The organism is Burkholderia sp. D-99 (genome assembly GCF_011605345.1).
Classification (GTDB): Bacteria; Pseudomonadota; Gammaproteobacteria; order Burkholderiales; family Burkholderiaceae; genus Burkholderia.
In genome coordinates, this window is sequence record NZ_JAAOXM010000001.1 from 1,089,265 (window position 1) to 1,146,149 (window position 56,885).

Genomic DNA, 56,885 nt, shown 5'->3' on the forward strand with positions numbered 1-56,885 from the left:
GTCGCGCACATCTGGGGCCGTTCCGCGAACGTGGAGGTCGTGTACCGCCAGAGCGACCGCCGCGAAGTCAAGCTGAGCTACGGCGTGAGCCGCTACAGCGATTCGAACCTGCACCAGGAGATTTCCGCGACGGGCACGCAGCGCGTGTACACGTCCGCGAACCAGCTCGTCAACGTGTCGCTGGACCTCGGCACCGACAGCAACACGCGGCAGGACGCCCCCTACTTCAACCCGGGCCGCGACTATGCGGCCGCGGCGACCGTCATGCACCAGCTGACGTTGTGGAAGAAGGGCGACATGTCGCTGCAGCAGCGCCTGTCGGCGTCCGGCGGCGTATACAACGAGCGCGGCTTCGGCACGAGCCCGCTGTGGACCGCGCGCCTCGAGCACGCGTGGACGTTCAAGCACGACATCACGCTGACCTACGGCGTCGAAGTCAGCAGTCATGCGTACGATGGCCAGCGCGAACGTTCCGAAACCGGCTTCCTGTCGGTCAACCTGCCGTTCTAGCAAGGAGATCGGACAATGCAATCCAGACGGACCTTCATGTGCGGATGCCTCGGTACGTTTGCAGCCTGCTCGTTGTTCCCCGGCGTGGCAAACGCCAAGATGATCGACCTGCTGCCGCCGTCCGATCCGATCGACGGCAAGACGTTCCGCGTGATCTGCATGCACGACGTGCGCGACAACCTGCTCGCGACGTTCTCGTCGTCGACGATGGTCGATCCGTACGCGGTCGATACCGGCACGCTGACGGCCATCTTCTCGTGGCTGCAGACCAACAACTATCACACCGTGACGGTCAAGCAGATCGAAGCGTCGCGACACGGGGGCAAGCCGCTGCCGCCGCGCGCGGTACTGCTCACATTCGACGACGGCTACAGCAGCCACTACACGAAAGTCCTGCCGCTGCTCGAGCGCTTCAAGTATCCGGCCGTGATGGGCATCGTCACCGCCTGGATCGACGCGCCGCAGGATGCGCCGATCAAGATCAGCGACAAGATCCAGATGCCGCGCGACTACTTCATGACGTGGGACCAGGTGAAGAAGGTCGGGCAGTCGGAATTCGTCGAGCTCGGGTGCCACACGCACAACCTTCATCACGGCGCGGTCGCGAATCCGCAGGGCAACGAACTGCCGGCCACCACGTCGCACCTGTACCTCGAAAACGAGAAACGCTATGAAACCGATGCGGAATTCGAAGCCCGCGTTCATGACGACCTGCAGACATGCGTACGGCAGATTCGCGAACGCACCGGCATCGTCGCACGCTCGATGGTCTGGCCGTACGGCGCGGAAAACCAGCCGGTGCGCAAGATCTCGACGTCGCTCGGCATGGACATCCAGTTCAGCCTCGATGCCGGCCCGAATACGCCGGACGTGCCGCTCGACCGGTTGCGGCGGATCCTGATGATGTACGACGTCGACATCGGCGGGTTCGAGCGGTCGATGCGCGAGCCGGCCACCAACCGCGGCGACGTCGACATTCCCGAGCGCGTCGTGCAGGTCGATCTCGACCAGGTCTACGATCCCGATCCGGCGCGGCAGGAAGCCAATCTCGGCAAGCTCATCGAGCGCATCTACCGGATGCAGCCGAAATCGGTGTACCTGCAGGCGTTCGCCGATCCGAAGGGCACCGGTGTCGCGGAGTCGCTGTATTTCCCGAACCGGCACCTGCCGATGCGCGGCGACCTGTTCTCGCGCGCCGCCTGGCAGCTCAACACACGCTCGAACGTGCAGGTGTACGCATGGATGCCGGTGCTCGCGTTCCGTCCGCAGGCGGACAAGCATCGCGGCCTCGAAGCCGTCAGCGCATACAGCGGTGCGCCGGCGCGCGAGAACGGCTCGCGCGTGTACCGCCTGAGCCCGTTCGACCCCGAAGCGCGGCTGTTCATCGAGCAGATCTACGAGGATCTCGGCAAGTACGCGTCGTTCAGCGGCATCCTGTTCAGCGACGACGCCGTACTCGACGATTACGAAGACGCCGGCCGGCACGCGCTGAGCATGTATGCCCAATGGGGACTACCGGCCGACATCGGCAAGATCCGCGCGACACCCGACCTGATGCAGCGCTGGACGCGGCAGAAGACCCGTTACCTGATCGACCTGACGCGCCAGCTCGAACAGATCGTGCTCGCGAACCAGAACGCGGGTGACGTGCTGACCGCGCGCAACATCTTCGCGCTGCCGGTGCTGAAGCCGGAATCCGAAGCGTGGTTCGCGCAGAACTACGACGACTTCCTCGCCACCTACGACTACGTCGCGCTGATGGCGATGCCGTACATGGAACAGGCGCCGGATCCCGAGCGCTGGATGGACCAGCTCGTCGACGCCGTGCGCGCGAAACAGCGCGGCTTCGCGCGCACGGTGTTCGAACTGCAGTCGTACGACTGGCACGCGCACAAGGACATCGGCGGCACCGCGCTGCTCGCGCAGATGCGGCGGCTGCGCAGCAAGGGGGCAGTGAATTTCGGCTACTACCCGGACAACTTCCTGAACAACCAGCCGGATCTCGACACGATGCGCGACGTGATGTCGCTGAAGTCGCGCCTCGATCCGACGTCGATCAACGCACTGATGCAGCAGCATGCGCAGGGGACGAAGACGCCATGACAACCCACAGCATCATCCAGCGCCTGCAGGATTTCGTCTTCTACTACCCGTTCTTCATGTCGTACCTGTGGATGATCGGCGGCGTCGTGCACTACTTCCTGCTCGAGGAAGGCCGCGAGCTGTCCACCCGGACGATCGCGTCGAGCGGCATCCCGAAGATCTCGATCGTCGTGCCCTGCTTCAACGAAGCCGCGAACGCGCGCAGCGTGATCGGCCACCTGAACGGGATGCAGTATCCGAACTACGACATCATCGCGGTCAACGACGGCAGCCAGGATCGCACCGGCGAGATCCTCAACGCGCTGGCCGTCGAGATCCCGCGGCTGCTCGTGATCCATCACGCGCGCAACGAAGGCAAGGCGGTCGGGCTCACGACGGCGGCAGCGGTGTCGAACGCGGAATACCTGCTGTGCATCGACGGCGATTCGCTGCTCGCGCACGACGCGATCGGCTGGATGCTCGAGCACTTCCTGACCGACCCGGGCGTCGGCGCCGTGACCGGCAACCCGCGTATCCGCACGCGCACGTCGCTGCTCGGCCGCATGCAGGTGGGCGAATTCTCGTCGATCGTCGGGCTGATCAAGCGCACGCAGCAGGTGTACGGCCGCATCTTCACGGTGTCGGGTGTCGTCACGATGTTCCGCAAGACCGCGCTCGCCGACGTCGGCTACTGGAGCGCGGACATGCTGACCGAGGACATCGACATCAGCTGGAAGCTGCAATGCCGCGACTGGCGCGTCGTGTACGAGCCGCACGCGCTGAGCTGGATCCTGATGCCCGAGACGCTGAAGGGCCTCTACCGCCAGCGGCTGCGCTGGTCGAAAGGCGGCATCCAGGTGCTGATGAAATACGCGGGCACGCTCGCGCGGCCGACGCAGATGATGATGTGGCCGCTGTTCGTCGAATACCTGATCGGCATCGCGTGGGCCTATTCGATGTCGTTCATTCTGCTGCTCGCGCTGGTGGACGTCGTCTATCCGCTGCCACTGAGCTGGCACGTATCGGTCGTGCCGCACTGGCACGGGATGCTGCTGGTTGCGACCTGCATCCTGCAACTGATCGTCGGCAGCATGATCGATCGTCAGTATGACGAAAAACTCCTGATGTATTTCCTGGACACCATCTGGTACCCCGTTGCTTTCTGGCTGATCAGCATGATCACCACCGTCGTCGCCCTGCCGGCCGTCGTGCTGCGGGGCCGCGGCAAGCGGGCCGTATGGGTCAGCCCCGACCGAGGCATTCAACATGAAGAACGCGCCGATTATTGACCTCTCCCTGCGCACGCCGCGCGAAATGATCGCCGAACGCGGCCGCGTCGCCGGGCTCGCGCTGGTGATCTGGTTCCGCCTCGTTCGGCCCGCGCTGGTGGGCGCCGTATGGGCATCGATCTGCATCTATACGTATCGCTACCTGCTGCCGTTCAACCCGGCCGAGATGCCGATCGAACAGATGGTGTTCTACGCGACCAGCATCGCGATCATCGCGGGCACCATCGTCACGTGGCTGATCGCCGGGCGCGTCGTGCATCCGCTGGCCTTCCGGCTGCGCGTGTCGAAGATGCTGCGGCGTTCGGCCAGCGCGAAGGTGCGCGCGGTGCCGCCAACCGTGCTGGCCAGCGCCCGCCGGCGCGGCGCACGGCGCACGACGCGCATTCTCGTCGCGTCGCACGATGCGAACGGCTCGATTTCAGGCATCGAATGGGTCTCCCACGCGGGGCCGCCGCCCCGCGAGTAGGTCAGCGGAACCACGCCGCCGCGCACGGAACCGCATCGGTGCCGCGCGGGGCCGCTCCTGAAGCCGCGCTGCCGCGCTTTGCCGGCAGGCCGGCAACCTTTTGCAGTTTTTGCGGACGAGGTGAATCATGTGCGGAATCGTCGGAGCAAGCGGCCTGAACAATCAGGTGCCGCAACTGGTCAATGCGCTGAGCCGGCTCGAGTATCGCGGCTACGATTCGTGCGGCATCGCCGTGCAGGATGACGGCCGCCTGCGCAGCGAACGCACGCTGCGGCGCGTGACCGACCTGCAGGCCCGCGTGCTGGCGCTGGGCCTCGAAGCGCAGACCTGCATCGCGCATACGCGTTGGGCGACACACGGCGCACCGTCGGAAATGAACGCGCATCCGATCATGTCCGGCGACACGATCGCGGTCGTGCACAACGGCATCATCGAGAACCACGACACGCTGCGCCTGGAGCTGCGGGAGCGCGGCTACACGTTTCGCGGCCAGACCGACACCGAGGTGATCGCGCACCTGATCCACAGCCTCTATCGTGACGACCTGTTCGACGCGGTCGTACGCGCCGTCAAGCGGCTGCACGGTGCGTACGCGATCGCAGTGCTGAGCGCACGCGAGCCGCAGCGCCTCGTCGCCGCGCGCGCGGGCTCGCCGCTCGTGATCGGCATCGGCGCCGAACAGAACTACCTGGCATCGGACTGCGCGGCGCTCGGCGACCTGACCGATCGCTTCGTCTACCTGGAAGACGGCGACGTCGCGCTGATCACGCCGGAGCGCATCGCCGTCGTCGACTCGGGCGGGCACGAGGCGCAGCGCCCGCTGTGCCAGGTGAAGGCGCGCGACGATGACGCCGCGCTCGGCCCGTACCAGCACTTCATGCAGAAGGAGATCTTCGAGCAGCCGAAGGCGATCGACAACACGCTCGACGGCATCGACACGGTCTCGCCGGCGCTGTTCGACGCGACCGACGGTGCGCGGGCGCGGCTGTCGAGAGTCAGGAGCGTGCTGCTGCTCGGCTGCGGCACCAGCTACTACGCGGGCCTGACCGCGAAATACTGGCTCGAGTCGATCGCGGGCGTGCCCGCCCAGGTCGAGATCGCCAGCGAATTCCGCTACCGCGATACGGTGGCCGATCCGCGTACGCTCGTCGTCGGCATTTCGCAATCGGGCGAAACCGCCGACACGATCGGCGCGATCGAGCGAGCGCGCGACATGGGGCAGGAACTGTCGATGGCGATCTGCAACGTGGCGACCAGCACGATCGCACGCAACGCACCGCTGCGATTCCTGACGCGCGCCGGCATCGAGCTCGGCGTCGCATCGACCAAGGCGTTCACGACGCAGCTCGTCGCGCTGTTCGTACTGACGCTGACACTCGCGCAGCTGCGTGGCCGGCTCGACGCTGCGCAGGTCGCGCAGCGCCTGAAGCAGTTGCGTGCGCTGCCCGAGCGCATCGGCCACGCGCTCGCGCTCGAAACGCAGATCATGGGCTGGGCCGCGAAGTTCGCGCACACCGAGAACGCGCTGTTCCTCGGGCGCGGCATTCATTTTCCGATCGCGCTGGAAGGCGCACTGAAGCTCAAGGAGGTGTCGTACATCCACGCGGAAGGTTATGCGGCCGGCGAACTGAAGCACGGCCCGCTCGCGCTCGTCACGAGCGCGATGCCGGTCGTCACGATCGCGCCGGACGACCGCCTGTTCCAGAAGCTGAAATCCAACATGGCCGAGGTACGCGCGCGCGGCGGGCGGCTCTACGTGCTGGCGGGCGATCAGCTCGGGATCGACGCCGATCGCGACACGCACCTGATCCGCGTGCGCGAATCGGGCGACCTGCTGTCGCCGATCGTCAACGTGATCCCGCTGCAACTGCTCGCGTATCACGTCGGCTGCGCGCGCGGCGCCGACGTCGACAAGCCGCGCAACCTCGCGAAATCGGTGACCGTCGAATGATGCGGCGAGCGCGCCCGGCGCAGACGGTCGCGCAATGCATCGCGGCCGCGCTGTGCGGCGCATGCGGCATCGTCACGGTGCCGCCGGCCTTCGCCGCCACGCCGGCCGTGCATACCGTCACCGTGCAGGCCGCCCCGTCACCCCACCCGGCCGCCGATCCGCGCAGCTTCATGCACGGCATCGGCGTGGCCGACGCCGGCAACGGCAAACGCTGGGTGTTCTTCAGCAGCTCGGGCATCGTGCCGCATGGCGCGATGCGCAACGGCAACTGGCCGCATGACGTGTACGTCGGCGAATGGCTGCCCGGCGCGCCGCACCTGCTGCACGTCCATACGTTCATCAGCCGCCCCGAGGCGCAGGAACCCGTGTCGATCGCGCAGAACGCGCGCGGCGACATCTTCGTCACGTTCGAGGACGGCTGGAACGCGCCGCAGGAGGTCAGCCAGCGCTACGGCGTCTACCGCCGCGACCTGAAGCCGATCAAGCCCTACCCGAACGACGTCGAATCAGGCGGCCACTCGGGGCATGTCGCCACGGCGGCCGACCGCTTCGTCGTGTTCTATTCCGCCGACTGGATCGACGGCGGCGGCGTCGACAACCTCGGCACCGGCAACGGCGTCTACGTGAAGACCTACGACGCGGCCGGGCGCGTGCTGAACCATGTCGCGGTCGCACCGCACCGCCGCGAGTGGTGGCCCGTGGTCGCGGGCTCGCCGCATGCCGCGCTGCTCGTGTGGCAGAAATTCATCGAAGGCAGCACAGACGCGACGCTCGAATACGCGATGTTCGACCCGGTCACTGCGAAGCTGGACAAGCTCGGGACGCTGAGCGACGCGATCCAGTATTACGTGTACGCGTCGGCGTATGTGCCGGAGATAGACCGCTTCATCGTCGTCACGACGGCGGCGGAAGATCGCGGCGTCGCGATGCTGATCGCGCCGGACGGCCGCCGCACGGCGACGCTCGCCTGCCTGCCGGCGTCGGTGCGCGAATCCGGCATCGGGGTGTCGGGCACCCATGCGTACGTGCCGACCCGCGACGGACGGCTGCTGACGCTGGCGCTCGGGCCGGCGGACATCGCGGTCAGCGGCGTACAGCATTCGACGATTCCGTGGGGCACGACGGGCATCGCCGGTTTCCCGGCACGCGGCAGCGCGATGCATTTCGTGTCGCTGACGCCGTCGGGCACGCGCGAAGCCGATTTCGAACCGGCGCGGGACACGCCGATGCCGAAAAGCGACGTGCCTTGTTCGAGTCATTGACGCCGCACCCCGCTGGTGTCGTACAGCCCGTGCCGGATGGGCGCATTCAGTCCACGCTCCCACTCTCCTGTCCAAACCGCGCCACGCAATGCCACACCCATTTGGCCGTCTGATAGTCGAGTGTGCCGTCGCGCGCGCGGCCGAGCACGGCCGGCGTCACGATGCGGTCGACGGCGATGCGTGCGATCGCGTCGGCAGCCGCCTGCCCACGGAATTGCGCGCAGTCGGCCAGCCGATCCAGCGACAGCCGGAAGCCGTCATGCCACTCGATTCGACAGCCCGAGCGCGCGGCCGCTGCCTCGACCGACGTATCGCGATAGCTCGGATCGAGCACGATCGCGTCGACGTCGTCGTCCAGGTTGACCACGCCATGCACCTGCGCCTCGATGTAGTTGTCGAGCAGCGCATCGAGGTCGTCGCGATTTTCAGCCGCGAGCGCGATCAGCGCCGTGCAGTCGTGAATCGCGAAATGCTCCGGCCGGTAATGGCTGTCGGGGTAGCAGAAGGTCGTGCGCCGATGCGCGTCGCTGCGCAGGCGCAAATGGCAAGATCCGAAGCGGCGCGACCCGCCGACAGGATCGAGCAGATGGTTCAGCGCACCGTATTTCGGCCGCAGCGCGGGGTCGGCGGCGTCGTACGCCTGCCCGAACATCCGGCTTTCCCACAGCCAGCGATCGCCACCGGGATACGCCGTGAGGCCGCCGTTGCTCGTCGCCGTCTCGAACTGGGACCGGTAGATGCCGTCGCGGACGATCCGCTCGAGCGTGCCGACGCCGTCGGACGGCATGTCCGGATGAAAGTTGAGCGTGACCGGAAATGCCGGGCCCTGCCGCACCGGCGGCCACGATTGTCGGATATGGGCGAGTGCCCGGTCTGCTGGAGAGTCCATGCGTGTTGTCCGGTCTCGTTGAATGCCGCCGGGCCTAGTGGTACCGACGGTATCGTCGTGCCCACGGCCCGGCATCGGATGCGGCTGGCCGCTCCCGGTGCGTGACGAAGCACGATACACCGTCGCGCGTGCCCGGTCACCCGACCCGCGCCGCAGTCGCCAGCGACGCGCGTACCGGATAGACTGTCGCCCGATTCCTTCTATCGGCCGCGGCGTCCCGCCTCCTGCCGCCGCCGGAACGCCCCTTCCCGGAGAACGAATGCTGAAGCGCCAGTGGTTTTCGCTCGTGCTGCTGACGGTTTGCCTGCTCGGACAACGCGCGTCGGCCCAGTCCACGCTCGAACTCGAGACCGACGGCACGGCTCGCGCCCTCACCCGGCAGACGCTGCTCGCGCGCCCCGATGCGACGGACATCCGCGTGCCGCGCGACATCGCGTACGGCCGGCCGATGACGTTCCGCGCGGTGCCGTTCGCCGCGCTGCTCGGCGACACGCCGCTGCCGGCCGACGGTGTGCTCGAAACGCGTGCGGCCGACGGTTTCGCCGCGCAACTGCCGCTGGATCTCGTGCGCCGCCGTGCGCCGGTCCGCGCCGTTCCGTGGCTCGCGATCGAGGATCCGGCCCATCCGTGGCCGAAACTGCCGGGCAAGCAGGTCAGCGCGGGGCCGTTCTATCTGGTTTGGCTCGGGCCGGACGCCGCGTCGGTTCGCGGCGAGCAGTGGCCGTATCAGATCGTGCGCGTCACGATGGAATCGTCGCCCGTCGCGCGTTGGCCGTCGCTTGCTGTCGATGCCGCGTTGCCTGCCGACGCTCCGGCCCGTGCGGGCCAGCATTTGTTCGTCACGCAATGCCTCGCATGCCACCGGCTCGACGGCGCGGGCAGCAGTCATGCCGGCCCCGACCTGAACACGCCGATGAATCCGGTCGACTACTTCCAGCCGGCCGCGCTGCGCCGCTATATCCGCAACCCGGCATCGGTGCGCGACTGGCCGGGCCGCAGCATGCCGGCGTTTCCGCCCGATCAGTTGAGCGACCGGGAGCTTGAGCAGATCGTTGCGTATCTCGCGTATATGGCGAAGCGGAAGGCGGGCGAATAGTGTTCAGATGCATCACCTAGGTGATGCATCTGAACACAACCCGGCAATCAGGTGTCGTGCATTCTCCGAAAGTCGGCTTGCCAAGCACGTAGATTGGATGGAGTTCGGGCCGCATTGTTACCGCGTCGAACCCATCACTGCCTCTCAGCAAGCCGGATCGGTGGGTGCCGTCCGCGATTCGATGTCCATCTCAGCCGGCCATTTCACCTTCGGAGCAAGTAGGTACGCAATATTAAGCGTGCGCGCGTTGTCGTCGTCGCGCGACGGATAATCCGATGGTGGCAGCGCGGCGGGGCCTTCCTGCATGTACGTGCAGATGTATGCCCACGCTGCTTCGCCATCCCCTTTCGCCCGTAACTGGAACCGATCAATTACCTCGTTCGTGCCTGTCTTCACGACAGACAGCACGACACCCCACGTCATCGTATGACCACCGTTGATCACGCCTTGTTGCTGCCACGCTTCGGCTCGGACATCGTCCCAACCGTAAGCAACAGCACGGATCGGCCAGCGAGTAAATGGGTTCCACCACACCACGTCGATTTCGTACACATACATCTTGCGGCGCAAGCGATTAAAGCGCAGCGGGAGATCACGTGGAGGATATATATCCGCATGCAGTGTCACCAACACGATCCAAAAGCAAATTATTGCGACAAAAATCCCAACAAATATTTCACCAAATTCATTCAATCCTTCGAAATATTCAAAAAACATCCAAATTAAAAATGGAATGAAAAATAAATTCAACCAGACCATCACCCCTCTCGCGTTCGAAAAATAACGCGGCAGCTCAAGACAGACGTCGTCCAGATAGTTCGGCGCGTAGCCGTCCAGACTTGACTCCTCATTCGGGACATCATCCGGCTCAGGCAAGTCGGCCTGCCAGCCGCGCATAGGCGGGTTCAGCTTGGGTTGAATCGTCACTGCAACTTATCCTGAGTCGTGGTTTCAGCAAAACCGTACGGATCCATACGGTCCTTATAGAATCGAGCAACGTTCGATACGTCACGGATTTTGCTATTAGAAGTCGTATGAATTTTCCCGCTTACGATTCTCGGGCCGCCTGACTTAGCAGGCGTGGAAGTGTTGGACCTTAACGTGCTAATAATGCTTGATCGCGCTGTCGTACTCGGCCTGAAACTTCTTTCGATCGTTTTCATCGTAGAAGTCTTCCAGACGCTGGTGATAATCCTTCGCGTTCCGTTTCGCAACTTGCACGACGAATCGATCCACGTCGACGGGTCAACACTTGCGTCCCGCCACCGAACAAGAGCCACTTGACGGATCGCGACAAGACGACTCAGTTGGCGCCGTCCGCGATTCGTTGTCCATTTCAGTGGGCCATTTCACCTTCGGAGCAAGGAGGTACGCGATATTGAGTGTGCGATCGTTGTCGTCGTCGCGCGACGGATAATCCGACGGTGGCAGCGTGCCCGGGCCTTCCTGCATGTACGTGCAGATGTATGCCCACGCTGCTTCGCCGTCTCCCTTCGCCCCCAGTTGGAACCGATCAATTATCTCGTTCGTACCCGGATTCACGACCGACAACACCACGCCCCACTTCATCGTATGACCACCGTTGATCACACCTTGTTGCTGCCAGGCTTCCGCTCGAACGTCGTCCCAGTCATAGGAAACCGCACGGATCGGCCAGCGGATGAATGGGTTCCACCACACGACATCGATCTCGTACACGTACATCTTGCGGCGCTGGCGGTTAAAACGCAGCGGGAGATCACGCGGAGGCGATATATCCATGCGAATTATTAAGAAAACGCACAAAACATATAAATCAAATAAAACAAAAAACAACAAAAACGACTCCACGCCTTCAAATATATAATTTGAATACATGAACAAAAAAGACAACACCATCCCGACAGCCAACCATGTTAAAAGCCCTCTCAACTTCAAATATGATCGAGGCAACTCCAGATAGACATCATCCAGATGATTAGGTGCATAGCCATCCAGACTTGCCTCCACATTCGGAATATCATTTGGCTCAGGCAAATCAGCCTGCCAGCCGCGCACGGGGGGATTGAGTTTGGGTCGAATTGCCATCACAACTGATCCTGAGACGTGGTTTCAGCAAAACCGTATTCATCCGTATGGCCCTTATAGAACCGGGCCTTGATCGACACCACATCAATCCTGCTGCCCTCGCCAAGATAGACTTTCCCGCTCGCGATTTTCGGATCCCCGACTTAACAGGCACAGGAACGTCGGGCGCCAACGTGTCGAGTTCGTAGCCAACCTGTCCATTAGGAAGTGGTTGGATGCGCACCAACGGCTCTATATTTTTCTGATGCCCGGTCAACACTTGCGTATCGTCACCCGTTTAACGGATCGTAACAAGACGACTCAGTTGGCGCTGTCCGCGATTCGATGTCCATCTCAGCCGGCCATTTCACCTTCGGAGCGAGGAGGTACGCGATATTGAGTGTGCGATCGTTGTCGTCGTCGCGCGACGGATAATCCGATGGTGGCAGCGCGCCGGAGCCTTCCTGCATATACGTGCAGATGTATGCCCACGCTGCTTCGCCATCCCCCTTCGCCCCTAACTGGAACCGATCAATTACCTCGTTCGTCCCCGCCTTCACGACCGACAACACCACGCCCCACTTCATCGTATGACCGCCGTTGATCGCACCTTGTTTTTGCCAGGCTTCAGCCCGAACGACATCCCAATCGTAGGCAACCGCCCGGATTGGCCAACGGATGAACGGGTTCCACCACACTGCGTTGATTTCGTACACATACATCTTCCGGCGCAAACGGTTGAAACGAATAGGAAGGTCCCGAGGAGGGGAGACATCCGCGCGAAGCATTACCAATACACACCAGATAAAAATTGACGAAATCGCCCCGCCCACCACCACATTACTCACATCTCCAATATTCTCAAAAAATCCCGCCGCACTCCAACTCAGCAATGGAATATCAATTAGGCCAATCACAACCAATACACCTCTCAAACGGAGATATGAGCGCGGCAACTCCAGATAGACATCATCCAGATGGTTGGGAGCATAGCCATCCAGACTTGGCGCCTCAATCGGAACGTCTTTCGGCTCGGGCAAGTCAGCCTGCCAGCCGCTTATAAACGGATTCAGCTTGGGTGGAATCGTCATTGCAACTGTTCCTGAATCGTTATTTCCGCAAAACCGTACGCATCCATACGGTCCTTATAGAATCGCACAACAATCGATACATCGTTGATTCTGCTCGCTGGGGCCAGATGAATTTCCCGCTCGCGATTTTCGCCCCCCTCGACTTAGGAGGCACGGGAACGTCGGGCGCCAACGTGTCGAGTTCGTAGCCAACATGTTCATTATGAAGTGATTGGATGCGCACCAACGGCTCCATATTTTTCTGGTGCCCGGTCAACACTTGCGTATCGTCACCGAGCAGGCGCCGTTTAACGGATCGTAACAAGACTACTCAGTTGGCGCTGTGCGCGATTCGATGTCCATCTCAGCGGGCCATTTCACCTTCGGAGCAAGGAGGTACGCGATATTGAGTGTGCGCGCGTTGTCGTCATCGCGCGACGGATAATCTGATGGTGGCAGGGCGCCGGGGCCTTCCTGCATGTACGTGCAGATGTATGCCCACGCTGCCTCGCCATCCCCTTTCGCTCCTAACTGGAACCGATCAATTACCTTGTTCGTCCCTGGCTTCACTATCGACAGCACCACGCCCCACTTCATCGTATGACCTCCGTTGATCGCCCCTTGTTTTTGCCAGGCTTCGGCCCGAACGTCATCCCAATCGTAGGCAACCGCCCGGATCGGCCAACGAATGAATGGGTTCCACCACACTACGTCGATTTCATACGCATACATCTTGCGACGCAAGCGATTGAAACGCAGCGGGAGATCACGGGGAGGGGATATATCAGATCGGAGCGTCGCACACACCCCCCACACCCCGATCAAAAAAGTCATTATTTCGATAAATATTAGCGCCACATTTCCAGGAACATCAACCAAACCAAAAAAATACCAAATCATCATTGGAATCAAAAAAATATTTATAAAAAGCAAAACACCCCTCATGCTCAAAAATGAACGATGCAATTCTAAATAGACATCATCTAGATGGTTCGGTGCGTAGCCATCCAAACTTGGCTCCTCATTCGGAACGTCATTCGGCTCGGGCAGATCAACCTGCCAGCCCCGAGCAGGCGGGTTCAGCTTTGGTCGAATCGTCACTGCAACTGATCCTGAGTCGTGATTTCAGCAAATCCGTATTCGTCCATACGGTCCTTGTAGAATCGTGCCGTAATCGATACATTACGGATCTTGCTATTCGTGGTCAGATGAATTTTCCCACTCACGATTTTCGGATCGCCTGACTTCGAAAGCTTGGGAATGTTGGCCGCCAATGCGCCGATTTCGTAGTCAGATTTTCCATTCGGCGGTGGTTGAATGCACGCCAGCGGCTCCATATTTTTCTGGCCGGCAGTCAATACTTGCTCCCCCCCACCACGACGGATCACGGTTATGGCGTAGGCATAAGCTGAACTAACAGGATCAAAATTCGGCATCACTATTCGATAGTTCAGCGTCTGGTGGCTCGCTGTTACGGTGTCAACATCTCCCATACTGCTCACCGCATCCCATTCTGACTCAAATCCCACATCGACACTAAACCCCAACAACGCCGCATTCAATGTGGCCACTGCATCACCTGCCTGCTCCGTTTTTTTCCACGAAACCAAGTTTCCTTTATTAATTCCAAAAACGCACCGGCGCGCCCACAGTTCAATCGGTGTTGCCTCTTTGGCCTGCCCCCATTTAGTCACTGCATAGGCCGTAATAGCAAGAAATACGGCAATCCCCAATGGTCCCAGAACGAATGTCGCCCCAAGGAACGCACTACTCATGTAAGCAGCATAAACGCCAAAAGCACCACTAAGTGCATTGAGTACCAAAGATGCCTTGAATGCGCCGCTCGCAATAGCGTCACCCTGCTTCCCTGCCCGCATCATCATCGTGGCACTCTGCGCCGCATCCACAAACGACAGCGCCGCGAACACAACCCCCGTTCCCGTCACCAGCTTCCCACCCACATCCGCCACATTCTTCAATGTCGCTACCGTCGCACGCGATCCTCCGCCCGCTCTCGCCGCCGTCCTCGCGCCACTCGCAAACGCCTTCAGCGATACCCCCACCGTCTCAGTCACCGCCGCCAGCGCCCCGACCGATGCCGACCACGCTCCGATCGCCGCCTCCGGATACTTCGCTCCCACCTTCGTATTCACATCGTCCAGAGACTTTTTCAAACTGTCATAAGACAGATAAAGCGCCACCGCCGAAATCAGCAGGCTCTGCGGCCCCGATCTCCGGTGCATCGTCACCGCCGTGTTCCTCGTAAACTTCACCGCATCGGCGCTTTTCATCTTCACTGTCCCAAAGAATTTCCTGGCCGCAGGATCAAACGCCTCTACGATCGACACGGAGCGCATCGACAGGCTACCAACCGCTAGCGCTTCGCCAACCGGCTTGCTCGCCAGGCCTTGCAAGGTCTTCTGTACCGATTCGGCACTGTCCATCGCCCAACCCGTCACCTTGATTACCGTATTTCTGAGCTTCGGATCCGGGATCGAAATCAAGCCGCCCAGCAGCAACGAGCGCACTTTCTTGCCGCTGGTCGCCATTCCTTGATGCAGTGTCTCCGAAAGCTTCGACATGTATTCCGTCAGCGTCAGTTCCACCAGGAACCGCGTCGGCAACGTGCGCTCATACAGAAACTTGCAGCCGATATTCAAGTTCCGAACCCGCAGCGACACGTTATCGGACAGATTCCTCGACAGGCCGATTGCAGCGCTGTTCACCGCCATCAGCAACACGCCGGCCGTGTGCTGGATCTTCGCCTGCAGGAATGCTTTGCCGACATCCTTGCTCTCGAACGCGTAGCGAATGGCCGTATACAACTTCCCGGAATCGTTCAGCTCGCCTGAGCTGGGCAACAGGTCGGCCAGGAAGTTTTTGTTCTTCGCCGACAACGCCTTGTAGACCGGACTGTTCCGATCGTTCAGCCACGTTTCCCAACGCTTTTGTGTCTCGTCAATCAGTTGCGGTGGCGTCTTTGGATCCTTCGGATCGCGCTTCGCCGGCGCACCCGACGGGCCACCTGCTACACAGATGGCCATCATGTTCGCGTACGCATGCCACGATCCCGACTTCAGGTTCCCACCGTCGTAATCGTGCTCGCACTGGCGTATCCAGCTCTCCGAACCGCACCAGCTAGCCCGGTGTTTGCCGAACGCATCGATTTGCGCCTCGTAGTGCTTGATCGCGTTGTCGTACTCGGCCTGAAACTTCTTGCGCGCCTTCTCGTCGTATTCGCCCTCGAGCCGCTCGTGATAATCCTTCGTATTCTGTTTGGTGGTTTGCGCGGCAAACCGATCCATATCGACGGGCGGCAATGCGGCCTTGTTCCCCAGCACCGGATTTGCGTTCCAGTCCTTGACCCGTTTGACCTCTGCCTGCGCCGCGGCCTTCCCCTCCTGCTGCGCCCACCCCGCTTCTACCTTCTTCAGTTCCAGCAATGCCTGGGACGTAAAGAGCCGGTACTGCCTCATGGGATCGGCCGCATACTCCTGAAGCGCCCGCATCCAGCACATGCGCAAGCTGTTGTACTCCTGCACCATCCCGACCGGATCCGGCAGGATCAATACCGGCACACCTTTCCGGAATTGATATTTCGCAATGCCCGACGTCACGAACGCCTGCATCGCCGCCGCCCGGTGCGCGCGCGCATAAAACCCATGCGCACTCTGGAAATCCACCGAATCCGGCACGAACTCCCAGACCTTCGAACCGAGCTCCGTCATCTGCGTCAGCCCCATCGCCTTGCTGTCGGCATCGCTCCCGGCGTTCGACGGATCCGCTTTCAGCTTCGCGATGTCGTAGGTCGAAAAGCGTGACATCGGCGACTTGCCGGTGCGGTATGCGTCCAGCACTTCCTTCGGCCACGGATCGTTCGCGAATGCAACTTGCGCTTTTTTGAAACCGGCTCCGATGTTCAGGAATGCCGCAGCAACCTCGTCGCCGTTGCTGATGCAGCTTTCCGGAAGCGGCGGGATGGCGCCGTCCGCATCGAAAGGGGGCGATTGCAGCGGATCGAACTGGCGCAGCGCGCCCTGATAGGTCACCTGGTACGCCTGCCAGACTTTTCCGTCGAGCAGCACATACACATAGCCCGCACGCAGCATCCGCAACGATTCATTGAAGCCAGACGCTTCCATCGACATCGGGCGCTTGCCTAGGATCGGCGTCACTGCCTTGCGCAACGGCAAAATCGGAATGCCCGTACGCTTGCACGACTTACATCGGGTGGGATCGCATTGCGCGGTCTGCTTCGCGCATTCGTTCAGTTGAACGGAAACTGCCATGTTCAATTCTCCTTATGCCCGGGCCGACGCGATTCGCACCCACACGGGATCGCCGACGCGTACAAAGTGATCTGCCAACGGAGATTGGCTACGCACGGCTCAACCGATCGCATCGCGCAAAATCCCGAACCGCTCGAGTTGAAGGTGGTTGGTCAAACGATGCAATTCAAAGCACCGAATTTCCTCCGAAATAGAACTGTTGGTTGATTAGCATGGCAAAACATTGACTGCCTCGAGACGGATCGAACTTTCACATGGAAGCGGTTTCATCAGGAACCCGTGGCGTAGCGACTCAGACAACGTGATAAACATGCCTTCGCCGTAGTGATCGACAACGTAACGTTGCGCAACAGCTTGATAGCACCGCACTGCATGGAAACCAGATCCATCACGCCAAGGGTACGCCTTGATACCCCATGCGTAATAAAACGACTCTCCATGACGCATCTAGGTGACAAATTCGTCGACATATTTACGGATATCCACTGACAATATGTCAGATGCTATCCGCAATAAGCATCTCAAAAAACCTCTGATAGATAGTCGGAAAAAGCGCACTCGGTTCAGCCGACCTCGGTCGCCGCTACGCAACAATCCGAAACAATCGCTTCAACGTGACGGTTTCTGCTGCGCCCCCCGATCGTGCCGCGACCGATTGATCAATGAACTACGCGCACACCACACTGCCAGCACGAGCGCCCTTCCAATCGAGGAATCGTTGCGCTTTGTTTCGGGGGACTGCAACGTCTGAGAGAATGGAGTCTGAGACGACTCAAGATTCGATGCCAATGTAAGGAGAAGATGCGAGCGCAATCGGCGATTCTGCCAGCGGCAGAGGTCGCCAGCGAAATGCGCGCCACTTCATCGCGGCATCAACAGGACAACACATGGTGACCCACGACACGCTGTTCAGCATTTCGCTGATTCAAGCCGAACAGACTTACCCTCTTAGAGCCGCGATCCTTCTGAACGGCAACCTGGACGCGTGCGAACTACCGGGAGATATCGAGGCGACGACACTGCACCTCGCGATACGCAATCCGGCGGGCATCGTCGCCGTCGCGTCGTTGCGCGAAGAACGCCGCGACGACGATCCTGCGCATGCCGCGTGGCGGCTCAGGGGTATGGCCGTGCAACCCGAGGTTCGTGGCATGGGCTTCGGGCGCGTGTTGGTGCAGATCGCCGTCAGGCATGCGCAAACGCACGGTGCGGAGCTCGTCTGGTGCACCGCCCGCGAATCGGCCTACCGGTTCTACGAAAAACTCGGTTTCGTGCCCGATGCTTCACTGATGACGATGCCGGGGCGCACGGACACGGCGTTCTACGTGATGCGGCGGCGTCTCGAGCGCAGGCAGACGCAAGTCTGACGCGAACCATCGGGACCATATTCGCGTCGTGGAAAAAATCCGGGTGATCCGGCCGCCATGCAGCCGCCGGACCCCGCCCGTCACTGCGCGCTCTGCAACACCGCACGCAACAACACATCCGCCCCCGCCGCCGCCCACTCGGGCGTGATCGCTTCGGCCTCGTTGTGGCTCAGCCCGTCGACGCACGGCACGAAGATCATCCCCGTCGGGGCGACGCGCGCCACATAGCACGCGTCATGACCCGCGCCGGACACGATATCCATGTGCGACAGCCCGAGCGCCCGAGCCGCGTCACGCACCGTGTCGATACAGCGCGGCGCAAACGGGATCGGCGCATATGTAAAGATCTGCTCGATCCGCGCCCCGAGGCCCGTTTCGTCGGCCACACGCGCAAGTTCCGCGCGCAGCGCCGCGTCCAGTTCGTCGAGCACCGCATCGTCCGGATGCCGAAACTCGACCGTGAAGAAGCAGCCGCCCGGCACCGTGTTGCGCGAGTTCGGCCGCGCCTCGATCATCCCGACCGTTGCGCGCGCGTACGGCGCATAACGGCGGCCGAGCACCTCGACGAACGAGATCATCCGTGCGGCGCCGACCAGCGCATCGCGGCGGACCTCCATCGGCGTCGTGCCCGCGTGCGCGTCGACTCCGGTGAGCGTCACTTCGTACCAGCGCTGCCCCTGCCCGGCCGTCACGACGCCGATCGTCTTGCCGTCCCGTTCGAGAATCGGGCCCTGCTCGATATGCAGTTCATACGCCGCATGCACCGGATAGCCGCCGACGGGCTCCGCGCCCGCGTAGCCGATCCGCGCCAGTTCCTCGCCGATCGTCCTGCCCGCGCCGTCGGTGCGCGACAGCCCGTATTCGAGCGTATAGACGCCCGAGAACACGCCTGCCGACACCATCGCCGGCGCGAAGCGCGAGCCTTCCTCGTTGGTCCAGATCACGACGTCGATCGGGCGCTCGGTCTCGATGTCCGCGTCGTTCAACGCGCGCACGACCTCGAGCCCGCCGAGCACGCCGTAGATGCCGTCATAGCGGCCGCCCGTCGGCTGCGAATCGGCGTGCGAGCCCGTCATGACCGGCGCGGCATCAGGGTTGCGCCCCGCGCGGCGCGCGAACACGTTACCCATCCGGTCCACGCGCACCGTGCATCCGGCGTCCTGCGCCCATTGCACGAACAGGTCGCGCGACTCGCGATCGAGATCGGTCAGCGCCAGACGGCAGACGCCACCCTTCGGTGTCGCGCCGATTTGCGCCATCCGGTCAAGCGACGCCCACAGGCGGTCGCCATCGACGCGCGGCGCGCTCACGTTGTCCACATTGCCGTTGCCGTTGCCGTTGCCGTTGCCGTTGCCGTCAAGCATCGCCGTTCTCCGGCGCGGATTGCAGCGCGTAGCGGAAATCGCAGCGCTTGCCGCCCTGCATGATCGTGCTCGTGCGCGTGAGCGCGATGTCCGGCGCATAGCCCTGGATGAAGTAGCTGTCGCGCGCGCAGCTCAGCAGGTGCCCGATCTCGCCAAGCCCCATCGCGTGATACATCTCCGCGTAGCTGCAGCGATGCACGTCGTAGTCGTAGTGCGCGTCGTCCGCGCGCCGCACCTCGACGTCGAGCGCATCGTCCTTCTCCCACAGCACCTGCAGCGCGATGAACGACTTCACGCTCGTGCCGCCCGGCTCCTGCGCGGCGAACGTGCGGCCGGCATCGACGGCCGCGCCGCGCACGGCTTCCGCGATCACGGCCTGCGCGCGCTCGGCGCCGAACTCGCGCTTCATGATCTCGTAGATCGGCTTGATGATTTCCGCTTCGATGCGGCGCCGCGCGAGGATCCCGAGGCGCGTGTCCTCGGGTGCGGCGGCGGATGTCTGGGTCGCTTCGGTCATGGGGATCGTCCGGGTCGTTTTATCGTTTTATCGCAGTGTCGCGCTGTGTCGCGCTGTGTCGTTTACTTGGTCGCGGTGCGCGAGCCGCCAAGCACGTCGACGACGGTCCACTTGCCGCCGCGCACCTGGTAGATCGTGAAGGCCGGGTCCTTCAGGTTGCCTTCGCCGTCGAACGCGATCCGCCCCGTCACGCCGGGCCGGTCGATCGCGCGAACCGCCGCGACCAGCTTCGCCGGCTGCGTCGTGCCCGCCTTCTGCGCGGCCGCGATCAGCGTGGCAGCCGCGTCGTAGGCGAACGGCGCATGCAGTTCGATCGGCGCACGGAAGCGTGCCTGGTATTGCGTGTCGAACGCCTTGCCGCCCGGCATCCGGTCGAGCGGCAGGCCGGGTTCGAGCGCCGTCACGCCGTCGCCGTCCTTGCCAGCGAGCGACAGGAAGGTCTGGCTCACGAAGCCGCCCGCGCCGAGCAGCGGCGCGTTCACGCCGAGCTGGCGCATCCGGCGGGAGATCGGCGCGGCCTGCGCATCGAGGCCGCCGAAGAACACGAGATCCGCGCGCTTGCCCTTGATCGCGGTCAGCACGCCGCTGAAATCGGTCGTCTTGTCGTTCACGTACTGGCGATCGACGATCGCGCCGCCATTCGCCTGCACGCCCTTGATGAACTGGTCGGCGAGCCCCGCGCCGAACGACGTGCGATCGTCGATCACCGCGATACGCTTCGCCTTCAGCGTCTTCACCGCATACGCACCGGTGAAATTGCCGCCCGCGTCGTCGTGACCCATGATGCGGAAGGCCGTTGCAAAGCCCTGCTGCGTGTATTGATGGCCGGTGGACGCCGGCGCGATCTGCGGGATGCCTGCATCGCGGTAGACACGCGACGCCGGCACGCTGCAGCCTGTGTTCCAGTGACCGACGACGCCGATCACGTGCTGGTCGACGAGCTGCTGCGCAACCGCGACGGCCGTGCGCGGATCGGACTGGTCGTCGGCCGCGACGAGCTTGTAGACGACCGGCTTGCCGCCGATGGTCGGATGCTTCGCGTTCGCATCGTCGATCGCGAGTTGCGCGCCGTTCTGCAGGTCCTTGCCGATCCGCGCGGACGGGCCGGTGAGCGGCGCGGCGAGACCGATCAGGACCGTCTGCGGCGCGGATTGCGCGAATGCGGGAACGGAAGCGACCAGGGCGGCCGCCGAGAATGCGAGGCTGACGGGAAGGAAAGCGATTTTCATGTGCGGGGATCTTTGAATCGGATCAAAACATGAAAAATATTAAATATTCAGCACCCAAACCCCAAATACCCAATTGTTGGATGCTTATGCCGTTCTCGACACATCAACACATTACCCTGTAAACAAAGGATATTTTCATGTTGTCGCTCACCCCGACTTTTCGATAAAATTCGATACATGAAAAATATCGAACAATTGCCGCACGATCCGCCGCTGCGCGCGGTGCGTGCGTTCGAAGCCTTCGCGCGCCTCGGGTCGGTCACCGCGGCGGCGGGCGAGCTCGACATCACGCCGTCGGCGGTCAGCCATCAGCTGCAGCTGCTCGAAGCGTTCATCCAGACGCCGCTGACGGTGCGCGAGGGCCGGCTGCTCGCCCTCACCGACGAAGGCCGCGACTACTACCGCTCGATCAGCGCCGCATTCTCGGTGCTGCGCAGCGCGACGCGCTTCGTGCGCGACCGGTCGTCGCTGCGGCAGATCACCGTCAGCCTGATTCCGCTGCTCGGCATCGGCTGGTTCATTCCACGGCTGCATGCGTTCCTGGCCGACAACACGGACGTCGACGTGACGGTGCTGTACGCGCATCACCGCAACTATCGCAGCGATGCGTCGGACCTGTCGATCCGCTTCGGCACCGGCGACTGGCCCGGCTACCGCTGCGAGCGGCTGCTGCCAGGCGCGATGGTGCCGATGTGCAGCCCGTCGTTCCTGAAGCGCCACGGGCCGTTCCGCACGCCGGCCGATCTCGCGCGCGCACCGCTCGTGCATGACGAGGATCGCAGCACGTGGGTCAACTGGCTGCAGGGCGCGGGCGTACGGCACGTGTCGCACGCGGTGGGGCCGATGTTCGAGGACGGCCAGTTGACGCTGAGCGCCGCGCGCGCGGATCTCGGCGCGGCATTGCTGCGCGCGCCGCTGGTCGAACGCGAACTGGCGAACGGCGAACTCGTGAAGCTGTTCGACCACGTGCTCGACGACGGGCGCGATTACTACCTGTGCACGCGCGAGGACGCGGACATGCCGGACGGCGCACGGCGGCTGGCGGCGTGGTTGAGGAAGATGGCGGGGATTTGAGCGGGGCGCTGCACCGACTCGCTTGCTACCACCTTGCGAATCGTCGATCGGGTATATATGATATGCATATCATATATCGGAGGCTATCATGAGCCGAATTCTGGTCGATCTGTCGGACGGCCAACTCGACGAGTTGGCCGTCATCGTCGACACTCAACACCGTCCCCGCGCCGCCATCATCCGCGACGCGATCGATGCCTACATTGCCCTGCACAAGCACCGGCTCGCCGACGATGTCTTCGGTCTTTGGAAAGATCGCAAGATCGACGGGCTCGCCTATCAGGAAGAACTGCGCTCAGAATGGTAAAAGCCCTCTTTGACACCAACATCCTGATCGACTACCTGGGCGGAGTGGAATCCGCTCGCGCGGAGCTGGGCCGCTACGACTACCGGGCGATCAGCACAATCTCGTGGATGGAGGTCTTGGTCGGCACGTCCGCACAGGAGGAGGCGCCAATCCGGGCATGGCTCTCGTCGTTCGATGTCATCGCACTCGACAGCACGGTTGCGAATCGTGCCGTGACAATCCGCAAGGAACGGCGCATACGCCTGCCCGACGCAATCGTCTGGGCATCGGCACAAGTGAACGGGCTGCTGCTCGTGTCGCGCAACACGAAAGATTTCCCCGCCACCGAACCCGGCGTTCGGGTGCCCTACAAGCTCTGAGCCGACGTATGCGGCGGTGCTCGGCCCGCTCCCGCCACCTGATCTGAACGCACCAAACGACCATCCCGCACCCGCGAGGCGCCAGCCGTTCGCGCCGGCACATCACGCCAAGCGGCTCCTCGTTCTCGCCTGCATTCGATGGCTACCCACCCGACGCTTCTCAAGCCCCTCTCCCAAGTCCCGCACAAACAAGGGCCGGAAGCAGATAGAAAATCCCGATGCCCCGGATTGAAACAAGCAATTTCACAAACTCAGGGTGAACCCGGATACTGGCAACACTCCACTCACCACTGAAGACAAGGAATTCTCCAGATGCCGATCATCAACACCCAAATCAAGCCGTTCAAGGCAACCGCTTACCACAACGGCGATTTCGTGCCCGTCTCGGAAGAGAACTTCAAGGGCAAGTGGTCCGTCGTCGTGTTCTACCCGGCCGACTTCACGTTCGTCTGCCCGACCGAGCTGGGCGACCTCGCCGACCGTTACGCGGAATTCCAGAAGCTGGGTGTCGAAATCTACGGCGTGTCGACCGACACGCACTTCACGCACAAGGCATGGCACGACACGTCGGACACGATCGGCAAGATCAAGTACCCGATGATCGGCGACCCGACGCTCACGCTGTCGCGCAACTTCGACGTGCTGATCGAGGAAGAAGGGATGGCCCTGCGCGGCACGTTCGTGATCAACCCGGAAGGCGAGATCAAGCTGTGCGAAATCCACGACAACGGCATCGGCCGCGACGCAGGCGAACTGCTGCGCAAGGTGCAGGCTGCGCAATACATCGCGGCGCACCCGGGTGAAGTGTGCCCGGCCAAGTGGACGCCGGGTGCGGAAACGCTGACCCCGTCGCTCGACCTGATCGGCAAGATCTGACGATCGCACCGCGCGCCTCGCACGAGGCGCGCGAGACACACGAAAACGGGCCGCCGCACCATGCGGCCCGCGCCCTCCTCCGGCACGACGTGCCCGACCAGAATCATTAATACGGAATCCGAAACGCCATGCTCGACGCCAATCTCAAGAACCAACTGAAAGCGTACCTCGAAAAGATCACGCGCCCGATCGAACTCGTCGCCTCGCTCGACGACAGCGCGAAATCGCAGGAACTGCTGGCGCTGCTGAACGAGATTGTGTCGCTGACGGATCGCGTGACCGTGACCGAACGCCGCGACGACGCCGAGCGCAAGCCGTCGTTCTCGATCGGCGAGCCCGGCAAGCCGGCCGGCATCCGCTTCGCCGGCATCCCGATGGGCCACGAATTCACGTCGCTCGTGCTCGCGCTGCTGCAGACGGGCGGCCACCCGATCAAGCTCGACGACGACGTGGTCGAACAGATCCGCGCGCTCGACGGCGACTACGCGTTCGAGACGTATTTCTCGCTGTCGTGCCAGAACTGCCCGGAAGTCGTGCAGGCGCTGAACGTGATGTCGCTGATCAACCCGCGCATCCGCCACGTCGCGATCGACGGCGCGCTGTTCCAGGATGAAGTCGAGTCGCGCCAGATCATGGCCGTGCCGACGATGTTCCTCAACGGCGCCTCGTTCGGCCAGGGCCGCAGCAGCGTGAAGGAAATCCTCGCGAAGCTCGACACGGGCGCCGGCGAACGCGCCGCGAAGTCGCTCGAGAACAAGCCTGTGTTCGACACGCTGATCGTCGGCGGCGGCCCGGCAGGCGCGGCTGCCGCCATCTACTCGGCGCGCAAGGGCATTGCGACGGGCGTCGTCGCCGAGCGTTTCGGCGGCCAGGTGCTCGACACGATGGCGATCGAGAATTTCGTGTCGGTGCAGGAAACCGAAGGGCCGAAGTTCGCGACCGCGCTCGAACAGCACGTGAAGCAGTACGACGTCGACATCATGGACGTGCAGCGCGCCGACGCGTTGATCCCGGGCGACGTGCACCAGATCCGCCTCGCGAACGGTGCGGTGCTGAAGGCGAAGACGATCATTCTCGCGACCGGCGCGCGCTGGCGCGAAATCAACGTGCCGGGCGAGCGCGAATACCGCAACCGCGGTGTCGCGTACTGCCCGCACTGCGACGGCCCGCTGTTCAAGGGCAAGCGTGTCGCGGTGGTCGGCGGCGGCAACTCGGGCGTCGAGGCCGCGATCGACCTCGCCGGCATCGTGAAGGCCGTCACGCTGATCGAATACGGCGCGCAACTGCGCGCGGACGAAGTGCTGCAGCGCAAGCTGCGCAGCCTGCCGAACGTGACGATCGTCACGCAGGCGCAAACGACCGAGCTGACCGGCGACGGCAGCAAGCTGAACGGGCTCGTCTACAAGGATCTGCGCTCGGGCGACACGGAGCGCATCGATCTGGAAGGCGTGTTCGTGCAGATCGGCCTCGTGCCGAACACCGAATGGTTGAAAGGCACGGTCGAACTGTCGAAGCACGGCGAGATCGTCGTCGATGCGCGCGGCGCGACGTCGGTGCCGGGCGTGTTCGCGGCCGGCGACGTGACGACGGTGCCGTTCAAGCAGATCGTGATCGCAGTGGGTGAAGGCGCGAAGGCATCGCTCGGCGCGTTCGACCACCTGATCCGGCAGGACGTTGCGCCGGTTGCCGCCGCGCAGCCGCAAGCAGAGGAAGCGGTCGCCGCATAACGCACCGGCAGCACACGCAGCACACGCAGCACACGCAGCACAACGGATTGTCTCTCTTGGCCCCGCACGCTTTGGTCGGCGTGCGGGGTCCTTTTTTTGCCGCTTCGCCGCGTGGTGGCGGAACACGGGTCAAAGCCGCCTTCGCCGCTACACGGTCGACATCAACCTGACGATTTCCCGCCGCAGATAGTTCGCGGCCGGACCGAGCCGCCGCCCGGCGCGCGTGACCACATAGCGATCGAACGAGCGTGCGATCGGATGATCGAGCGGCACCGCGACGACCTGCCCTGCGGCAATCCTCTCCTGCGCCGCCCCGCGCGTCATGAACGCGACGGCGAGATTCTGCGCCGCAATCGCCACTGCCGTCGAAAACCGGTCGCAGCGGAACGCGGGCACATACGTGCGCCCGATATCGGCAAGGATCGCATCGACATGGGCCTGCAGCCCGAACTCGGCGGGCATGAAGACCAGACGCTCGTCGGCGAGCGCTTCCATCTTCACGGATTTGCGCGACGCCATCGGGTGGTCGACCGAAAAGATCGCGCAGATGGGCTCGCTCTGGAACAGGCGCGCGTTCAGTGTCGGATCCGTCGTCGCGCCGATCGATACACAGATATCGACCTGATCCTCGCGGGTCATCGCGAGAAGTTGCGGCAGCGAGCCGGTGCGCAATTCCACGGTGATGCCCGGATACTTGTCCAGGAAAGGCTTCAGGACCATCGCGACCAGGCTCGCGACCGCCCCTTCGCCCGCCGCGATCGTCACCTGCCCGCGCTTGAGACCGCGATACTCGTCGAGCTGCGCGCGAAACCGGCGGGCGTTGCGTTCGCAGTCGCGAAAGTAATCGACCGCCATCTGCCCCGCTTCCGTCAGTTCCATTTTCCGGCCGCGGCGCGTCACGAGCGACAGCCGTAGCTCCCGCTCCGCGATGGCCACTTGCCGGCTGATCGTCGACACGTTCACATCCAGGCCAAGCGCCGCCTGGCGCATTCCGCCGTACGTCGCGATCGCGACCAGGTACTGCAGCGTGCGATCAGAAAGACTCCGTTCGTCCCTATCCAAGGTGGACTCCCGTGTTGCATTCAATGCAACATTTTCGCAGTGTCCGACGCAACTTTCCAGACCGGTTTTCACCGATACTCCGCCCCGGAGCCGAACAGCGCATGCACCCTGTCCGCGCCGGACCGAATACAGAGTGGCTTACCACTCGAGGACATCCACGGAGGAGCAACATGAACGACGTCAGCCGGCCGATCGACCGCGCGGAACAACCGCGCCAGCCCGCCCGAGCACGCGGCGGCAAGGAGCCGGTCAACCCCTATGTGCTGCTGTTCGTCATGTTGATGGCGGCCGCCCTCGCGACCTGGCTCGTGCCGTCCGGCGAGTTTTCGCGAACGCTCAGCAACGGCATCCGCTTTGTCGTGCCGGGCAGCCTGAAGCCGGTTGCGCAGCACGGCGTGACGCCGGGCGCGATGTTCGTCGCGCTGGCCAACGGGATGACCACGTCCGCTCCGATCATCTTCCTGATCCTGTTCACCGGCGGCGCACTGGCCGTGCTCGAAGCGACGGGCGCGGTGCGCAGCGCGCTCGCGCGAGTCGAACGGGGAGATCGCGCACGCGCGCACATCACCGTCGTCGTCATTTGCATCACCTTCTCGCTGCTCGGCACACTGGGCATCGTGACGAATTCGGTCGTGGCGTTCGTCCCGCTCGGGTTGCTGCTCGCGGAATCGATGCGGCTGCCGAAGGAAATCGGCGCCGGCGTGGTGTATCTGGGCACGTATGCCGGCTTCAACACGGGCATCCTCAATCCGGTGACGACCGGACTGTCGCAGCGCCTGGCCGGCCTGCCGATGTTTTCCGGCATGACGTTCCGGGTGTGCATCTATGCAGCGTTCGTCATCGCCACCATCGCCTTTCTCGTCTGGCGAATCCGCACCTGCCGAACGACCGACGCCGCGGTTTCCGGCCCGATGCCCTCGGCGGCCCGCCCGCCGGCGCCGTCGTCCGCGCGACGGCTCGACACTCGGCAACTGGCGGTCGTCGGCATCGTGCTCGTCTGCCTGATGGTGTTCGTCTACGGTTCGTCGACGCGCAACTGGGCCGAGACCGAGATGATCGCGATGTTCCTCGTCATGGCGATCGCCGCCGGGATCGTGAGCGGCATGCGCGCGGGCGCGATCGCGGACACCTTCCTGCACGGCTGCGGCGGCCTCGTCAAGGGCGCGCTCGTGGTGGGCATGGCGCGGGCCATCTCGATCGTGCTCGCCGACGGCAGGATCATGGACCCGATCGTCAACACGCTCGCCGGCATGCTCGCACCGCTCGATTCCACGATGGCGGCGATCTGCATGTTCGTGAGCGCCGCGCTGATCCATGTCGGCATCTCGTCCGGGTCCGGCGAATCCGCGGTGCTCGTGCCGATCTTCGCCCCGCTCGGCGACACGCTGCACCTGACCCGGCAGGTCACGGTGCAGGCCGTGCTGCTCGGCGAAGGCTTCATCAACTGCTTCAACCCGACTTCCGGTGTCCTGATGGCTGTCCTCGCAACGTCGGGCATCCCCTATTTCAAGTGGGTCCGCTTCGTCATGCCGCTGCTGCTTGCGTGGTTCGTCATCTGCGTCGTCGCGATTGCGACAGGCGTCGCCATGCACTGGGGCCCCTTCTAGTCAGCCGCTTCTTCCTGGATCGTCCATGCTCTTACCCGACCTGAGTTCCGTCTCCGACCTGCAGCCGCTTGCCGACGACATGCGCAAGCTCCGCTACACGCTGCATTGCTGCCCCGAACTGGCGTTCGAGGAAGTGCAGACCGCCGAGATCGTCGCCACGCGCCTGAAGGAATATGGCTACACGGTCGCGACGGGCATCGCCGGCACCGGCGTGGTGGGCACGCTGCGACGCGGTTCAGGCGAACGCCGCATCGGGATTCGCGCCGACATGGACGCACTGCCGATCGACGAACGCAATACCTTCGGCCACAAGAGCGTCCACCCGGGCCGCATGCATGCGTGCGGCCATGACGGCCATACCGCGATGCTGCTCGGCGCGGCCCGGCACCTCGCACAACACGGGCAATTCGACGGCACCGTGCATCTGATCTTCCAGCCGGCCGAGGAACGCGGCTTCGACAGCGGCGCCAAGCGCATGGTCGAGCAAGGGCTGTTCACGCGCTTTCCGTGCGACGCGGTGTTCGCGATGCACAACCATCCGGGTGCGCCGGCCGGCACGTTCATGTTCCGCAAGGGACATTTCATGGCGGCGGGCGACCGCGTGTTCGTGAAGATCGTCGGCAAGGGCGGGCATGCCGCGCGCCCGCACCTGGCCAACGACCCGATCGTCGCGGCAGGCAGCATCGTGATGGCGCTGCAGACCATCGTGTCGCGCAACGTCGATCCGACGCAGTCGGCCGTCGTGACGATCGGCAAGATTGCCGGCGGATCGGCCCCGAACGTGATCCCCGGCGAAGTCGAATTGAGCCTCAGCGTCCGCTCGTTCGACATGGACGTCCGCCGGATGCTGAAGGAACGAATCACCGCGCTCGTGCACGCGCAGGCCGAAAGCTACGGCCTGCGCGCCGTCGTCGACTATGTGGAAGGCTATCCGGTGGTGACGAACACCGACGCCGAAACCGCGCTCGCGATCGAAGTCGCGAAAGAGCTGGTGGGCGACGCACGCGTGACGGAACAGATGGCGCCGTTGATGGGCAGCGAGGACTTTGCCTACATGCTGCAGGCCTGCCCCGGCGCATTCCTGCGGATCGGCAACGGCCCGACCGACGGCGGGAACACGCTGCATAGCGCGACCTACGACTTCAATGACGAGAACCTGGTCGTCGGCTCCGCGTTCTGGGCCAGGCTGGTGGAGCGTTACCTGCCCGTCGCGTGAGCGATCGATGGCTGCCGTGCTGCATCGCCCGCGCGGCGGCCCTTCGTCACCGCGCCGTTTGCACGGCCAACCCGATCGGGCGTAGGCTTCGTCGAATCTGCCCGGAAACCACGGAACACCGATCATGCCCGGCACGCCAATCAAGTCGTTTGTCATGCTGGCCTTCTGCGCCGCCGTCGGCACGTGGGCACTTGCCGCCGAACCGCTCCCTGTCGGGCGGGACGCCGGCGTTCCGGCCTTCTATGCATGGACCGACGCAGCTCCTGCAACGCCCGGACAATTGCTGCGCACCGAGCCGCTGACGCCTGAGCAGAGCCTCGACGAAGCCGGCAAGAACATCCGGATTCTCTACACGTCGACCGACGGCGTCGACGGCCGTACGCCGATCGTCGTGTCCGGCGCGCTGTTTCTGCCGAAAGGAACGCCGCCGCGAGGCGGCTGGCCGATGATGGCGTGGGCACACGGCACCGTCGGCAGCGCCAGCGTGTGTGCGCCGTCACTGGCGCGCCGCAGCGAACGCGACACGCGCTATCTGAATGACTGGCTCGCCCACGGCTACGCGATCGTCGCAACCGACTATCAGGGCCTCGGTGCGCCCGGCGTGCATCCGTACGGACTGACACGCCCGCTCGCGTACAGCGTTCTCGACAGCATCCGCGCGGTGCAGCACGGCGAGTTCGACCTGACGTCCCGCGCCGTCGTGTTCGGGCAATCGCAAGGCGCACGCGCCGCGTTTGCAACGGCCGTCTATGCGAAGTCGTATGCGCCCGAACTGGCGATCGCCGGCGTGGTGGCAACCGGCACACCCTATGCGGCCGTTCACAACCACGCGGCCGATGCCGAGCGGGCACACGCGCACCAGTCGGTCGTCCCGACCTTCGCGTACGACATGCTGCGCATCAGTACCGCGGCGCTGCTCGATCCCGCGTTCGTTCCCGCCGATTACCTGCACGACAATGCGATGCCGGCGTTCGAACTGAGCCGGCGCGCATGCCTGCATGCACTCGAACACAGGATCGTCGCGGACAGGCTCACGTACGACAGCAGCTTCAAACGCTCGCCGAAACCGGCATTCGAGGCGATCCAGCGTGAAGCCGCCTATCCGGCGCTGACGTCGGACATTCCGATCTTCATCGGTACGGGCGGCAAGGATCGTGACGTGTTCGTGCCGGACCAGATCGCACTCGCCACCGATGCCTGTCGGGCCGGCGACCGGATCGAGTGGCATTTTTATCCGGCACTCGACCACTCAGGAACCGTCAACGGCTCGCTTCCCGATTCCACTCGATTCGTCGCGCGAGCGTTTGCGGGCGAACGGCTAGAGGGAAATTGCGCGTCGCTGCCGGCGAAACCTTGACAGGTGTTGAAGCGCATGCGCCGACGCGTTTCGCGAACGGCTAGTCGCACGCCCGGCCCACCTTCGATGACACAAGCGCGACGCGCGTCCGTCATGCGACGGACGCCCGCCGCCGACGTTACTTCGGCGTCGCAGACGGGCTTTCGTTCGTCGTCCTGACGTTGCTCGACTGCCTGACCAGTTGCTCGGTCATCGCAGCGGCCACCGGATTCGCGCCCGACGACGAACTGCCCTGCCGAGTCGAACCGGAACCCGCCGACATCGACGACATCGGCGGCGGCGGTAACGACGGGTCGAGCTTCGCCGATTCCCTGACGAGCGCGGCCGTTTCCGGCGTTTCGGATTTCGTTGCCGCAGGCGCCGCGGCCGCGTGGCGTTCGAGGCCATCGCGCTTGCGCGGCGCGCGTTGCGTGACCTGCGCGGATTCGGCCGGCTGGGCAGGTTTCGCAGCCGGCGCGGCGGCCGGTGGGGTCGAATCCTGCGCATCGACGGTCACGACGGTGACCTTCGGCGGCGGTGCGCTCGGCTGTGCTTTCTCGCTGACGACCGGAACGGCGGGGACGGATGCGGGTGCGGGTGCGGCGCTGACGCGCGCGGGTGCGGGAACGGGTGTGGGTGCCGCCGGGGCGGGTGGAGGCGGCGAAACGGCTGCCTGCTTCGATGCCATACCGGCCTGGGCTGCCGGGGCCGGCGGCGCGATGGCGCCCTGCACCGCGTGATCGTTGTTCGCGGGTGCCACGGCCGCCGGGGCGGCCGAATCGCCGATGCCCGAGTCTTCAATCGCACGGTGGTCCGCGCGCAGGAGCATCACGTAGGCAGTGCCGGCCGCGGCTACCAGGAGCCCACCGGCGATCATCAAGGTCTTGCGGGTACTCGTCATGCTTGTTCACCGATCATGTCGACGTGAACAAGCCATCATACGCGGCCATCGGCCATCGATCCCGCATGAATACATTTGGTTGCATTGTGCCGGGAGCCGGTCGGCGTGACGTTCGTCAGACGTATTGCCGCCCTGCTCCGGCACGACCGAAGCGCCGCCTTTACTCCGGAAACGGCAATTCCGTCTGCCCGTCCGCACGCATGCCGAACGTGTTCAGCGTCATCGCGACGAGCGCGTAGTAGCCGAGCAACGCAACGAGATTCACGACCGTTTCGTGGCCGAAGCGCGCTTGCGCCCGTGCGAACGTCGCGTCGCTCACGCGCCGCGTGTCGTACAGCTCGCTCGCGAACGCATGGATCAGCGCATCGTCGTCCGATTCGAATGCGGGCGCGACGCCGCGCCGGATCGCATCGGCCGTCGCGGCCGGTACGCCCGCATCGAGCGCGATCGGATGGTGGATGTGCCACTCGGCCTGCGAGCGCCAGCGCGCAGCCGTCACGAGAATCGCAAGTTCCGACAGGCGCAGCGGCAGGCCCGTGCGATAGCGGCAGAACGCACCGAGCTTCTGCGCGTGCTGGGCCAGCTCGGGGCTCGCGATCCAGCCGAGAAACGGCCCGTTCAGGTTGCCGCGCGGGCCGCTGAGGATGTCGGTCAGCACGGCCTTCTGTGCGTCGGTGGCCGACGCGGGATCGAACGGTGGCAGTCTGTCTGTCATGGTTGTGTCCCGATGATATGCGGATGCGCTCACGCGCGGGCCGACGCGAGCGCTGCGTCGATGGCACCCGACAGCCGCTCGACGATCGTGTCGATCTGCTGCGCGGTGCAAATGAAAGGCGGCGCGACGAGGATGTGATCGCCGTGCACGCCGTCGATCGTCCCGCCCATCGGATACACCATCAACCCGCGCTGCATCGCTTCGCGCTTGACCGCCGCGTGCAGCTTCAGCGCGGGATCGAACGTCGCCTTGCTGTCGCGATCGCGCACGAGCTCGACGCCGACGAACAGCCCGCGGCCGCGCACGTCACCGATATGCGGATGCGCGCCGTAATGCTCGCGCAACGACGCGCGCAGTTGCTCGCCGCGCGCCTTCACGTTGTCGAGCAGCTTCTCTTCGGCGATCACGCGCTGCACTTCGAGCGCGGCCGCGCATGCGGTCGCATGGCCGAGGTACGTGTGGCCGTGCTGGAAGAAACCCGAGCCGTCGACGATCGTCCGGTAGATGCGGTCGCTCACCAGCGTCGCGCCGATCGGCTGGTAGCCCGCGCCGAGCCCTTTCGCGATCGTCAGCAGGTCGGGCGCGACGCCGTCTTCATCGCACGCGTACAGGTAGCCCGTGCGGCCCATCCCCGACATGATCTCGTCGAGGATCAGCAGCACACCGTACTTGTCGCACACCGCGCGAATTTTCTGCAGGTACGTGCGCACCGGCGGCACCGCGCCGGCCGTTGCGCCCACCACCGTTTCCGCGACGAACGCCGCGACGTTGTCCGCGCCGAGCTCGACGATCTTCTGCTCGAGCTCGTCCGCAAGGCGCTGCGCATACGCTTCGTCGGTTTCGCCGGCCTGCTGGTCGCGGTAGGCGAAGCACGGGCTCACGTGGTGCGCCTCGATCAGCAGCGGCAGGAACGGCTCGCGCCGCCACGCATTCCCGCCGATCGCGAGCGCGCCGAGCGTGTTGCCGTGATAGCTCTGGCGTCGCGCGATGAAATGGCGACGCTGCGGCTCGCCCTTCTCGACGAAATACTGGCGCGCGAGCTTCAGCGCGGCCTCGACCGCCTCGGAGCCGCCCGACACGAAATACACGTGCTCCAGGCCGGCCGGCGCGGCTTCGACGAGCCGGTCGGCCAGCTCCTCGGCCACGTCGGTCGTGAAGAACGACGTATGCGCGTAGGCCAGTTGCTGCGCCTGCCGCTTGATCGCGTCGATCACGCGCTGGTTGCTGTGGCCGAGACACGAAACAGCCGCGCCGCCGCACGCGTCGATGTAGCGTTTGCCGGTCGAGTCGATGATCTCGATGCCGTCGCCTGCGACAGCAACGGGCAAGGTGGCGCGCGGAGCGCGATGGAAAACGGTCGTCATGCGTTGCCTCATGGATCAGGACGCGTCGTGCGCGCATCCGGACGGCACGATGCGCGTCGCGAAGCGCTGCGTGCCTTGTTGGTGAATGGTGACATCGATCGATGCCGCGCCGATCGCGAACACGGCCGTGGCCAGCGTGTTCTCGTCGTCGGGATCGGCCGGATCGTCGCGGTAGATCGGCAGCTCTTCCGGCGCGCGATCGCCGAGCACGCGCAGCAGCGCGGCTTCGTCGATCGCGTCGATGGCGGGCGTCAGCGCGTCGACGCGGCGCTGGCGGTCGGCCGACGATTGCGTGACGATCTGCGCTTCTGCTTCACAGCCCGGATGCACGAGATGATTCGCGTGCCCGCCAAGCCTCGCCACGTCGACGACCGAGCAGCGCGCGGCACTCGCCTCGATGCTCAGCAGCCGCGTGTCGCCGGTCGCGCCGAGCGTATGGTGAAAGCCGCTCGCGCGCGCATTCACGCGCAGCACGTCGGCGGCCGCGTCGAGCGACGCCGCATCGAGCACGGCGCGCGCGAGGATCATGCGCGGCACGCCCGGCGCGGGTGTCCTGATCCGCAGGTTGTTGATCGCCTGCACGATGCCCGCACGGTTCGCCGCAAAGGTATGCCCCGGCAGCGAACCGGGGTAGTAAAAACTGATGAAGCCGGGCTTGCCCGCCGGCTGCACGTCGACGAGCAGGCAGCGCTCGCGCAGGAACGGATCGCCGTCCTCGTTGTGCGCGATCCAGCGCGTGCCGGCCGCGTCGCGCGCGGCGAGCGTCGTGCAGCCATCCGGCGCGTTGTGGATCAGCTCGCCACGGCAGTTCCACAGAAAGATGTCCTCCGCCGGCCAGCCGACGCCCGCCGCGATCCCGTCCAGTTCCGCGACGAGATCCGGATACGCGGCCAGCGCGGCCTGCCGCAGCTCGGCGACGAACGGATGGCCGCGCCAGCGGCGCACGGCCTGCCACGCGCTGCTCTGCTGCATGTACGCATCGAACACGGGACGGGCGAGCTCGCCGAGGCGCACGCCGATGTCGAACGGCGCGCCGGCGATGACGGGGGAAAGGGAAAGCGGCATGTCGGATGGTTCGGTTTCGTTCAGGACACGTGTTTCAGGAATTCCTTCAGGCGCGGGGTCGGCGGCCGGTCGATCAGGTCGACCGGATGGCCGTCCTCGGCAATCCCGCCCTGATCCATGAACAGAAGCCGCGTGCCGACCCGTTTCGCAAAGCCGATCTCGTGCGTGACGACGATCATCGTCATCCCTTCGGTAGCAAGATCCTGCATCACTTTCAGCACTTCGTGGCGCAATTCCGGATCGAGCGCCGAGGTAGGCTCGTCGAACAGCATCAGCCGCGGCCGGATCGCAAGCGCCCGCGCGATCGCGACGCGCTGCTGCTGGCCACCCGACAGCTCGGACGGGTAATGATTCGCGCGCGATTCGAGGCCGACCTTGTCGAGCAGCGCCATCGCCAGGTCGCGTGCTTCGGCGCGCGAGGCGCCGCGCACCTGGGTCGGCCCGAACATCACGTTCTCGAGCGCGGTCATTTGCGGGAACAGGTTGAACTGCTGGAACACCATGCCGGCTTCGAGCCGGATGTTGCGGATCGTCGTCGCGTTGCCGCGCACGCTCTGCCCGTCGACGAGCAGCTCGCCACCGGTGATTTTCTCGAGCGCGTTGATACAGCGCAGCATCGTCGACTTGCCCGAACCCGACGGGCCGATCACGACAACCACCTCGCCCGCGTCGATCTTCAGGTCGATGTGCTTCAGCACCGGCACGTGGCCGAAGCTCTTCGACACGTTCTGGAATTCGATCATGCTCATAAGATCCGCATCCTCTTTTCGACGAGTCGCAGCGTCAACGTCATGGCGCCGGTAAGAATCAAGTAGATCACAGCCACCGCGCTCCAGATCTCGACCGCCTGGAAATTGCCCGCGATGATTTCCTGCCCCTTGCGCGTCAGTTCGCCGACGCCGATCACGATGAACAGCGACGTGTCCTTCAGGCTCACGATGCACTGGTTGCCGAGCGGCGGGATCAACCGCCGGAACGCCAGCGGCCCGACCACCTTCAGCAGCACGCGCGGCATCGACAACCCCATCGCGAGCCCCGCTTCCGTCAACCCCTTCGGGATCGACAGCAACGCACCGCGCACGACTTCCGCGAGATACGCGCCGGAATTCACCGTGATCGCGATGATCGCGGCCGTGAGGCCGTCGATGCGGATGTGCGCGAGCAGCGGCAGCGCGAAGTACAGGAACATCACCTGCACGACGATCGGCGTGCCGCGAATCAATTCAATGTAGACCTGGACGAGCACGTTCATCGCCTTCGGTCCGTATGCGCGGAACATGCCCGCGACCATCCCGACGATGAACCCGCCCACCAGCCCGAAAAATGCGATGAACACCGTCAACCGGACCCCGTCCATCAGGTCCGGCAACGCCGCCCAGATCGCCGACCAATCGAAATTCACTTGTTGCTCCCCGTTCGATTCAAGACCGGCGCGGCCGCATGGCCGCGCGCTGTTGCGGCGTCACGCTCACATCTTCGGCGGCTCGGCGCCGAACCACTTCTTGTAGATCTGCGCGTAGCGGCCGTCGGCCCTGATCTTCACGAGCGACGCGTTGACCTTCGGCACGAGCGGGCTGCCCTTCGGGAAACCCATCCCGTACTTGTCGCCGCTGACCGGCTGGCCCGCCACCTTCACCTTGCCCTTGCCTTCGTTGTTCACGAAGAACAGCACGTTCGGCGTGTCGTGCATCGCCGCGTCGACCCGGCCGGCTTCGAGCGCGAGGTAGGCCTGGTCGATGTTCGGGAACTGGCGGATCTCCTTCGGTTTCAGGTGCGCCTTGATCCAGTCGATCGTCGCAGTGCCCGTCTTCGCGGCGATCACCTTGCCGTTCAGGTCGTCGATCGACTTGATCGTCGTGTTGCCGGTCTGCACCATCGCCGCCAGGCCGCTGTCGTAGTACGGCGCGGAGAAGTCGATCGCCTTCTTGCGCTCTTCCTTGATCGTCATGCCCGACAGCGCGACATCAATGTTCTGCGTCTGCAGCGCCGGGATCAGGCCCGCGAAATCCATCGGCTGGATCGTGTATTTCCAGCCCTGGTCCTTCGCGATCTCGGCCCACAGGTCGAGATCGAAGCCGACGTACTTGTCGCCCTGCTTGAACTCGAACGGCATGAACGACGTATCGGTCCCGACGACGAGCGTCTTGGTATCCGCGTGCGCGAAGCTTGCGCCGAGCGCGGCAACGACCGCGACGGCTTTCAGGAAGGAACGGCGACTCATGGTTTCTCTCCGCATGATTGAGCGATGTGACCGGCCAGCCGGCCGGCGGTAACGACGACATCAAGCCGCACCGCAACATGCGATGTCGAATTAGACCTTAGTGCAACAAGTGTTGTCAACGGCGATACTACGACAACAAAAAAGTGCGCAACGGGTAAATGCATCGAGACAAACCCGGGCCGCGCGGCGCGGATAGATCGGAGGAAAGCGGCGGATGGCGGGCGAAATGCACGGGCCGGGGCGTGCCGCGCAGTTCCCCTAGGGCAGCAGCCCCCTTGGGCTTTCCGAAGCCCACCCCTCAGAGTTGCCAACAGCGCACGATCGGGCGCGGGAATGAGGCGGGGCCGTGTTCGGGCTCCAGCGGCAGGGCCGCCCTAGAGGCGTTGTACGACGGTAATGGATGAACGGATGCGCGGGCGCCGCCCCGCAAAACTCGGCGGATTGATGGGGAGCAAATCCGTCGAGGTTGATCGCATTCACAACGCCTGTAACGCGTAACGTTACAGGCTATACTTGCCTTGCGTCTTGTGCGAGACGCTTTGATTCACCGCAAAAAAAGGGGCTTCCACCATGCGTAATTTCTATGATCAAGAGCTTTCGCCATAAAGGCATTCAGCGCTTCTTTGAATCTGGCTCCACAGCGGGCATTCAAGCGGCGCACATGAGCAAACTTAAGCGGCTACTGTCTGCGTTGAACCGGGCGAAAAGCCCGAACGACATGAACCAACCGGGGTGGCGGTTGCACCCTTGGAAGGGAACCGGCGACGGTGTATGGTCGGTCGACGTGAACGGAAATTGGAGGTTGACGTTCGAGTTCGATGGGGAGGATGCAGTCCTCGTCGATTATCTCGATCCTCGCTGACAGGCCGCCTCTACTACGGTTCTACAGTACAGCGTTCATTACAACGGCTATGTCCATCATGTTTGACCCGCCGCATCCCGCGGCAATCCTTCGGGAAGATGTGCTTCCGGCACTGAACCTGACGGTGACTCAAGCGGCAGAACAACTGGGCGTTTCGCGCGTCCAGTTGTCCCGTGTTCTCAACGAAAGGGCGAGTATCTCGCCCGATATGGCGCTACGCCTCGAGCAGTGGCTTGGTGCGGAGCGCGGCGGCCGAGCTGATTTCTGGCTCGGCATGCAGTTGGACTATGACCTGTGGCAGGCACGAAAGCATGCGCCGACGAAGGTTAAGCCTGCCCCTTCAGAGGCAGTGCGTGCTTAACGAGAAACCGGCTTTGGTCCGGATCCCTGTTCAGTTAAAGCCCGCCTTGCGCGGGCTTTTTTGCTAATGACGCGTCGTCCACGTCTTCCGGTCGCACGTAGATGGCGCCCTTATCGATCGGCGCGACGTAGTAACCGCGTGCGGTCAGTTCGATCCTGAAGTCGCTGAATACCTGGAACAGCTCGTTATCGCACGGCAAAGACGTGAACTTGAGATCGACACGTTCCCCGGTTTCATACGACGTTCGGAAGAGTCGTGCGGGGGCGGCCCTGAGGCAGAAGTCTGAAGGGAAGGTCGCGGCGGCGGGTGCGGCCGCCACGACGGCCGTCCAGTGCAACGCGTGCGGCAGACAACCGCGCCATCGCCGCCGCCCGCACATCGGTTCGCGCGGACGGCCGGCGATTCAACCAAGCGCCTTGTCGGGACGACCGTGCACGCCATGCCGGCAACCGCCGGCGCGGCTCAACGCAGGTTGCGGGATGCGCGCGGCAGCGCCGAGCGACGGCGCGTCGCTTACGCCGCCACCCCACTCGCCTGATGCGACACGAGCCGCGCATACGCACCCTGCCGCGCCAGCAGGTCCGCATGCCGTCCGGCCTCGATCACGCCGCCCTGCTCCATCACGAGGATCAGGTCGGCGTTGCGCACGGTCGACAGCCGGTGCGCGATGATGATCGACGTGCGTTGCGTCATCAGGTCTTCGAGCGCCGCGCGGATCTGCTGCTCGCTGATCGTGTCCAGGTGGGACGTCGCTTCGTCGAGGATCAGCACCGGCGCATCCTTCAGGAACGCACGCGCAATCGCGACACGCTGGCGCTGGCCGCCCGACAGTTGCACGCCGCGCTCACCGACGCGTGTCGCGAGCCCGTCGGGCAGCCGCGCGACGAATTCGCCGAGCGCCGCCTGGTCGATCGCGCGCTGTACGTCCGCCTCGGACGCGTCGTTCGCGGCGAGCCGGATGTTCGCTTCGAGCGTGTCGTTGAACAGGTAGGTATCCTGCGCAACCAGCGCGATGTGCTGCCGCAGATCGTCGAGCCGCAGGTCGCGCAGGTCGACGCCGCCCAGCGTCACGCGGCCCTGCTGCGGATCCCAGAAGCGCAGCAGCAGGCTCGCGACCGTCGACTTGCCGGCGCCCGACGCACCGACCAGCGCGACCGTGCTGCCGCGCGGCACCTCGAAGCTCACGCGGTCGATCGCGGGCACGCTGCGGCCCGGGTACGTGAAGGACGTGGCCTCGAAACGCACTGCCGGATCGGCGGGCATCGCATGCATGCCGTCCGTCACCGGCACGGGCTCCTTCTCCAGCGCGCGCAAGCGGCGCGTCGACGCGATCGTGTCGGCGAGCTGGCGCGCGACCTGGCCGATTTCGGCAACCGGCATGAAGGCGGCTACCGCCACCAGCACCAGCAGCGGCAACGACTCGCGCGGAAACCAGCCACGTGCACACAGCAGCGCGCCGAGCGCCGCGACGGCCAGCCCGCCGAGCCCGCTCGCGACTTCCAGTGCGGCGCTCTGATGCGACAGGTCGTCGAGCAGCTTCGCGCGTTGCTTCCGGTATGCATCGACTTCAGCCACGAACGCTTCGCGCCGGCGCGCGACGGCCTGGAACGCGGTCAGCTCCGCGAGCCCCTGGATCGTTTCGGTCAGGTGCGCGCCGAGCTGGCCAAGCGCTTCGCGCGCGCCGGTGCCGAGCCGGTCGACATCACGCCGCGCCAGCACCGGTGCGAGCCCGGCCCACAACAGGAACGGCAGCAGCACGAGCGCGAGCGGCCATGCGACCGACGCGAGCAACACCAGCACGGCGGCCGGCACGAGCACCGCGACGAACGCGGGCGCCAGCGTGTGCGCATAGAAATACTCGACGGTCTCGACGTCCTGTGTCGCGAGCGACACGAGATCGCCGGAACGGCGGCGCAGCAGCCCGGCCGGCGCGAGGCGCTCGAGCGTCGCGAACAGCGCGATGCGCATTTCCGCGAGCAGCCGGTACGCCATGTCGTGCGCGAGCCACGATTCGAGCCAGTGCAGCACGGCCGCCACCGGCGCGATCACGAGCAGCGCCGTGACGAGCGTCGGGCTCACATGGCCGCCCGGCACCGCACCGACCACCAGCGCGCCGATCACGCCGACGCCGATGAACGCGAGCACGCGGGCGATCCCGAACAGCACCGTCAGCACGACCTTGCCCGTCCACGGACGCACGAACCGCAACAGCGTCTGCAGCGTTTCCGGCCAGCCGATCTCCGCCGCATCGTCATTCAGCGGCCTCACTTGCGGGCCCGACGACGCACGCGCGGTCGCGCCGGACGTCGTCGCCACGCCGACCGATTCGGCGACCGCTTCCAGTTGCGGCCCCATCAGCCGGCGATACGGGCCGTCACGCGCGATCAGCGCCGCGTGCGTACCCTCGTCGACCACCTGCCCCTGGTCGAGTACCAGGATGCGGTCGGCACCGATCACGCTGGACAGCCGGTGCGCGAGCACGAGCGTGGTCCGCCCGCGCGTGAGCCGGTCGAGCGCCTGCTGGATCAGCGCTTCGTTTTCCGCGTCGACCGACGACAGCGCCTCGTCGAGCAGCAGGATCGGCGCATCGCGCAGCAACGCGCGGGCAATCGCGAGGCGCTGGCGCTGGCCGCCCGACAGCATGAGCCCGCGTTCGCCGATGCGCGTCGCGTAGCCGTCGGGCAGCGCCGAGATGAAATCGTGCGCGTTGGCCGCGCGCGCGGCGGCGATCATGTCCGCGTCGCTCGCGTCGGGGCGGCCGAGCCGCAGGTTGTCGGCGACGCTGCCGTCGAACAGCGTCGCATCCTGCGCGACGACCGCGATCATCTCGCGCACCTGGCCGGCATCGAACGTGCGCACGTCGCGGCCGCCGATGCGAATCGCACCGCCCTGTGCATCGTGCTGGCGCAGCAGCAGGCGCACGATGGTCGATTTGCCCGCGCCGCTCGGCCCGACGATGGCCACCGTCTCGCCTTCGCGAACGGAGAAGCTCAGCGCCGCATGCGCGTCGGCACGACGCCCCGGATACGCGAAGCTGACGGCGTCGAACGCGATCTCCGGGCGCAGGCCCGTGACGCGCGGCGCATCGGCGGACGGCGCACGGCTATCCGCGTCGAGCAGCGCGTGAATCGCATTCGCTGCCGACTGACCGATCATCCCCTGGTGCAACACGGAACGCAGGTCGCGCAGCGGCCGGAAGATTTCACTGCCGGCCATCAGCACGATCAGCAGCGCCTCGAGGCTCATGTCGCCGTGCCGCACGCGCCACGCGCCGACCGCGATCGCGGCGGCCGCGCCAAGGCCGGTGCCGAGATCGGTGAAGAGCCGCGTCAGCAGGCCGAGCGCGAGTACCCAGAACGTGCTGCTGGACAATGCACGCGCCTTCGCGGCCAGCTTCGCGCCGAATGCCGTGCTTTGCCCGAACGCCTTCAGCGTCGGCAGGCCTTGCACCGCGTCGAGAAACTCCTCGCCGAACGCCTTGAACGCGGCCGAGCGCGCGAGCGCCGCGCGCTTGTCGGCGCGATGCACGAGCTGCGGCAGCGCGAGCGTGACGAGCGCCGCGACCAGCAGGATCGCGGCCGTCGGTACGTCCCACCACGCGAGCACCGCGAAAATCATCACCGGCGCGCAAGCGGCGATCACGAGCTGCGGCAGGTAGGTGCCGAAAAAGGTTTGCAGCTGCTCGACGCCATCGACGACAGCCAGCATCACGCCGCCCGTGCGTTCGCCGCTGAACCACGCGGGGCCGAGCGCGGCGATCCGGTCGAACAGCCGTGCGCGCAACGTGGCCTGCACGCGCCCGGCCGTGTGCTGCGCGAGCACCGTGCGGCGATGATCGAGCCACGCGCGCAGCAGCACGCAAGCTGCCGTTGCAACGACGGCTTCGCCGATGCTGCGTGCCGGCGCGCCGGAAAAGACCAGCGCCAGCACGCGGCCGAGAAATACGAAGCGCAGGATGCCGACACCCATCGCGAGCAGGCCGAGCGCGACGGCCGCGGCAACCCGCCAGCGCAGCCCCGCCATCATTGCCCATAGTCGTCGGTCGAAATACATGAACCCCTCCGGTAGTGTCTGATTACGTTTTTTCTTGACCGGATCGAGGCTACCCGCGCGGCCCATGCGCGGCAAAAGATGATTTTTCAACGGGTGTTGAGTCAACTACAATACCCCGCATGTCGCACCTCCCTCCCCTCAGCGCGTTGCGGGCTTTCGAGGCGGCCGTCCGCCTCGGCGGATTCGCGCGCGCGGCAGTCGAGCTGAACGTGTCGACCAGCGCGGTCAGCCACCAGATTCGCGCGCTCGAGGAATCGCTCGGCGCGCGGCTGCTCGAACGCAGCACGGGGCTCGGCGGCATCGGTCTCACGCCGGCAGGCGCACGCCTGCTGCCGGCCGTCAGCGATGCGCTGTCGCGCCTGACCGATGCCTGTGCCGAGATTCGCGGCACCGCGCAACGGCTCACCGTATCCGCCAACGCGCCGTTTTCGGCGATGTGGCTCGCACGCCGCCTCGCGGAATTCTCGTCGCTTCATCCCGACACGCCGCTGCATGCCGTCGTGCTCGACGAAGAACCGGATTTCGCCCGCAGCGGCGTCGATCTGGCGATCGTGCACGTGCCCGCGCACCGGCAGCGGGACGACGACGACGTGCTGATCCGGGAGACGGTGTTCCCGGTATGCAGCCCCGAGCTGTTTCCGTACGCATCGGGGCACGTGTGCCGCTCCCGGCTGCTGCAGGAGATGCACGAGGACAGCCCCGAGATCGACTGGCGCAACTGGGCATCGGAATTCGGCTTGCCGGGCGACTTCGAGACGAAGATCGTCCGTTACAGCAGTTTCAGCCAGGTGATCGGCGCGGCGGTCGGCGGCGCGGGCATCGCGCTCGGCCGCGTGCCGCTGATCGAGCCCGAACTGCGCAGCGGGCGCCTGGTGCCGCTGGTGCCGGGCCTCGAGCGCAATGCGTCGTGGCGCTTCGTGCTGCGTCGCAATCCATCGGCGCGGCACCGGCTGCTCGGTCCGTTGATCGCGTTCCTGCGCCGCGAAGCGGAGGCGGCGCCGCCATCCACGCTCGCGAAGATCGTTGCGCCCGCATCCAACGACAGTCACGCGCGCGGTGCGGGCGGCGCCTGACGGGCCGGCACACGAAGCCGGCCTCGCGTTGCCCGCCGGCGCTTACGGCGCGGCGAAGAACAACGCGACCACGCACGCCATCCCGCCAAACCACACGAGCGAACGCAGCGACGCCCAGTTCAGCAGGTACATCAGCATATAGACGACGCGGATCGCGACGAACGCCATCGCAAGCTGGTCGACGCGATGCACGTTCGCGCCGTTGTGCCACGCCACCACCAGCGCGGCCGTGAACAGCGCGAGCGCCTCCCACGCGTTCTGGTGCGCGGCCTGTGCTCGCGCGCGCCAGCCTTCGAGCTTCGCCAGGTAGTCGCGCGGCGTGCGGTTGTCGTAGCCCTTGCGAGCCTTCGCGAGAAACGTCATCGGGAACGGCAACAGCGCCACGATGAACAGGCACAGCTGGGACGTCGTCATCAAAAGTCTCCTCCTTTATGATTACATTGATCAATGACAAGATCGCCGAGAGCTTAGCATTGCGTCGTGCTGTTCGCGCACCGCTTTTCTAGACGGGAGACTCGGCTGCGCGGCCCACAGACAGCCGCGGCCAGCCAGATCAGACACACAAATTTCCACCAAATCGTCGACAAATACGTTAATTAAAACTGGTCGAACACCAATAAGATAGCGCTCGACACTGGCCCGGCGCGTTTCTGCGCCGAGCTGCCGAACCCGCGCCGCCGCGCGCCGAACGACATCCGATCCGAGACATCGCCATGCCCCGCCCCATCGTCGCCCATATCCGCCCTGACGCCATCCGCCACAACCTCGACTTCATCCGACGCACCGCCGCGCAATCGCGCGTATGGGCCGTGGTCAAGGCCGACGCATACGGTCACGGCATCGAGCGGATCTACCCGGGCCTCGCGGCTGCCGACGGCATCGCGCTGCTCGACCTCGCCGAAGCCGTGCGCGTGCGCGAGCTCGGCTGGGACAAGCCGGTGCTGCTGCTCGAAGGGATCTTCGAGCCGGCCGACGTCGAGCTGGCCGATCGTCACCGCCTGACGGTGGCCGTGCACTGCGACGAGCAGCTCGACCTGCTGATCGCGGCAAGGCCGCAGCAGCCGATCGACATCCAGCTCAAGATGAACTCCGGGATGAACCGGCTCGGCTACCGGCCCACCGCGTTTCGTGCCGCGTGGGAGCGTGCTGCGAGCGCGCCGTCGATCGGCAAGATCACGCTGATGATGCATTTCGCGAACGCCGACGAAGGCGAAGCCGACTGGCAGCTCGAACAGTTCGACGCGGCCACGGCGGGGATTCCGGGCGAGCGCTCGACGTCGAACTCGGCAGCCGTGCTGTGGCATCCGCACGCGCACCGCGACTGGGTGCGGCCCGGCACGATCCTGTACGGTGCATCGCCGACGGGTGCGGCACGGGATATCGCCGACACGCCGCTGATGGCCGCGATGACGCTGACGAGCAGGATCATCGGCGTGCAGACGCTGTCGCCGGACGAAACCGTCGGCTACGGCCGTCGCTTCACGGCCGACCGGCCGATGCGGATCGGCGTCGTCGCGTGCGGCTACGCGGACGGCTATCCGCGCCACGCCCCGACCGGCACGCCGATCGCGGTGGACGGCGTGATGACGCGCGTCGTCGGCCGCGTGTCGATGGACATGCTGACCGTCGACCTGACGCCGTGCCCGAACGCGGGCATCGGTTCGAGTGTCGAGCTGTGGGGCGACCAGGTGAAGGTGGATGACGTGGCGGAAGCCAGCGGCACGATCGGCTACGAGCTGATGTGCGCACTCGCGCGCCGCGTGCCGGTCGTGATCGTGCCGCCGGGTGCGTCGAGCGAACAGCCGGCGCTGCGGACCGGGAGCTACGGGCGCTGACCCGGGGCGAGGCGGCGGCGCGCTATCGCGTCGCCGTACGTGCCGCTTCGCTTGCAGGCCGCCTCGGGCGGCCTGTTTGCTTTCCGGTGTGCGGAAAAGGCGCGGGTTACGGCCCTTCCGCTTCCTTCGCCCGCCTGCGACGACGCACTACGAGCGCCACGTCGGCTTGCGCTTCTCGAGGAACGCGTCGATCCCCTCGCCCGCATCCTCTTCCATCATGTTGCGTGCCATCACGTCGCCCGCATACGCATAGGCTTCGTCGAGCGGCAGCTCGCGCTGGCGGTAGAACATCTGCTTGCCGTACCGCACCGCGGCCGGGCTCTTCGCGACGATCTCGGCGACCTTGCGTGCGACGGCCGCGTCGAGCGCATCCTCGGGCACGGCCTCGTTGACGAGCCCCCACGCGGCGGCCGTGGCCGCATCGACGAAGCGCCCGGTCACGAGCATGTCGAACGCGCGCTTCGCCGTGACGTTGCGGCTCAACGCAACGGCCGGTGTCGAACAGAACAGCCCGACGTTGATGCCCGATACCGCGAAGCGCGCGGTATCGGCCGCGATCGCCAGGTCGCACGCGGCGACGAGCTGGCAGCCGGCCGCCGTCGCAATGCCTTGCACACGCGCGATCACCGGCACCGGCAACGCGCGCATCGCGAGCATCACGCGGCTGCACTGCGCGAACAGCGTGCGGTAGTAGTCGAGCTCCGGCTTGCTGCGCATCTGCCGCAGGTCGTGGCCTGCGCAGAACGCCTTGCCTTCGGCGGCCAGCACGACGCAGCGCACGTGCGGATCGGCCGCCAGCGTGTCGAACGCGTCATGCAGGCTCGCGAGCATCGCCTCGGACAACGCGTTGAATTGCTGCGGACGGTTCAGGCGCAGCGTGACGACGCCGTCGTGCGCGTCGCGCAACAGGATCGGCTCGGCAGTCTCTTGATCGGATTCCATGATGTTCCGCTCGTCGGGGTTCGGCAGGATGCGATGCGGCGCGAGCGCGCGGCGATGATGCACGCACGCTCGCGGCACGGTGTTGAAATGGTCCTCCACATTCCGTGCGGCGTCCAGTCGCGGCGCAGCGGGCTCAACCGCTCACGCGCGCTTGCGCCTGCTGCGCCACGCGCGCACGCCCGAGCGCAGTCGACCGACGCCGCCCAGGAAAAAGACGGTGCCCATCCCGCCTATCATCAATACGTCCCCCCAGATCGCACCGAACGTATTCAGCCGCGCGCTCATCCTGGGCTCGTCGGGCGTGTAGCGCACCTCGACGGCCGCGCCGTCCTGCTCGCTGACCTCGCCGCCCTGCGGGTATTCGACCTGCTCGCCCGCGAGCGTCGTGAACGCGATCTCCGGATGATGCGGGCCCGCGTTCAGCTTGATGACGCGCCCCGGCACGACGATCGACGTCCGCAGGAATTCACGCGTCGACTGCGCGTACAGCGCAGTGCCGACCAGCATGCACGTGCCCAGCACAGTAAAGACGACGCCCTTGCCAATCAGCACCTCGACAGGTTGCGCGGCGGGGCGGCCGGGATCCGACACCATCGCGCCCACCCTACGGGCGTGACCGATCGAACGACACGTCGATCTTCGACTGCGTCTTGCAGCGATACATCACGCCGCGCCCCGTTTCGTCGGTCACGCCTTCATACGGGCCGTTGCAGCCGGTGACCTTGTACTTCGCGAACGGAATGCGCTTGCCGTCCGTTGGCCGGACCAGCACCGGAATGCGCCCCGTCGAGCCGTCACCGACCGTGCGGATGAGCACCATGCGCGCCGCATCGATCGGCGCCGCGGAACGCACATAGGCCGTGCGCCCCTGCGCGTCTGTCGAGCCTTCGACTTCGAGTTCCTGGTTGCTCTGGGCCGCGCTCGTGTAAAGCACGAACGCATAGCGCGTGTTCGGCAGCACCTGTTTCGTCGCGGGATCGTGCAGCACGAAATAGCAGCCGTTGGCACCCGTCCCGGTCGTTGCCAGTCCGTCGGGCTGCGTGGGATTGCACGTGTACGACGAACCGCTGTCGACGGCGGCCTGCGGTGCATTCTGCTGCCCGACGCCGGCGCACCCGCTTGCCAGCGCAGCCACCAGCGTCACACATGCGCCGCGCGCGAACGCTACCCGATCGATTTTGATTTTCATGGGAAGGTGTCCCGTTCCTGATTGTCGTGGATGCCGGGCGTGCTGCGCATGTCGCGCAGGCACGCCGCCCTCGGCATCGGGCAGGATACGGACATCGCGGCGCGCTGTAAATTGCGCGCGACCGGCCACGCCGCGCGACCCGGGCCGACATCGACCGTTCGCAAGCCCGCAATCGGCGTGAACCGGCCCTAGCCGCCGCTCGCCACCCGCGCGATCGTCTGCCGCAACCAGATATGCGCGGCATCGCCGTGCCGGCGTTCATGCCAGTGCTGCGCGAACTCGAACGAATCGATCGGAAACGGCGGCTCGAACATGCGCAGGCGCGCATCGTCGCGCACGCGATCGAGATTGCGGCGCGCGACGGTCAGCACGAGATCGGTGCCGGCGATCAGGTCGTTCGCGACACCCCAGAACGGCAGGATCACCGCGATGTGCCGCTCGCGCCGCAGCCGCGCGAGCGCGCGATCGACTTCGTTGTCCATCCCGTCGCGCATCGCGACCAGCGCATGCGGCCGTGCGAGCCACGCGTCGAGCGCGAGTTCGCCGCGGCGCGGCAGGCGGCTCGCATCGGCCACGCACGCGAACGATTCGACGAACAGCGGTTGCGCGTGCAGGTCGCGCTGCAACGTGGGCAGCACGCCGAGCGCGAGATCGATCTCGCCGTCCATCAACTGCATCCGCATCGCCTCGCGCGTAGCCTGCGACACGATCAGCTCGATGCCCGGCGCGTCGGCGCGCAGCGTCTTCACGAGCGCCGGCAGCACGATCCGCGCGCCGTAGTCGGACATCGCGATGCGAAAGACGCGCGTGGCCGCGGACGGATCGAACGCCGGCGGCTCGATCAGCGCGCCGAGCCGGCCCAGGACATCGTTCAGCGGTTCGACCAGTTCGTTCGCGCGCGCGGTCAGCTCGAGCCGGCCCGCGCGCCGCACGAGCAACGGATCGCCGAAGATCTCGCGCAGCCGCGCGAGCGCGTGGCTCACGGCCGGCTGGCTGCGGTGCAGCCGGACGGCGGTGCGCGAGATGTGTTTTTCGCTCAGCAACGCGTGCAGCGTCACGAGCAGGTTCAGGTCGATGCGGGACAGATTATTCATGAAAGGAATATGAAGCATCCGAAGAACGAATTTCCATTCGTGATCTTAATGGATAACAATCATTTCAATATCCTTTCACGACCGACCAAGATGACGACCTCCCTTTCCCTCGCCACCCTTCCGCTCGCCGTCGCGGCTTTCGTCGCCGGCGCGCTCGTGCCGCTGCAAGGCGGCAGCAATGCCGCGCTCGGGCGCGCGCTCGGCCACCCGTTGTGGGCGAGCGTCGCATCGCTGACAGTCAGCCTGCTCGCGGTACTGCCCGTGCTGCTGGCCACCCGCGCGAACGCGCCGCTCGTCGGCGACGCGCTGCAGCGCCCGCTGTGGATATGGCTCGGCGGCCTCGCGGGCGTGATCTACATCACGCTCGCGCTGATCCTGACGCCGCGGCTCGGCGCGACGACCTTCATCGTCTGCGTCGTCGCCGGGCAGACGCTCGCGTCGCTGCTGATCGACCACTACGGGCTGATGGGGCTCGCGCAGCGGCTCGCGACACCCGGCCGCATCGCGGGCGTCGCGCTGATCTTCGCGGGGATGATCGTCGTGCAATGGCAGACGCCCGCGCCACGCGTGCCGGCCGCAACCGGCGACGCGGCGGCCGCGCAACCCGAACCGCAGCGCTGAATGCGCGGGCGATGGCGGGCGCGCTGCAACCCGGTGCGCGTCAGCCCGCGAGCTTCTTCAGCGCGTCGAGCACCGCGTCGCCCTTGAACGGCTTCACGATCCAGCCCTTCACGCCGGCGGCCTTGCCGCGCTCCTTCATCGCCGGGCTGCTTTCGGTCGTGAGCATCACGACGTTGACCGTCGAGTTCGCCAGCTCGCCGCGGATCTTCTCGACCATCGTCAGGCCGTCCATGTTCGGCATGTTCACGTCGCTGATCACGAGGCGCACGCCGGGCGTCGCCTTGAGCTTCGCGAGCCCGTCCTTGCCGTCGACGGCCGTCGCGACGTCGAGCCCGTGATTGCGCAGGAAGCCCGCGACCTCGTCGCGCACCGTGCCCGAATCGTCGACCACCAGAATCTTTGCCATGCTGTATTCCCCTTTCCTTGTTGCGACTTCAACATTCAAAACAGTTCGAGTTCACCCGATTCGACCATCGGCCCGACGTCCTGCACCGACTCGCGGAAATCCTCCGGCGACCAGCTCAGGCTGAACACGAAGCGCTGGTCGAGGCAGACGGAGCGCCCCGATGCCGGGTCGGTCATCCGGTACTTGAAGCAGAGCTGCGGACAGTCGCCGCCGAACGAGATGAACTTCTGCTTGTGATTGACGACGAGCGGCACCTGCACCGGATGGCGCGCCAGTGCCTCGGCGTCGCCGAGATAGCGGTTCTTGAACGCGCCCCACACGAGGTTGGTGAGTTCGCCGAGCACGCTGTTCACGTCGCGGAAATCCGGCGCGCGGCCGGCGTCGCGCGTGCCGCCGATCATGTCGAGCAGCGGCTGCTCGCTCGTCTGCAACAGCATGTAGCCGCGGCACCACGCGCTTTCGAGCGCGATCAGGCTGAACACTTCGCCGAAGATGATCTGGTCGCGCACGATGCACGGCGTTTCGTGCTCGATCGTCATGCCCGGGAACAGGCTGTCGATGCGCGCCTCCGTGATCTCCGAGATGCCGCGCACGAGTGCGTTCGGGTAATCGCGGCCGAACAGGTATTCGTCGATCGCGCGCTTGAGCGGCGTCATGTCGCTCGCGACGTAGGCCGCGCATGCGACGCGCGCGAGCGCCTCCGGCAGCCCGTCGCGCGACGCGAGCGATTCGCGGCGCAGGATGATCGGCAGCTCGGGGCGCAGCGCATCGATCTGCGTGGCGATGATCGCGCTCTCGGCCGGCGAGCCGCCGTAATCCTCGGCCAGCAGGATCGCACCGAGATCGATGTTCGAGCGCAGCACCTTCAGCAGCCGGTTGCGCCGCACGGTCAGGCCGACCAGGTTGTGCTCGTCGCAGAAACGCTTGATCGCATCGGCGTGCGCGCGACTGTCGTCCAGCACGAGCACCTTGCTGACGGGTTGGTCTACGGTCATCTCAAGGGTTCCTAATGGTCGGTCAGGGTCGATCGGGATCGGTCAGAACAGTTCGAGCTCGCCGCCGGTTTCCATCACGGCCGTTTCCGGCACATGGAAATCGACCGGCGCGTTCGCGCATACACACAGCGTCGCGCCGACCCGCACGTCGCCATCGAGCGTCAGGTCGTAAGCGGTCACGTGATCGGGCGCAAGCGCGCTCAGGTAGTCGATGCTCGATCCGCTCAGCAGATAAGGCGTCGACATCCCCAAATCGGGAAACGACGCGGTGAGCGCCTGGTTGATCGCGCCGCAGCACAGGTTCGCGACTTCCATGAACGCTTCGGGCAGCGGCCGCTGGCTGCTCGTGCCCGCCGTCGCGCCGGCGAAATGGCGGCGCGTCGCATCGTCATCGCTGAAGCGCAGCGCGAGCAGCAGGCGGAAATGCAGCGCCGAGATCGTCAGCACCGCGACGTGCTCGGGCACCTTCGGCTTCGTGCGCGATTTCGCGTGCGCGTGATCGGGCCCGTCGTGTGCGGGGCCGACGGCCGGCCGGATGTCGCACGCGCCGCCCGATGCGAGCCGCGTGCGCGCCGCGTCGAAGAAAATCCGCTCGAAGCCCGCTTTCGCCTGCGCGCCGATCACGCCGCGCCTCCTTCGATCCGCGCGTGCAGTTGCCCGGCCAGCGTCTCGACGGTCGCCAGCGCAGCCGTGATCATCTTGCCGCCGGCCTGGATATCCTGGAACGTCGCGGCCGTCACGAGATCGTTGCGGTTCAGGCTGTCGCGATAGCTGTTCGACAGTTGCTGCGAGCGCGCGGCCAGCCCGCGCACCTCGCTCGCGACGATCGAGAAGCCGCGCCCGGCCGTGCCGGCGCGCGCCGCCTCGATCGACGCGTTCAACGACACGATCGACACGTGCGCGACGATCGCCGACAGCTCCTGGTTCTTCGCGCGCATGTCCTGGTTCTGCGTCGTCAGCGAGATCATCTGCTCGTGCCAGCGCTCGAAGGTGCCGGCGAGCCCGCGCAAGCGCGCAGCCTCGTCGGCGATCTTCATCGCGTGCTGCGCCAGCGCGGTGCGATCGGCCGACAGCGCCTGCAGCGCGTCGCGCTGCGTGCCGGTCGCGGAAGTCTCGCGCGCCAGCGCATCCTCGAGTTGCGCCTCGCGGTGCGCCCAAGCGTCGGCCGCCTCCGCGTGCGCGAACGCCGCCTGTTCGGCACGCTCGTCGGCCGCGTCGAGCGCGCCGCGCAACGCGTGCGCATCGTGCGCCAGCGCCGCGACGAGCCGCTTGCGCGTCACGCGAAATACGAGCGCCGCCACGACTGCGACGACTGCGCCGCCTGCCAGTGCGGCGGCCATCTGGATCATCCACGCCTGCACGATCACTTCGTCACTCCACTGCGCCGATGTCCGCGCTGTGCGCGCGCTCGTGAGCGGCACCCTCCGCCGCGAAGCGGGCCGGCAGCGACACGATCGTCTCGAACGCGCGATACGGCGCGCCGACGCGATCGTCGGTGAAGCGCAGCGCGATATCGCCGCCGTCGCGCTTCAGGAAGTTGCGCACCGCGTCCATGCCGACACCGCGCCCCGACACTTCGGTCACGGCACTCGCGGTCGAGAAGCCCGGCCGGAAGATCAGCTCGGCGACCGCGTCGTCGGACAGCGCCGCGTCGTGGTCGGCATCGATCCAGCCACGCTCGCGCGCGATGCCGCGAATCCGGTCGAGCGCGAGGCCGCGGCCGTCGTCGCTCAGCACGAACCACAGCTCGCCGCCGCCCACGCCGACCGCGATGTCGATCGTGCCGGATGCCGCCTTGCCGGCCGCACGCCGTTCGTCGGACGATTCGATGCCGTGGTCGATCGAATTGCGCAGCAGGTGCATGAACACGTTCTTCAGCGTCGCGGCGATTTCGCTGCGCACGCGGTGGCCGTGGCTGTCGATATGCACGACGGGCGCCGGCTTGCCGAGTTCGGCCGCGAGCGACGGCAGCGACTCGATCACGCCGCCGAGCGCATCGCCGATCCCCTGCGTGCCGAGCTGGCTCAGCATGCGGCGTACGGCATCGCGTGCCGCGTGCCAGTCGGCCGCGTTCGCCGGATCGGCACCGTCGAGCACGCGCAGGCTCTCGCTGATGTGCGCGCGTTCGACCATCAGGAAGTCGGCGCCGCCCTGCGCCGCTTCGCCGCTGCGGCCGAGCGTGACCGCATTGATCGTCGCATAGTGCTCGACGGCGTCGCGCACGCGGGCCAGGTCGTCCATCAGCGCGTCGCGGTTCCACTCGGGGCCACCGTCCGCGCGGCGCAGCGAGTCGTACGCCTGCTCCGCCTCATGAACGATGTTCGTCAGGTGCTGGAGGCTGTACGTGCGTGCATTGCCCTTGATCGTGTGCATGTTGCGGAACAGCGCCGCGACGATCGAGTGATCGGCGCGCTCGTGCTGGCGGATCATCCGCTCGTTCTCGCTGAGGAAGCCCTTCGCGCTGTGCACGAAGTCGTGGAACTTGTCCTGGCTGATCGACAGGATCTCGCCGATCATCTCGAGGCGGCGCTGCTGCTCGCCGGCCTGCGCGGTCAGATCGCGAATCTCGGTCACGTCGCGCACGCACAGCATCAGGCGCACGACCGTGTCGGTCTCGTCGGTGATCGCCGACCAGCTCAGGTCGAGCCACTTCTCGCGACCGTCCGGCATCCGCTTCGCGACTTCATTCACGAGCAGGTGCTCATTGAACTCGAAGTTCATGCTGTCTTCGCCGAGGCAGGCGTGCACCGCTGCGTCGACCTGCGACCGCGCGTCGGCGCCGATCGCCGAATCGTCGAACACGAGCGCCATCAGGTCGCGGCCGGCGATGTCGTTCGTCTCGAAGATGGTTTCGAGGTACGCCGAATACTCGGCATGCACGACGCCGCCTTCGACGACGGTCAGGATCCCCTGCTGCATGTTCTGCAGCATCGCCTGGATGTCCGCCGTCTTCTGCTTGAGCTGCGCGGCGTTCTCCTGGATCTTCTCGATCATCCCGTTGAACGCGACGATCGAATGGCCGATTTCGTCCATCCGCCCCACCGGCACGCGGCGCGTGAAATCCTGGCTCGTCGCGATCTCGCTCATCGCCGTCTGCATCCCGATCAGCGGGCGCGTGATCTGGCGATACAGCAGCAAGCCGAGCGCGGTCAGCAGCACGATCACCGTGCCGGCGACGCCCGCGATCGCGGTCGCCGTCGTCGAGAGCATCCCGTTCAGCGCGCTGATCGCGACGTCCTTCTGGCGGTTCTTCTCGACGCGCAGCGTGTCGACGATGCTTTCGAGTTCGTCGCGATACTGCGCGACGTTCGCGAACAGGTACGCCTGCGCCATCTCGGGCTTGCCGTCGGCCTTCATCTTCACGGTATCGTCGATCGCCGCGAAATAGTTCGCGGCGCTGTCCTTCGCCTGCGACACGAGCCCGACCTGCGCCTGGCCGACCGCCGACTTCGCCTGCACGTCGAGTGCGGCGCGCAGCGCGGCCTGCTTCGCCTTCAGCTCGTCGCGCGCCTGGGCGGCAGTATTCGCGTCGGGCGCGTAGACGAGCGTCATCGTCGCGATCTGGATGTTCTTCACATCGGCGACGACATCCGCCGACGCGAGCGCGCTCGGCACGATTCCCTGGGTGACCTGGCGCACCTCGGACGCGCTCTTGCGCGTCTGGTACACGGCATAGATGCCGATCGCGGACAGCGCGAAGAACGTCAGGACGACTAGCAGCGTAATGCGATGACGGATGGTCATGAGTACAGCTCCCCGCAGCGATCCGGCTTCGATCGCCCTTTGGTCTATTGAAAGAATGTGAGCGCCGAATTATCGGGGATGGTGTATGACGCTCCGATGACCGGAAATCAATCGTTCATCGATAAAAACGAAATGAATAATTGCGGCGAAAGAACCCTAAAGTATTGCCGGGATCTGCCGTTAACCTCATGCCTAAAGGCTTCGCGCGGCGCTGCTGCGCGGCCGGAAAATCCGGGATACGAATATTCTATTTTTATTTGTTTTATCCGCGAATTAACCGCAATACGGTTTTCGTAAAACGTTTGCGCATTATCGGCGAATCCGGTCGAATTCGCGATTTTTCATTGCCGGCGAATCATTCGACGGACGGATGAAACGATACCGCCCGCCCCGGGGCCGGCGATGCGATCCACTGCATCGTCGGCCCGGGGGCGGGCGTGGCCTGCGGCCGGTCAGTGGCTGCTGGCGCGGGTCGCCCCCAGCCCCGTTTCCGAACGCACCTGCTGCGCGGCGAACGCCCCCTTCTCCGCTTTCGCTCGTGCGCTCGTGTCGAGTACCGAGAACAGCCACACGCCCACGAAGCCGATCGTCATCGAGAACAGCGCGGGCGACGTGTACGGGAACCACGCCGAACCCTTCGGATAACCGAGCGTCGCCTCCCACACCGACGGCGACACGATGGTCAGCCCCACCGACGAGACCAGCCCCAGGAACCCGCCGATGACTGCGCCCCGCGTGGTGCATCCCTTCCACATCATCGACAGGAACAGCACCGGGAAATTGGCCGACGCCGCCACGGCAAAGGCCAGCGACACCATGAACGCGACGTTCTGCTTCTCGAACGCGATGCCCAGCAGCACGGCGATCACGCCGAGCACCAGCGTCGTGATGCGCGACACCTTCAGCTCGTCGGCACTGTCGGCCTTGCCGTTCTTGAAGACGGTGGCGTAGAGATCGTGCGACACCGCGGAGGCGCCGGACAGCGTGAGCCCGGCGACCACCGCCAGAATCGTCGCGAAGGCCACGGCCGAGATGAAGCCGTAGAACACGTCGCCGCCCACCGTCTTGGCCACCAGCACCGCGGCCATGTTGGCCGTGCCCGCACCGCCCTTGATCACGCCCTTGGCCACGTCGGCCAGTTCAGGATTGGTCAGCACCAGCGTGATCGCGCCGAAACCGATGATGAAGATCAGCACGTAGAAATAGCCGATCCAGGTGGTGGCCCAGAACACCGACTTGCGCGCTTCCTTCGCATCCGGCACCGTGAAGAAGCGCATCAGGATGTGCGGCAGGCCGGCGGTGCCGAACATCAGCGCCATGCCGAACGAGATGGCCGAGATCGGATCCTTGATGAACCCGCCCGGCGACATGACCGACAGCCCGATACGGGTCGCGTCGTCCGGCGACTTGCCCGCGTTCGCGGCGATTGCGGTCTTGACCTCCACGGCATGGGCGAACAGCGCCTCCGGGCTGAAGCCGTACTGCGCGAGCACCATGATCGCCATGAACGTCACGCCCGCAAGCAACATGCACGCCTTGATGATCTGCACCCAGGTGGTGGCCGTCATGCCGCCGAACAGCACGTAGACCATCATCAGCGCGCCGACGATGACGACGGCCATCCAGTAGTCGAGCCCGAACAGCAGCTTGATGAGCTGCCCCGCGCCCACCATCTGCGCGATCAGGTAGAACGCCACCACCACCAGCGTGCCGACCGCGGCGAAACTGCGGATCGGCCCCTGCTCGAAGCGGTAGCCCGCGACATCGGCGAAGGTGAACTTGCCGAGGTTGCGCAGCCGCTCGGCCATCAGGAACGTGATGATCGGCCAGCCGACCAGAAAGCCGATCGAATAGATCAGGCCGTCGTAACCTGACGTCATCACCGCGGCGGAAATGCCGAGGAAGGAGGCCGCCGACATGTAGTCGCCCGAGATCGCCAGCCCGTTCTGGAACCCGGTAATGCCGCCGCCGGCCGTATAGAAATCCGCGGCGGAACGCGTGCGGGATGCCGCCCACTTGGTGATCCACAACGTCCCTGCCACGAACAGCGCAAACAGGACGATGGCCGTGGTGTTGGTCGCCTGCTTGGCGGTCTGCCCGACATCGCCGCCGCCCGCGACGGCCACGCCGCAAGCGCTCGCGGCCAGCAGCGCGACCAGCATCGTCAAATGTGTCTTCTTCATTGGGCGACGTCCTGCAGGATGTCCTGCGTCAGTTGATCGTATTCGTTGTTGGCGCGGCGCACGTAGATGCCGGTGATGACGACGGTGAACACGATCACCGCCATGCCGATCGGCACGCCGACACTCGTCACGCCGGTGCTCACGGGCTTCGCGAGAAACGACTTGTCGAATGCGATCAGTGCGATGTAGCCGTAGTACACGATCAGCATCAGCACGGTCAGGCAGATGCCGAGCGTGTTGCGCCGCCGCTTGAGCAGCGCATATTTCGGA

Annotated in this window: 52 protein-coding genes (2 of these 52 only partly in view); 21 read left to right on the top strand and 31 right to left on the bottom strand. The window is 65.1% G+C overall.

Annotation, left to right across the window (positions count from 1 at the left end; all coding sequences use genetic code 11):
* From pgaA to HAV18_RS04760, 6 genes are all read left to right on the top strand, one after another.
* On the top strand, nt 1–510 hold the 3' end of the coding sequence (gene pgaA / locus HAV18_RS04735) for a poly-beta-1,6 N-acetyl-D-glucosamine export porin PgaA (protein WP_166953290.1). The gene continues 1,863 nt to the left of window position 1, outside the view; only the last 510 of its 2,373 coding nucleotides appear in the window; its start codon lies beyond the left edge, outside the window; the stop codon is at nt 508–510.
* 15 nt (nt 511–525) lie between these two features.
* Nucleotides 526–2,613 carry a poly-beta-1,6-N-acetyl-D-glucosamine N-deacetylase PgaB gene (pgaB, locus tag HAV18_RS04740; RefSeq protein WP_166953291.1) on the top strand — a complete coding sequence of 696 codons (2,088 nt, stop codon included), beginning with the start codon at nt 526–528 and terminating at the stop codon, nt 2,611–2,613.
* Entirely contained in the window at nt 2,610–3,881 is a 1,272-nt protein-coding gene (gene pgaC, locus HAV18_RS04745) for a poly-beta-1,6-N-acetyl-D-glucosamine synthase (protein WP_166953292.1), read from the top strand. The genes pgaB and pgaC overlap by 4 nt, the downstream gene beginning before the upstream one ends.
* The gene (locus tag HAV18_RS04750; RefSeq protein ID WP_166953293.1) at nt 3,859–4,347 is read left to right on the top strand and encodes a Biofilm PGA synthesis auxiliary protein PgaD; all 489 of its coding nucleotides are present in this window, start codon (nt 3,859–3,861) and stop codon (nt 4,345–4,347) included. The genes pgaC and HAV18_RS04750 overlap by 23 nt, the downstream gene beginning before the upstream one ends.
* 127 nt (nt 4,348–4,474) lie before the next feature.
* Nucleotides 4,475–6,298 (top strand): glutamine--fructose-6-phosphate transaminase (isomerizing), encoded by a 1,824-nt coding sequence (glmS, locus tag HAV18_RS04755; RefSeq protein ID WP_166953294.1) that lies wholly within the window; start codon nt 4,475–4,477, stop codon nt 6,296–6,298.
* Nucleotides 6,295–7,560, top strand: coding sequence for a hypothetical protein (locus HAV18_RS04760; RefSeq protein WP_166953296.1), 1,266 nt, complete (start codon nt 6,295–6,297; stop codon nt 7,558–7,560). Before glmS ends, HAV18_RS04760 begins: the two co-directional genes overlap by 4 nt.
* A gap of 46 nt (nt 7,561–7,606) precedes the next feature.
* Here HAV18_RS04760 and HAV18_RS04765 read toward each other — a convergent pair whose 3' ends face one another.
* The gene (locus tag HAV18_RS04765) at nt 7,607–8,449 is read right to left on the bottom strand and encodes a DUF3626 domain-containing protein (protein ID WP_166953297.1); all 843 of its coding nucleotides are present in this window, start codon (nt 8,447–8,449) and stop codon (nt 7,607–7,609) included.
* 259 nt (nt 8,450–8,708) lie between these two features.
* Between HAV18_RS04765 and HAV18_RS04770 the strand changes: the two genes are divergently transcribed.
* Nucleotides 8,709–9,545: a cytochrome c gene (locus tag HAV18_RS04770; protein WP_166953299.1), complete on the top strand. Its 837-nt coding sequence runs from the start codon at nt 8,709–8,711 to the stop codon at nt 9,543–9,545.
* A gap of 144 nt (nt 9,546–9,689) precedes the next feature.
* Here the strand turns inward: HAV18_RS04770 and HAV18_RS39575 are convergent, their stop codons facing one another.
* From HAV18_RS39575 to HAV18_RS04795, 5 genes are all read right to left on the bottom strand, one after another.
* On the bottom strand, nt 9,690–10,472 hold the full coding sequence (locus HAV18_RS39575; RefSeq protein ID WP_208101683.1) for a DUF6708 domain-containing protein: 783 nt from the start codon (nt 10,470–10,472) through the stop codon (nt 9,690–9,692).
* Between the two features lie 318 nt (nt 10,473–10,790).
* Nucleotides 10,791–11,612, bottom strand: coding sequence for a DUF6708 domain-containing protein (locus HAV18_RS39580; RefSeq protein ID WP_208101685.1), 822 nt, complete (start codon nt 11,610–11,612; stop codon nt 10,791–10,793).
* Nucleotides 11,613–11,881: 269 nt separating this feature from the next.
* Nucleotides 11,882–12,682: a DUF6708 domain-containing protein gene (locus tag HAV18_RS04785; protein WP_243771537.1), complete on the bottom strand. Its 801-nt coding sequence runs from the start codon at nt 12,680–12,682 to the stop codon at nt 11,882–11,884.
* A gap of 306 nt (nt 12,683–12,988) precedes the next feature.
* Complete coding sequence (locus tag HAV18_RS04790; protein WP_243771538.1) at nt 12,989–13,762, bottom strand: DUF6708 domain-containing protein; 774 nt, start codon at nt 13,760–13,762, stop codon at nt 12,989–12,991.
* On the bottom strand, nt 13,759–16,950 hold the full coding sequence (locus HAV18_RS04795) for a T6SS effector BTH_I2691 family protein (RefSeq protein ID WP_166953300.1): 3,192 nt from the start codon (nt 16,948–16,950) through the stop codon (nt 13,759–13,761). The genes HAV18_RS04790 and HAV18_RS04795 overlap by 4 nt, the downstream gene beginning before the upstream one ends.
* 887 nt (nt 16,951–17,837) lie before the next feature.
* On the opposite strand from HAV18_RS04795, the gene HAV18_RS04800 reads away from it, so the two are divergent.
* Nucleotides 17,838–18,317, top strand: coding sequence for a GNAT family N-acetyltransferase (locus HAV18_RS04800; RefSeq protein ID WP_166953302.1), 480 nt, complete (start codon nt 17,838–17,840; stop codon nt 18,315–18,317).
* Nucleotides 18,318–18,397: 80 nt separating this feature from the next.
* Here HAV18_RS04800 and HAV18_RS04805 read toward each other — a convergent pair whose 3' ends face one another.
* The 3 genes from HAV18_RS04805 to HAV18_RS04815 all read right to left on the bottom strand — a co-directional run bounded on the left by HAV18_RS04805 (nt 18,398) and on the right by HAV18_RS04815 (nt 21,427).
* Nucleotides 18,398–19,681 carry a Zn-dependent hydrolase gene (locus HAV18_RS04805; protein WP_208101687.1) on the bottom strand — a complete coding sequence of 428 codons (1,284 nt, stop codon included), beginning with the start codon at nt 19,679–19,681 and terminating at the stop codon, nt 18,398–18,400.
* Entirely contained in the window at nt 19,674–20,198 is a 525-nt protein-coding gene (locus HAV18_RS04810; RefSeq protein ID WP_059530128.1) for an L-2-amino-thiazoline-4-carboxylic acid hydrolase, read from the bottom strand. The genes HAV18_RS04805 and HAV18_RS04810 overlap by 8 nt, the downstream gene beginning before the upstream one ends.
* Nucleotides 20,199–20,260: 62 nt before the next feature.
* Nucleotides 20,261–21,427, bottom strand: coding sequence for a branched-chain amino acid ABC transporter substrate-binding protein (locus HAV18_RS04815; RefSeq protein WP_166953303.1), 1,167 nt, complete (start codon nt 21,425–21,427; stop codon nt 20,261–20,263).
* Nucleotides 21,428–21,604: 177 nt separating this feature from the next.
* Between HAV18_RS04815 and HAV18_RS04820 the strand changes: the two genes are divergently transcribed.
* The 5 genes from HAV18_RS04820 (at nt 21,605) to ahpF (ending at nt 25,770) form a co-directional block, all read left to right on the top strand.
* The gene (locus tag HAV18_RS04820) at nt 21,605–22,501 is read left to right on the top strand and encodes a LysR substrate-binding domain-containing protein (RefSeq protein WP_027782765.1); all 897 of its coding nucleotides are present in this window, start codon (nt 21,605–21,607) and stop codon (nt 22,499–22,501) included.
* An 88-nt stretch (nt 22,502–22,589) separates the two neighbouring features.
* Entirely contained in the window at nt 22,590–22,808 is a 219-nt protein-coding gene (locus tag HAV18_RS04825; RefSeq protein WP_166953304.1) for a CopG family transcriptional regulator, read from the top strand.
* Nucleotides 22,802–23,167, top strand: a complete 366-nt coding sequence (locus tag HAV18_RS04830; RefSeq protein WP_166953306.1) for a type II toxin-antitoxin system VapC family toxin — start codon at nt 22,802–22,804, stop codon at nt 23,165–23,167. The genes HAV18_RS04825 and HAV18_RS04830 overlap by 7 nt, the downstream gene beginning before the upstream one ends.
* A 312-nt stretch (nt 23,168–23,479) precedes the next feature.
* Nucleotides 23,480–24,043 (top strand): alkyl hydroperoxide reductase subunit C, encoded by a 564-nt coding sequence (ahpC, locus tag HAV18_RS04835; protein WP_006488685.1) that lies wholly within the window; start codon nt 23,480–23,482, stop codon nt 24,041–24,043.
* A gap of 128 nt (nt 24,044–24,171) precedes the next feature.
* A complete protein-coding gene (ahpF, locus tag HAV18_RS04840; protein ID WP_166953308.1) occupies nt 24,172–25,770 on the top strand; it encodes an alkyl hydroperoxide reductase subunit F in 1,599 nt (532 codons plus the stop codon).
* Between the two features lie 147 nt (nt 25,771–25,917).
* Here the strand turns inward: ahpF and HAV18_RS04845 are convergent, their stop codons facing one another.
* Complete coding sequence (locus tag HAV18_RS04845; protein WP_166953309.1) at nt 25,918–26,832, bottom strand: LysR family transcriptional regulator; 915 nt, start codon at nt 26,830–26,832, stop codon at nt 25,918–25,920.
* A gap of 170 nt (nt 26,833–27,002) precedes the next feature.
* On the opposite strand from HAV18_RS04845, the gene HAV18_RS04850 reads away from it, so the two are divergent.
* The 3 genes from HAV18_RS04850 to HAV18_RS04860 all read left to right on the top strand — a co-directional run bounded on the left by HAV18_RS04850 (nt 27,003) and on the right by HAV18_RS04860 (nt 31,012).
* Nucleotides 27,003–28,439 (top strand): YfcC family protein, encoded by a 1,437-nt coding sequence (locus HAV18_RS04850; RefSeq protein WP_166953310.1) that lies wholly within the window; start codon nt 27,003–27,005, stop codon nt 28,437–28,439.
* 25 nt (nt 28,440–28,464) lie between these two features.
* Nucleotides 28,465–29,655 (top strand): M20 aminoacylase family protein, encoded by a 1,191-nt coding sequence (locus HAV18_RS04855; RefSeq protein WP_166953312.1) that lies wholly within the window; start codon nt 28,465–28,467, stop codon nt 29,653–29,655.
* 124 nt (nt 29,656–29,779) lie between these two features.
* The gene (locus HAV18_RS04860) at nt 29,780–31,012 is read left to right on the top strand and encodes a lipase family protein (RefSeq protein WP_166953313.1); all 1,233 of its coding nucleotides are present in this window, start codon (nt 29,780–29,782) and stop codon (nt 31,010–31,012) included.
* Between the two features lie 118 nt (nt 31,013–31,130).
* On the opposite strand, the gene HAV18_RS04865 is transcribed toward HAV18_RS04860, so the two are convergent.
* The 7 genes from HAV18_RS04865 to glnH form a co-directional block, all read right to left on the bottom strand.
* Nucleotides 31,131–31,892, bottom strand: coding sequence for an extensin (locus HAV18_RS04865; RefSeq protein WP_166953315.1), 762 nt, complete (start codon nt 31,890–31,892; stop codon nt 31,131–31,133).
* Nucleotides 31,893–32,052: 160 nt separating this feature from the next.
* Entirely contained in the window at nt 32,053–32,607 is a 555-nt protein-coding gene (locus tag HAV18_RS04870) for a carboxymuconolactone decarboxylase family protein (protein WP_166953316.1), read from the bottom strand.
* Nucleotides 32,608–32,636: 29 nt separating this feature from the next.
* On the bottom strand, nt 32,637–33,971 hold the full coding sequence (locus tag HAV18_RS04875; protein WP_166953317.1) for an aspartate aminotransferase family protein: 1,335 nt from the start codon (nt 33,969–33,971) through the stop codon (nt 32,637–32,639).
* 15 nt (nt 33,972–33,986) lie between these two features.
* On the bottom strand, nt 33,987–35,036 hold the full coding sequence (locus tag HAV18_RS04880) for a C45 family peptidase (protein ID WP_166953319.1): 1,050 nt from the start codon (nt 35,034–35,036) through the stop codon (nt 33,987–33,989).
* 20 nt (nt 35,037–35,056) lie between these two features.
* A complete protein-coding gene (gene glnQ / locus HAV18_RS04885) occupies nt 35,057–35,785 on the bottom strand; it encodes a glutamine ABC transporter ATP-binding protein GlnQ (RefSeq protein WP_166953320.1) in 729 nt (242 codons plus the stop codon).
* Nucleotides 35,782–36,438, bottom strand: coding sequence for a glutamine ABC transporter permease GlnP (gene glnP, locus HAV18_RS04890; RefSeq protein ID WP_166953321.1), 657 nt, complete (start codon nt 36,436–36,438; stop codon nt 35,782–35,784). The genes glnQ and glnP overlap by 4 nt, the downstream gene beginning before the upstream one ends.
* A gap of 66 nt (nt 36,439–36,504) precedes the next feature.
* Nucleotides 36,505–37,257, bottom strand: a complete 753-nt coding sequence (glnH, locus tag HAV18_RS04895; protein WP_166953323.1) for a glutamine ABC transporter substrate-binding protein GlnH — start codon at nt 37,255–37,257, stop codon at nt 36,505–36,507.
* A 583-nt stretch (nt 37,258–37,840) separates the two neighbouring features.
* On the opposite strand from glnH, the gene HAV18_RS04900 reads away from it, so the two are divergent.
* Nucleotides 37,841–38,119: a type II toxin-antitoxin system RelE/ParE family toxin gene (locus HAV18_RS04900; protein ID WP_166953325.1), complete on the top strand. Its 279-nt coding sequence runs from the start codon at nt 37,841–37,843 to the stop codon at nt 38,117–38,119.
* Nucleotides 38,120–38,168: 49 nt separating this feature from the next.
* The gene (locus HAV18_RS04905; RefSeq protein ID WP_065503714.1) at nt 38,169–38,480 is read left to right on the top strand and encodes a HigA family addiction module antitoxin; all 312 of its coding nucleotides are present in this window, start codon (nt 38,169–38,171) and stop codon (nt 38,478–38,480) included.
* A 34-nt stretch (nt 38,481–38,514) separates the two neighbouring features.
* On the opposite strand, the gene HAV18_RS04910 is transcribed toward HAV18_RS04905, so the two are convergent.
* Together HAV18_RS04910 and HAV18_RS04915 are read right to left on the bottom strand one after the other, a co-directional pair.
* Nucleotides 38,515–38,799: a hypothetical protein gene (locus tag HAV18_RS04910; protein ID WP_166953327.1), complete on the bottom strand. Its 285-nt coding sequence runs from the start codon at nt 38,797–38,799 to the stop codon at nt 38,515–38,517.
* Nucleotides 38,800–38,993: 194 nt separating this feature from the next.
* Nucleotides 38,994–42,533, bottom strand: a complete 3,540-nt coding sequence (locus tag HAV18_RS04915) for an ABC transporter ATP-binding protein (RefSeq protein WP_166953329.1) — start codon at nt 42,531–42,533, stop codon at nt 38,994–38,996.
* A 119-nt stretch (nt 42,534–42,652) separates the two neighbouring features.
* Between HAV18_RS04915 and HAV18_RS04920 the strand changes: the two genes are divergently transcribed.
* A complete protein-coding gene (locus HAV18_RS04920) occupies nt 42,653–43,606 on the top strand; it encodes a LysR family transcriptional regulator (RefSeq protein ID WP_166953331.1) in 954 nt (317 codons plus the stop codon).
* A 42-nt stretch (nt 43,607–43,648) separates the two neighbouring features.
* Here the strand turns inward: HAV18_RS04920 and HAV18_RS04925 are convergent, their stop codons facing one another.
* Nucleotides 43,649–44,020: an MAPEG family protein gene (locus tag HAV18_RS04925; RefSeq protein WP_166953333.1), complete on the bottom strand. Its 372-nt coding sequence runs from the start codon at nt 44,018–44,020 to the stop codon at nt 43,649–43,651.
* Nucleotides 44,021–44,319: 299 nt separating this feature from the next.
* Between HAV18_RS04925 and alr the strand changes: the two genes are divergently transcribed.
* The gene (gene alr, locus HAV18_RS04930) at nt 44,320–45,441 is read left to right on the top strand and encodes an alanine racemase (RefSeq protein WP_166953335.1); all 1,122 of its coding nucleotides are present in this window, start codon (nt 44,320–44,322) and stop codon (nt 45,439–45,441) included.
* A gap of 147 nt (nt 45,442–45,588) precedes the next feature.
* On the opposite strand, the gene HAV18_RS04935 is transcribed toward alr, so the two are convergent.
* From HAV18_RS04935 to HAV18_RS04950, 4 genes are all read right to left on the bottom strand, one after another.
* Entirely contained in the window at nt 45,589–46,383 is a 795-nt protein-coding gene (locus HAV18_RS04935) for an enoyl-CoA hydratase (RefSeq protein WP_166953337.1), read from the bottom strand.
* A gap of 141 nt (nt 46,384–46,524) precedes the next feature.
* Entirely contained in the window at nt 46,525–46,977 is a 453-nt protein-coding gene (locus HAV18_RS04940) for a DUF3592 domain-containing protein (protein WP_166953339.1), read from the bottom strand.
* 10 nt (nt 46,978–46,987) lie between these two features.
* Complete coding sequence (locus tag HAV18_RS04945; RefSeq protein ID WP_166953340.1) at nt 46,988–47,572, bottom strand: hypothetical protein; 585 nt, start codon at nt 47,570–47,572, stop codon at nt 46,988–46,990.
* A gap of 188 nt (nt 47,573–47,760) precedes the next feature.
* Nucleotides 47,761–48,666, bottom strand: a complete 906-nt coding sequence (locus HAV18_RS04950; RefSeq protein WP_166953342.1) for a LysR family transcriptional regulator — start codon at nt 48,664–48,666, stop codon at nt 47,761–47,763.
* Between the two features lie 90 nt (nt 48,667–48,756).
* Here HAV18_RS04950 and HAV18_RS04955 point away from each other — a divergent pair, with 90 nt between their 5' ends.
* Nucleotides 48,757–49,287, top strand: coding sequence for a DMT family transporter (locus tag HAV18_RS04955; RefSeq protein ID WP_166953344.1), 531 nt, complete (start codon nt 48,757–48,759; stop codon nt 49,285–49,287).
* A gap of 40 nt (nt 49,288–49,327) precedes the next feature.
* On the opposite strand, the gene HAV18_RS04960 is transcribed toward HAV18_RS04955, so the two are convergent.
* From HAV18_RS04960 to HAV18_RS04990, 7 genes are all read right to left on the bottom strand, one after another.
* Nucleotides 49,328–49,693: a response regulator gene (locus HAV18_RS04960; protein ID WP_011355572.1), complete on the bottom strand. Its 366-nt coding sequence runs from the start codon at nt 49,691–49,693 to the stop codon at nt 49,328–49,330.
* Between the two features lie 35 nt (nt 49,694–49,728).
* On the bottom strand, nt 49,729–50,688 hold the full coding sequence (locus HAV18_RS04965; protein ID WP_166953346.1) for a chemotaxis protein CheX: 960 nt from the start codon (nt 50,686–50,688) through the stop codon (nt 49,729–49,731).
* Nucleotides 50,689–50,730: 42 nt separating this feature from the next.
* On the bottom strand, nt 50,731–51,312 hold the full coding sequence (locus tag HAV18_RS04970) for a hypothetical protein (protein WP_166953348.1): 582 nt from the start codon (nt 51,310–51,312) through the stop codon (nt 50,731–50,733).
* Nucleotides 51,309–52,037: a methyl-accepting chemotaxis protein gene (locus HAV18_RS04975; RefSeq protein WP_166954144.1), complete on the bottom strand. Its 729-nt coding sequence runs from the start codon at nt 52,035–52,037 to the stop codon at nt 51,309–51,311. The genes HAV18_RS04970 and HAV18_RS04975 overlap by 4 nt, the downstream gene beginning before the upstream one ends.
* A gap of 22 nt (nt 52,038–52,059) precedes the next feature.
* Nucleotides 52,060–54,432 (bottom strand): MCP four helix bundle domain-containing protein, encoded by a 2,373-nt coding sequence (locus HAV18_RS04980; protein ID WP_166953350.1) that lies wholly within the window; start codon nt 54,430–54,432, stop codon nt 52,060–52,062.
* Nucleotides 54,433–54,884: 452 nt separating this feature from the next.
* On the bottom strand, nt 54,885–56,615 hold the full coding sequence (locus tag HAV18_RS04985; RefSeq protein ID WP_166953352.1) for a cation acetate symporter: 1,731 nt from the start codon (nt 56,613–56,615) through the stop codon (nt 54,885–54,887).
* On the bottom strand, nt 56,612–56,885 hold the 3' portion of the coding sequence (locus HAV18_RS04990; protein WP_166953354.1) for a DUF485 domain-containing protein. Its footprint extends 35 nt past the window's final position; the window shows 274 of its 309 coding nt (coding positions 36–309); the start codon falls outside the window, past its right edge; it ends in the stop codon at nt 56,612–56,614. Before HAV18_RS04990 ends, HAV18_RS04985 begins: the two co-directional genes overlap by 4 nt.

What these genes read in the sequence shown, in the direction of transcription:
- pgaB (WP_166953291.1), top strand. Translation starts at nt 526, where the DNA reads ATGCAATCCAGACGGACCTTCATGTGCGGATGCCTCGGTACGTTTGCA.
- pgaC (WP_166953292.1), top strand. Translation starts at nt 2,610, where the DNA reads ATGACAACCCACAGCATCATCCAGCGCCTGCAGGATTTCGTCTTCTAC.
- HAV18_RS04750 (WP_166953293.1), top strand. Translation starts at nt 3,859, where the DNA reads ATGAAGAACGCGCCGATTATTGACCTCTCCCTGCGCACGCCGCGCGAA.
- glmS (WP_166953294.1), top strand. Translation starts at nt 4,475, where the DNA reads ATGTGCGGAATCGTCGGAGCAAGCGGCCTGAACAATCAGGTGCCGCAA.
- HAV18_RS04760 (WP_166953296.1), top strand. Translation starts at nt 6,295, where the DNA reads ATGATGCGGCGAGCGCGCCCGGCGCAGACGGTCGCGCAATGCATCGCG.
- HAV18_RS04765 (WP_166953297.1), bottom strand. Translation starts at nt 8,449, where the DNA reads ATGGACTCTCCAGCAGACCGGGCACTCGCCCATATCCGACAATCGTGG.
- HAV18_RS04770 (WP_166953299.1), top strand. Translation starts at nt 8,709, where the DNA reads ATGCTGAAGCGCCAGTGGTTTTCGCTCGTGCTGCTGACGGTTTGCCTG.
- HAV18_RS39580 (WP_208101685.1), bottom strand. Translation starts at nt 11,612, where the DNA reads ATGGCAATTCGACCCAAACTCAATCCCCCCGTGCGCGGCTGGCAGGCT.
- HAV18_RS04785 (WP_243771537.1), bottom strand. Translation starts at nt 12,682, where the DNA reads ATGACGATTCCACCCAAGCTGAATCCGTTTATAAGCGGCTGGCAGGCT.
- HAV18_RS04795 (WP_166953300.1), bottom strand. Translation starts at nt 16,950, where the DNA reads ATGGCAGTTTCCGTTCAACTGAACGAATGCGCGAAGCAGACCGCGCAA.
- HAV18_RS04800 (WP_166953302.1), top strand. Translation starts at nt 17,838, where the DNA reads ATGGTGACCCACGACACGCTGTTCAGCATTTCGCTGATTCAAGCCGAA.
- HAV18_RS04805 (WP_208101687.1), bottom strand. Translation starts at nt 19,681, where the DNA reads ATGCTTGACGGCAACGGCAACGGCAACGGCAACGGCAACGGCAATGTG.
- HAV18_RS04810 (WP_059530128.1), bottom strand. Translation starts at nt 20,198, where the DNA reads ATGACCGAAGCGACCCAGACATCCGCCGCCGCACCCGAGGACACGCGC.
- HAV18_RS04815 (WP_166953303.1), bottom strand. Translation starts at nt 21,427, where the DNA reads ATGAAAATCGCTTTCCTTCCCGTCAGCCTCGCATTCTCGGCGGCCGCC.
- HAV18_RS04820 (WP_027782765.1), top strand. Translation starts at nt 21,605, where the DNA reads ATGAAAAATATCGAACAATTGCCGCACGATCCGCCGCTGCGCGCGGTG.
- HAV18_RS04825 (WP_166953304.1), top strand. Translation starts at nt 22,590, where the DNA reads ATGAGCCGAATTCTGGTCGATCTGTCGGACGGCCAACTCGACGAGTTG.
- HAV18_RS04830 (WP_166953306.1), top strand. Translation starts at nt 22,802, where the DNA reads ATGGTAAAAGCCCTCTTTGACACCAACATCCTGATCGACTACCTGGGC.
- ahpC (WP_006488685.1), top strand. Translation starts at nt 23,480, where the DNA reads ATGCCGATCATCAACACCCAAATCAAGCCGTTCAAGGCAACCGCTTAC.
- ahpF (WP_166953308.1), top strand. Translation starts at nt 24,172, where the DNA reads ATGCTCGACGCCAATCTCAAGAACCAACTGAAAGCGTACCTCGAAAAG.
- HAV18_RS04850 (WP_166953310.1), top strand. Translation starts at nt 27,003, where the DNA reads ATGAACGACGTCAGCCGGCCGATCGACCGCGCGGAACAACCGCGCCAG.
- HAV18_RS04855 (WP_166953312.1), top strand. Translation starts at nt 28,465, where the DNA reads ATGCTCTTACCCGACCTGAGTTCCGTCTCCGACCTGCAGCCGCTTGCC.
- HAV18_RS04860 (WP_166953313.1), top strand. Translation starts at nt 29,780, where the DNA reads ATGCCCGGCACGCCAATCAAGTCGTTTGTCATGCTGGCCTTCTGCGCC.
- HAV18_RS04865 (WP_166953315.1), bottom strand. Translation starts at nt 31,892, where the DNA reads ATGACGAGTACCCGCAAGACCTTGATGATCGCCGGTGGGCTCCTGGTA.
- HAV18_RS04870 (WP_166953316.1), bottom strand. Translation starts at nt 32,607, where the DNA reads ATGACAGACAGACTGCCACCGTTCGATCCCGCGTCGGCCACCGACGCA.
- HAV18_RS04875 (WP_166953317.1), bottom strand. Translation starts at nt 33,971, where the DNA reads ATGACGACCGTTTTCCATCGCGCTCCGCGCGCCACCTTGCCCGTTGCT.
- HAV18_RS04880 (WP_166953319.1), bottom strand. Translation starts at nt 35,036, where the DNA reads ATGCCGCTTTCCCTTTCCCCCGTCATCGCCGGCGCGCCGTTCGACATC.
- glnQ (WP_166953320.1), bottom strand. Translation starts at nt 35,785, where the DNA reads ATGAGCATGATCGAATTCCAGAACGTGTCGAAGAGCTTCGGCCACGTG.
- glnH (WP_166953323.1), bottom strand. Translation starts at nt 37,257, where the DNA reads ATGAGTCGCCGTTCCTTCCTGAAAGCCGTCGCGGTCGTTGCCGCGCTC.
- HAV18_RS04900 (WP_166953325.1), top strand. Translation starts at nt 37,841, where the DNA reads ATGATCAAGAGCTTTCGCCATAAAGGCATTCAGCGCTTCTTTGAATCT.
- HAV18_RS04905 (WP_065503714.1), top strand. Translation starts at nt 38,169, where the DNA reads ATGTCCATCATGTTTGACCCGCCGCATCCCGCGGCAATCCTTCGGGAA.
- HAV18_RS04915 (WP_166953329.1), bottom strand. Translation starts at nt 42,533, where the DNA reads ATGTATTTCGACCGACGACTATGGGCAATGATGGCGGGGCTGCGCTGG.
- HAV18_RS04920 (WP_166953331.1), top strand. Translation starts at nt 42,653, where the DNA reads ATGTCGCACCTCCCTCCCCTCAGCGCGTTGCGGGCTTTCGAGGCGGCC.
- HAV18_RS04925 (WP_166953333.1), bottom strand. Translation starts at nt 44,020, where the DNA reads ATGACGACGTCCCAGCTGTGCCTGTTCATCGTGGCGCTGTTGCCGTTC.
- alr (WP_166953335.1), top strand. Translation starts at nt 44,320, where the DNA reads ATGCCCCGCCCCATCGTCGCCCATATCCGCCCTGACGCCATCCGCCAC.
- HAV18_RS04935 (WP_166953337.1), bottom strand. Translation starts at nt 46,383, where the DNA reads ATGGAATCCGATCAAGAGACTGCCGAGCCGATCCTGTTGCGCGACGCG.
- HAV18_RS04940 (WP_166953339.1), bottom strand. Translation starts at nt 46,977, where the DNA reads ATGGTGTCGGATCCCGGCCGCCCCGCCGCGCAACCTGTCGAGGTGCTG.
- HAV18_RS04945 (WP_166953340.1), bottom strand. Translation starts at nt 47,572, where the DNA reads ATGAAAATCAAAATCGATCGGGTAGCGTTCGCGCGCGGCGCATGTGTG.
- HAV18_RS04950 (WP_166953342.1), bottom strand. Translation starts at nt 48,666, where the DNA reads ATGAATAATCTGTCCCGCATCGACCTGAACCTGCTCGTGACGCTGCAC.
- HAV18_RS04955 (WP_166953344.1), top strand. Translation starts at nt 48,757, where the DNA reads ATGACGACCTCCCTTTCCCTCGCCACCCTTCCGCTCGCCGTCGCGGCT.
- HAV18_RS04960 (WP_011355572.1), bottom strand. Translation starts at nt 49,693, where the DNA reads ATGGCAAAGATTCTGGTGGTCGACGATTCGGGCACGGTGCGCGACGAG.
- HAV18_RS04965 (WP_166953346.1), bottom strand. Translation starts at nt 50,688, where the DNA reads ATGACCGTAGACCAACCCGTCAGCAAGGTGCTCGTGCTGGACGACAGT.
- HAV18_RS04975 (WP_166954144.1), bottom strand. Translation starts at nt 52,037, where the DNA reads ATGATCCAGATGGCCGCCGCACTGGCAGGCGGCGCAGTCGTCGCAGTC.
- HAV18_RS04980 (WP_166953350.1), bottom strand. Translation starts at nt 54,432, where the DNA reads ATGACCATCCGTCATCGCATTACGCTGCTAGTCGTCCTGACGTTCTTC.
- HAV18_RS04985 (WP_166953352.1), bottom strand. Translation starts at nt 56,615, where the DNA reads ATGAAGAAGACACATTTGACGATGCTGGTCGCGCTGCTGGCCGCGAGC.